We start from the raw sequence: 56,791 nt of genomic DNA on the forward strand, positions 1-56,791 counted from the left end.
TGCCCATGGGTTACTTTAATCAAAATAGCTTGGGCAAGATTACCAGTGTTACGACCAATACGCTGGAAGGGCTGTCTGATGTAGCTACGCGAGTGGTTATGATGACAGTACAGGGCTTTCTGACGACCGGTCTCATCACTATTTTGGTCTTTCTCTATGACTGGCGGGTTGGTCTGGTTCTTTTGGTGGGTCTTGTCCTCTTTCTCCTGCCCAATACCCTCATGCGTTGGCAAGTTGGCAAGGTTTCTGATGACAAGTATCAGGCGGATATGGACCTGGTAGCCGTTGTTTTAGAGTACAGCCAAGGAATTGCTGAAGTAAAGAACTACAATCTGGTTAACCGTTCTGCCAAGAAGCTGTCCAAGGCTATTGAAGGCAAGAGTCAGCTAGATACCAAAATGACACTTGTGACCTCACCTTACATTGCCCTCCAAGGCATAGTGACCAAGCTGACCGGTCTCTTTATGGGACTTTTCTCTATCTACTTTTATCTCAATGGCAGTATGGAGCTGCTGGTAACCATTATGATGATTGTCAGTGGCTTTATGATTTATGAAAATCTAGATGGTGTTGGATCTTTCTCTTCTCTCCTGCGCATTGTTGATTTGTCGGTTGGTATGGTCAATCAAGTCTTAGCTATCCAGCCGATGGACATCAGTGGTCAGGATATTGAGCCTAAGAGCAGCCGGATTGAGCTGAGAGACGTTAGCTTCTCTTATGGAAATAAGAAAATTATTGACCAGGTTTCCCTCACCATTCCCGAAAAAATAACAACTGCTTTGGTCGGACCATCTGGATCAGGCAAGACAACGCTCTGCAACCTCATTGCCCGCTTCTGGGATGTGGACCAGGGAAGTATCAGTCTAGACGGGCATGATGTTAGGGAATACAGCTATGACAGCCTGATTCGTAATTTCAGCTTTGTCTTCCAAAGCGTCTATCTCTTTGAGGATACTATTGCTAATAACATTCGTTTTGGCAAGCCGGAGGCCAGTCAGGAAGAAGTGATAGAGGCTGCCAAGAAAGCGGCCTGTCATGACTTTATTCTCTCGCTGCCTGATGGCTATGACACCAAGATTGGTGAAGGAGGTGCTAGTCTTTCTGGAGGTGAGCGCCAGCGCATTTCCATTGACCGGGCAATTATCAAAGATGCGCCTATCATCATTCTGGATGAAGCAACAGCCAATGTTGATCCAGAAAACGAAGAAGCTCTCATGCAGGCTATTCAGGCTCTGACTCACGATAAGACCATTATCATGATTGCCCACCGACTCAAGACAGTTGAGCATGCAGATCAGATTTTGGTGCTGGATCAAGGCCGCATTGTCGAACAAGGCAAACACCAAGACTTACTAGCTAAACAAGGCATTTACAGTAAATTTATCCAAGAAAGAAAAACAGCCGCCAGCTGGCGGATTGAGATGGCGGAGTGATAAACTGAGACAGCAGGCTAACGGCTTGCTGTTTTTCATTTAAAGGGAAGAATGGTATAATGAAGTAGAGAAAAATCTTGAATGAGGTAGCCATGAACGAAATCAAATGCCCCAACTGCGGGGAGGTTTTTACTGTCAATGAGAGCCAGTACAGTGAGCTTTTGTCGCAGGTTCGGACTGCAGAGTTCGACAAAGAAATCCATGCTCGGATTGAGCAGGAGCTGGCTTTAGCAGAGCAAAAATCCCAGAATGCCCAACAAGCTCTCCTATCGCAGAAAGAGCAGGAAATTAGCAAGCTTCAAAGTCAAATCGCTCAGTTTGAGACCCAGCAGGAATTGGCAAAGAAAGAGGCGGAGCAGGCAGCAAGTCTTCAATTGCAGGAGAAGGATAAGGAAGTTCAGCAATTGGAAAGTCAGCTGACAACTCTGCGTTTGGAGCATGAAAATCAACTGCAAAAGACCTTGTCTGCGCTGGAAAAAGAGCGAGACGAGGTTAAGAATCAGCTAGTTTTGCAAGAAAAAGAAGCAGCGCTGGCTCAGACCTCTCTCAAAGAGCGCTATGAGGTAGAGCTGCGGCAGAAAGATGAGACCATAGAGTTCTACAAGGATTTTAAGGCCAAGCAGTCTACTAAGATGATTGGTGAAAGCCTAGAGCAGCACTGCGAGTACGAGTTTAACAAGAACCGTATGGCTATGTTTCCACGAGCGGAGTTTGGCAAGGACAATGATGCCAGAACAGGCAGCAAGGGTGACTACATTTACCGTGAGGTGGATGAAAATGGCGTGGAAATCCTCTCCATCATGTTTGAGATGAAAAATGAAGGCGATGAGACAGCGACTAAGAAGAAAAACGAGCATTTCTTCAAAGAGCTGGATAAGGACCGGCGGGAGAAAGGCTGTGAGTATGCTATTCTGGTGACACTTCTTGAGGCTGACAGTGAACTCTACAATTCGGGTATTGTCGACGTGTCCTATGCCTATGAGAAGATGTATGTTATCCGACCACAGTTCTTCTTGCCCATGATTACCCTTTTGCGTAATGCTGCGCTTAACTCGCTCCAGTACAAGCAGGAACTGGCCTTGGTGCGGGAGCAGAATATTGATATTACACATTTTGAGGAAGATTTGGATGCTTTTAAAGTAGCTTTTGCTAAGAACTATCAGTCTGCTTCGACCAACTTTGGCAAGGCCATCGAGGAGATTGACAAAGCTATCCGCCGGATGGAAGAAATCAAAAAATTCCTGACAACCTCTGAAAACCAGCTGCGCTTGGCAAATAACAAACTGGACGATGTCTCTGTCAAGAAACTGACGCGCAAAAATCCAACCATGAAAGCTAAGTTTGAGGCTTTGAAGGAGAAGTAAGAAAACAAGACAATGAACGGAATTATCAACTTAAGAAAAGAAGCGGGCATGACCTCGCATGATGCGGTATTTAAGCTGCGCAAGATTTTAAAGACCAAGAAAATTGGTCACGGGGGCACCTTGGATCCAGATGTAGTCGGGGTGCTTCCGATTGCTGTAGGCAAGGCGACACGTTTGGTCGAGTTCATGCAGGAGGAAGGAAAGATCTACGAGGGGGAGATTACTCTGGGCTGCTCAACGACGACAGAGGATGCCAGCGGAGACGTCCTGGTGCGGACTCCGGTGACAGAGCTTTTAGAAGAGGCTCTCATTGATGAAGCGATGGAGTCCATGACTGGTGAGATTCGCCAGATACCGCCCATGTACTCAGCAGTCAAGGTCAATGGCCGCAAGCTTTATGAGTATGCGCGTGCAGGTCAAGAAGTGGAGCGTCCCGAGCGGCAGGTGACCATTTATAGCTTTGAGCGCACCAGTCCGATTTCCTATGAAGCTGAACAAGCCCGCTTTCGTTTTCGAGTCAAGTGCAGCAAGGGAACCTATGTTCGAACCCTGTCTGTTGATTTGGGAGCCAAGCTCGGCTTTGCCAGTCACATGTCCCAGCTGACACGGACTTCCTCAGCTGGTATGAGCTTAGACGATGCCTTGACCTTGGATGAAATAGCGGAGCGAGTAGCAGTGGAGGATTTTGCATTCCTTCAGCCTCTGGAGTTGGGGACAGGTGATTTACCCAAGATTGAATTAACGATAGAGCAGCTAGAGGAAGTCCGCTTTGGTCGCTTTATTTTCATTGAAAATGCGGCAACAATCTTGGCTGGTTTTCATAAAGGTAAGCTTATCGCCATCTTAGAAAAAAGGGAAGAATCTTATAAACCTAAAAAAGTTTTTCTTTGATGGTATATAGCATAATAGCTAGTCTGGGACAATAGTCACTTTGATACAAAAAAAGCAACGGCAAATCCGTTGCTTTTTGCATAGTTGCTATAGTACTACTAAAATAGAATTGCTCAATAAACCATTTAGAGAGGCTATCCCATGCTCATTCACTATAACACAAATCAAACGACTTTATAACTAGAACTTCATTTTACCAGAAGACCATCTTGTCTTTGCCATTGAAAAAGTGGTGGATGTCTTAGAGGATAGTCACTTCCACGCTTTCTATCAGACCTTTGGTCGCCCGTCTTATCACCCTAAAGTGCTTTTAGCCATTTATTCTTGATAAGAGACGATGCCAATGATGGTATCGACAGCGCGTTCCATGGTTTCTAGGCTGACATATTCGAAGCGGCCGTGCATGTTTTCACCGCCGGCAAAGAGGTTGGGAGTCGGGATACCCATAAAGGAAATTTTGGAGCCATCAGTTCCGCCACGGATTGGCTCGATGATCGGCTGGATGTCCAGACTTTCCATGACTGCTTTAGCGATATTGATTGGTGTCATGTCCTTTTCAATAATCTGCTTCATGTTGTAATACTGGTCTTTGAGGGTCAAAATGACGCGCTCGCTACCCAGTTCTTGGTTCATTTTATCAGCAATAGTCTGCATAGCAACTTTGCGATTTTCAAAAGCTTCTGTCTCAAAGTCGCGGACAATGTAGCTGGCTTGGGCTTCTTCGACAGTCCCGGTCAGGTTCATCAGGTGGTAGAAACCTTGGTAGCCTTCAGTCTTCTCTGGTCGGTCGCTTTCTGGCAGTTGGTTGTGGAAGTCAATAGCCAGCTGGAGAGCATTGACCATCTGGTCTTTAGCAGTTCCTGGATGGACATTGCGGCCTTGGAAGGTTAGTTCTGCTCCAGCAGCGCTAAAGGTTTCGTACTGAAGCTCGCCTAGCGGTCCGCCGTCCACTGTATAGGCAAAGTCCACATCAAAGTCTTCAGCGTCAAACTTATCAGCACCAATACCGATTTCCTCGTCTGGACCAAAGCCCACTCGGATTTCTCCATGCTTGATTTCTGGATGGGCAGACAGGTATTCGATAGCCGTCATGATTTCAGCAATACCTGACTTGTCGTCTGCTCCCAAAAGAGTGGTTCCGTCAGTCGTAATCAGGGTTTGGCCCTTGTATTTATGGAGACTGGCGAAGTCTGCAGGATCTAAATTGAAGCCAGACTGACCAAGCGGAATCACACCGCCGTCATAATTCTCAATGACCTGCGGCTGGATGTTTTCCGCATTGAAGTCCGCCGTATCCATGTGGGAAATAAAGCCAATCTTGCGAGTAAAGCTAGGATCATTGGCTGGCAGAGTTCCAATCGCAAAGCCGTTAGGCAGGTAGTAGACATTTTCCAAGCCAACCCGCTTCATTTCAGGAATGAGGATATTGTTAGCAAAGTCTACCTGACTCTGGGTGCTGGGTGTAGTAGTAGATGTTTCGTCTGAGCGTGTATTGACCTTGACATAGGTCAGGAAACGATCTAAAAGATTAGGGTATTTCATAAAAGCTCCTTGTTTTCATAGATTAAGTCTATTTTAGCACAATCTTGAACAAAAGACATCTGTAAGTCAATATTTCTCTAGTTGAAGGTCTTGGAAGATGGTCGTAGTGGAAATAGCTGAAAATATGACTCGTAAGCTTAGAGAATAGTGAATTGTTACAAGCCTATTAATATAAAGTTATTAAGAAAATGCAGTGGTAAATATGCTAGAAGCGCATGTTAAAGGAAATTTTGTGATATAATAAAAAGTAGAAAATCAATATAGTAAATAAGAGGTAGTGCCATGATTTATGAATTTTGTGCTGAGAATGTCACCTTGCTAGACAAGGCTTTAGAGGCTGGAGCAAAGCGGGTTGAGCTGTGTGATAATCTATCAGTTGGTGGAACAACGCCTAGCTACGGTGTCATCGAGGCTGCAGTACGAATGGTCAAGCCTTATGATGCGACTGTGATGACCATGATTCGTCCTCGCGGCGGGAATTTTGTCTATTCAGATGGGGAAATCGAGATAATGCTTTCGGACATTCAGAAGGCACGTGAGGCGGGGAGCCATGGCCTCGTTTTTGGTGTTTTAACGGAAAATAACGAGATTGATTATCCTAAGATGGAACGGCTGCTTGAAGCAGCTCAGGAACTGGATGTGGTCTTCCATATGGCTTTTGATGCTATTCCTGCTGAATATCAGTTTGGAGAGTTAGACTGGCTGGTAGAACATGGAGTGAAGCGGATTTTGACTCATGGCGGGCCAGCGTCAGAGTCCATCCTAGAGAATTTGGCTTGGCTGGATGAATTGATTGAGCATGCGGCAGGGCGGATAGAGATTTTACCTGGTGGTGGGATTAATCTAGACAATCGTGCTGAGATTGCTGACACTTTGGGTGTTGATCAATTGCACGGCACCAAAGTAGTATTTTAGCAGGCAAGTTCATGTTGGATTTATTTGAAAAATATAGGCTGAAGGAAGAAAATTTGCTGGATTATGGCTTTGTCAGGTCTGGTGCAGAATACAGCTATTCGACCAAGATTATGGCTGGCGACTTCCAGATGGATGTGCTGATTTCCGATGGAAAGCTGGATTTTCAGGTGTTTGACTTGGATACAGGTGACGAATACCGGCAAGTCAAGATGGAAAGTATGGCTGGAGAATTTGTCGGTCAAGTCAGGGCGACCTGTCAGGAGGTTCTGCTGGACATTCGGCAGCATTGCTTTGAGGAAGTAAGCTTTCTTTATGAGCAAAGTCAGCGACTGAGTTCTTATGTGGCGACTACTTATCAGGGACAGTTGGAGTATCTCTGGGAGAATTCTTCTCGAAAAAGCACTAATGGGGCTGCTGTTTTTCGCCATCAGGATAGCAAGAAATGGTACGGAGCTTTTTTGACGACTGACTGGTCTAAGTTTGAAAAGGAGCGCAGTGGTCTGATTGAGGTTCTCAATGTCAAGAGTGACCGAGTTGCAGAACTTATTCAGCAAAAGGGTATTTATCCCGCCTTTCATATGAATAAAAAATACTGGCTCAGTCTTCCCTTGGATGGAACTTTGTTGGATCAGCAACTTTTTGATTTGTTGGATACCAGCTTTGCCTTGACTAAGAAAAAGCGAGCATAGTTTGCTTGAGTTTCATTTTTAGATGAAATAGCGTATAATAGAGATAGTGAGAAACGGACAGTCGGATTAAGGGCTGTCCGTCCTTTGTTTGGAATGAGGAAACGAAATGAATCTTATCAGAAAACTGGACTGGTTTTTTAAACTGGAAAAGCGGCGTTATATGATTGGCATCTTGGCCTTGTCTCTGGTCAGTGTGTTTAATCTGATTCCGCCACGGGTCATTGGGCAGGTCATAGATAGAATTGCTAGGCAAAGTCTGACCACTGAAGAACTTACTTATAATCTTCTCCTTTTGATTTTGTCTGCTTTTATCATGTATGGTTTGCGGTATGTCTGGCGGCTCTATATCTTTGGTACGGCCAATAATCTGGGACGCATCTTACGCTTTCGGCTTTTTGAGCATTTTACACGGATGTCGCCAAGTTTTTATCAAAAATACCGAACGGGTGACCTCATGGCCCATGCGACCAATGATATCAATGCAGTAGTCAGCGTGGCTGGCGGTGGTGTTATGTCAGCGGTAGATGCTTCTATTACGGCCTTGGTGACCCTCATCACCATGTTTCTGGTCTTGGACTGGCGGTTGACCCTGATTGCGATTCTCCCTCTTCCTTTTCTGTCCTGGGGAACCAGCTTGATTGGTCGGAAGAATCACGAGAGCTTTAAAGCGGCTCAGGAGGCTTTTTCAGATCTCAACAATAAAGTTCAGGAAAGCGTAGCGGGGATTAAAGTAACCAAGTCCTTTGGCTATCAGGTTGCGGAGACGGAGTCTTTTGCGGCCATCAACCAAGAAGTCTATCAAAAGAATATCTTGGCTGCCAAGTACAATTCCCTTTTTGATCCCATGGTGCTAATTTTTGTCGGCTTATCCTATGTTCTGACCCTGATTTTCGGGGGAATGTTTATTTCCCAAGGGCAATTTACAGTCGGTGAGCTGGTTACCTTTATGACTTATCTGGATATGCTAGTGTGGCCACTGCAGGCGATGGGGTACCTAGTGAATATCAGCCAGCGGGGAGCCGTTTCCTATGAACGGATTGAGAACTTGCTGGCTGAGGAGTCGGATGTCAAGGAAGCCCAGCAGCCACTTGCCAATATTCAAAATGGCCGACTGGACTATGAGATAGATTACTTTGCTTATGAAAATGAAGTCACTTTGAGGGATATTCATTTTACATTAGAAAAAGGGCAGACCTTGGGGATTGTCGGGCCGACTGGATCTGGAAAGACTACCTTGCTGCGCCTCTTGCTTCGGGAGCAGGATATTCAAGAAGGAGCAATTTATCTGAATGGCCACGATATCCGAGAATATGCTCTTAAGAATCTGCGCAGTCTGATTGGTTATGTGCCTCAGGATCAGATACTCTTTGCTCTGTCCATTCGGGACAATATCCGCTTTGCTAATCCAGAACTGTCAGATGAGCAAGTCATCCGAGCAGCCCAGCTTTGTGGTGTTTATGAGGATATTAAGGCTATGCCGGATGGTTTGGATACGCTGATTGGAGAGCGAGGCGTCTCGCTTTCTGGTGGTCAAAAGCAGCGTTTGGCTATGAGCAGAGCCCTCATCACCAATCCAGAAATTTTGATTTTGGATGATTCCTTATCAGCAGTGGATGCCAAGACCGAGCATGTGATTTTAGAAAATCTCAAGCAGGAACGAGCTGGCAAGACGACCATTATCACCGCCCATCGTCTGTCAGCCATTGTCCATGCAGATTTGATTCTAGTTCTGGAGAATGGCCGCATCAAGGAGCGAGGTAGCCACCAAGAACTTCTGGCAGCAGAGGGCTGGTATGCTCAAACCTATCAAAATCAACAACTATATGAACGTTTCAAGGAGGATTCTGCAAAATGACAAAACAATCAACTTTTAGACGCCTCCTAGGCTATATGTGGCGCTACAAATGGATTAGCCTGTTGGCTCTAGTCTTTATTTTTGCGACAACCTTGGTGACAACAGCCTTGCCGCTCTTGGCTCGTTCTTATATTGATCAGTTTGTCAGCCGAGAAGCAGCCACAAGTGGCCTCTATCTGCTGGGGATTTACTATGGCCTCTTTTTTTTGCGAGTACTCCTTACTTTTCTGGGGCAGTATGCTTTTGCACGGGTGGCCTACAGCATTGTTCGCGATCTTCGGCAGGAAACTTTTGCGAATATGCAGCAATTAGGCATGGCTTACTTTGACCAGACAGCAGCAGGGGCTATCGTTTCTCGCTTGACAAACGATACCCAGTCAGTGGCTGATATGTTTAGCAGCATTTTTTCTAACTTTCTCAGCTCCATGCTTATCTTGGTGGTGACGATCGCAACCATGCTGGCTTTGAATTGGCGGCTGACTCTTCTGATTGTCCTCTTTTTGCCTATCATGCTTGGCTCGATTGTGCTGTATCAGCGGCTGTCCAATCGCTTGCTCAAGCAAGTCCGAGCTAAACTAAGCGACCTCAACGTCAAACTTTCTGAGAGCATTGAAGGGATGCGGATCATCCAAGCTTTTAGTCAGGAAAAGCGGCTAATCGAAGAATTTGAAGCAATCAATGGAGAACACCTAGACTTTAGCAATCGCTATCTGAATGTGAACAGTCTCTTTCTGCGCCCAGCCATGTCCCTGTTGAAAATCTTGGCTTATGCTCTTATTCTGACTTATTTCGGCTTGAGCTGGCAAGTAGCTGGAGTGACTGCAGGTGTCATGTATGCTTTCATCCAGTATGTCAACCAGCTTTTCAATCCCTTGATCGATGTCATGCAAAATTACTCAGTTCTTCAGACATCCATGGTGGCTGCGGAGCGCGTTTTTGAACTGATGGATCGTCGAGACTTTGAGCCTGAGCAAGCAGAAGAAGGACCTGAGATTCAGGCGGGCAATATTGACTTTGAGCATGTGAGCTTTTCTTATGACGGAAAGAGAGAGATTCTAAAGGACATTTCCTTTAGCGTCAAGCAAGGTGAGACGATTGCCTTTGTCGGATCAACGGGTTCGGGAAAATCCTCCATTATCAACCTTTTCCTGCGCTTTTATGAATTTGAAAAAGGTAAGATTCTTATTGATGGCAGAGACATCAGAGACTATAGTCAAGCAGAATTACGACGCAATATCGGTCTTGTCTTGCAGGATCCCTTCCTCTACCACGGCACCATTGCCTCCAATATCCGCATGTATCAGGAAAATCTATCGCAAGCGGAGGTCGAAGAAGCAGCTCGGTTTGTTGATGCTCATGACTTTATCAGCCAGCTAGCTCAGGGCTATGATAGTCCAGTTACCGAGCGCGGCTCCACCTTCTCTAGTGGCCAACGACAGCTTTTGGCCTTTGCCAGAACCATCGCAACCAAGCCTAAAATCTTGATTTTGGATGAAGCCACTGCCAATATCGATTCGGAAACTGAGGAGCTGATCCAGCATTCTCTTCGGAAAATGCGGCAGGGGCGAACCACTATTGCCATCGCCCATCGACTGTCCACGATTCAGGATGCCAATTGCATCTACGTTTTAGATAAAGGGCGCATCATTGAGTCTGGTAGCCATGAAGAGCTTCTAGCACAAAATGGGACGTATAAGAAAATGTATCAGCTGCAGGCTGGGATGTTGGATATCTGATAGAGTACGAAAAATTCAAAGAAAAGAGGCTGGGACAAAAGTCCTAGCCTCTCAATTGTTTTTGGATTGTCGAGCAAGACGCAGTGGTTGAGTGGGCTCTATTACGCTGATTTCATCAGCTTTTACAGCCCTACTCAACTGTGCGGAGGTGGGACGACGAAATCGAATTCTAACGAATTACCGATTTCTGTCCCACTCTCTTTTTAGATATTCTTTAAATTTTTCCAGATTTTCCTTTAAATCATCAAACCCTAGCTTAGCATAGCGGTAGGGGCAAGTATGAATGTAGCTGCTTTCAAAAAAGTCCAGCGGCAGCTTGCTATGTTTGAGGGAGCTGACTGAGGGGAGGGATTGGAGGTCAAAAATCACGCCATCTGTTGTCAACTGGTGAGGCAGAGGGAAATGAAGGTCGTCCAAGAGGGATTGTGCCTTATTTTTTTCAGTTTCCAGTCGGTTAAGTAAGCCTAGACGATTCTTTTCAAACATCAGATTATCAATATAGAGGGAGAGAGCCTTTTGCATGATGAGGTTACTGTCGTAGTCAACCGCTATTTTATAGGACAGAAATGTTTCTCGAATCTGAGGTGGCAGAGCCAAGGCCGTGATGCGCAGGGCAGGAAAGAGGCTGGTAGAAAAAGACTTGATATAGAGGACATGTTGACTATCATCTAGATAGTGAAAAGGCAGTTCTCGCTTACTATCAAAGTCGGCCAGATAGTCGTCTTCAACAATATAGACATCATAACGTTCAGCAAGGGCAAGGATTTCTTCCTTTTCCTGACGGCTGTATGAATGGCCTAGTGGATAGTGGAAACGGGGAATTGTGTAAAAAAACTTGATCCGCCTTGTTTTAAAAATCCTCTCTAACTCTTTCAGGTCAATCCCAGTTGGTTTACGCTCAATGGTCTCATAAGGCAATTTCTGATTTAGAAGTAAATTATTGATTCGGTGGTAAGTGGGCTGCTCAACCAGAATGGTCTCTTTGCCATTTGGGAAATCAATCTGAGAGAGAATATAGAGGGCTTGTTGGGTACCAGAAGTCAGAATCAGATTGTCTGCAGAAGTGTAGACGGCAGAGTCCAAAAGCAAGCGCTGGACTGACTGTCGCAGCTCCTCCAGTCCTTCTTGTTGGGAATAGTAGTTGAAAAGATAGTTTTCTCGACCAATCAGTGTTTCATTAACACACAGGCGGAAGTCTTCATAGGCCTGATGGCGGTCGTCTGTCACAGCCAGCTCGATATCTTCCTTTTTGTTTTGGTCATTTTCCAAGACATAGTAGCCGCTCTTAGGTACAGCATAGATGTACTTCTGATAACGAAGCTCAATCAAGGCCTTCTGAGCAGTATCTTTACTGCAATGGTAGCGGTCTGACAGCTTGCGGACGGAAGGAATCTTTTGCCCCGTAGTAAGTCTTCCCTTGTCAATATCCCTGATAATTCTATCCATGATGACTTGGTATTTAGCTTTTGCTGTCATTCTGTCCCCCCACAGATTTCTTTCTCTTATTTTACCTTATTTCTAGGAAGTTGACAAAGTTTCTTGTTCATTCAAAATATAAAAACCAGCCTTGAATTTCCTTCAAAACTGGTTCAATCTAGAACATTTGCGCCGTGCCTATTCTTGCAGAAAGCCCAGTGTCGCTAAGGCTTCCTCGATATAGTCTAAGTCCTGCTGAGAATCTGCCTCGATTAAATGGTAGTGAATTCCATTTGTCAGTTCGGATAAGGCACGAAAATCGCTCTCTGAGACTTGCTCTAAAAATTGCTGCACATCGCGACGGCAGGTCAATTTCAGATAGGTCTGGATTTCCCCATAGACAGGATGCTCAATCATGATATTCTGCACCCGTCCGCCATTATCAACGATGGCCAAAAGTTCGGCTTCGATATCGTCCGCCTTATGCTTGAGTTTAAAAAGACGGTGAAAATGAGCAGGTTGATTGCTTTCTTTATAGAGATAGCCCCTATTGGTACTGATAATGGGAGTGCCATCGGCTCGCAGCAGGGCAATATCCTGAACGATAATCTGGCGAGTGACATGAAATTGTTCCGCCAAAAATTGTCCGTTTAAAGGTTGGCGAGCTTCTTTTAAAAGCTCTAATAGATCATTTCTTCGTTTTTTTGTCATAACTTCATTGTAAATCAAATCTCTAGAAGATTCAAGGTTTAACGAATCTTTTTCAGAGCCTGATAGACAAATTTGGCAATGACAAAGTCCACCATACTATGGACAATTGTACCAAATCCAACTAAACCGAAGAGGATATAGAAGGCATTAGCCGGATAGGCTGTTGTTGTGTAAAAGAGAATGCAGACCACTACCTCACCAAAGGCATGAATCAAGGCCAGCACGAAATTAAAGATCCAGGTCGTTTTCTGATTGTCCAATATACCAGGATGCTTTTGCAGGTAAAGAGCGCCGATAGTCCCGAAAAGCAGGTGAGACAGGGCTCTCAGGGTGATGATGAAAGGAAGGCCGGACATGAAAAATCCGATGGTAGAGCCGAGAACGACAATCACTGTCATGAGTGGTGAGATGAACATGGCTAGAAAGATTGCAACGTGGCTGGCTAGAGTGAAGGAAGCAGGCGGAATGACAATCTTAATCGGCATAACCAGCGGGATAACGATGGCTAGGGCAGTCAAGAAAGCGGTCAGTGTCATAAACTGATTTTTAGATGTTGGTTTCATAATAAACTCCTTTTATCTACTGTATATACACTAGAATAGTACATTGTTTTGTCATAAAAGTCAAGAAAGTTTTTTGAAAACAAGTGATTTTTTTGCACATTTGTCAAATAAGATAAAATATCGTATAATAAGACGGTAAAATATGGCTGTCATTCAGGTTCTGTTCTTTTTCTGAATGTCTGTCCACTTATAAGGAGAAATGAATTAATGAATAATTTGCCAAATTGCCCAAAATGTAACTCAGAATACGTTTATGAAGACGGTGTTCTTTTAGTTTGCCCAGAATGTGCCTACGAATGGGATCCAGCAGAAGTTGCAGCAGGAGAAGCTGGTCCAGTGGCTATTGATGCGAACGGAAACCAGTTGGCCGATGGGGATACAGTTACCTTAATCAAGGACTTGAAAGTCAAAGGTGCTCCTAAGGATCTCAAACAAGGAACGCGCGTGAAAAATATCCGCATCGTCGAAGGCGACCACAATATTGACTGTAAGATTGACGGATTTGGTGCTATGAAGCTCAAGTCAGAATTTGTCAAGAAAATCTGAGAAGCGCTATGAATAAAAAAATAATTCTTTCTTATCGCCTTCTTCTTCTGGTTTTAGCTTTTGTCGGAGTCTATCTGGAAATTGCTAAACTTGGCGTAGGAATGCTGATGTACTACACGGTCTTGTCTAATCTTCTGGTTCTGTTATTCACAGCCTATCTCATTTTTAGGATGTGGACAGACAATAATTGGGAGAGTTCCAAGCTGTTGCGCGTGAAGGGCGGCGTGACCATGTGTATCATGATTACCTGCGTCGTCTATCACTTGCTCCTAGCTCCGATTGCGACAGATTTTTATCGTTTGGAAAATTTCCTTTGCCATTACATTGTGCCTCTCATGTTTTTCTTTGATACTCTTGTATTTGATAAAACTCGGCAGTACCGTTGGTTTGATCCCATTTCTTGGACAAGTGTTCCGCTGATTTACATGATTTTTGCCCTTATTAACGGTTTTTTCTTGAAAATTGATATTCCGAATGCCAAGGATAAACCCTTTCCCTACTTTTTCCTTAATGTCTATAAGCACGGTTGGCCTTATGTTATCAAGATGTGCTTGATTATCTTTGTGGCCTATCTAGTCTTTGGTTATATTTTTTATGGAATCAAATCTATCTCATTTTCAAAGAAGAAAGCTTAGATTCTTATAATAGGAATAGAAAACAGATGTTCTCTGTTTTTTATTTTGTTGAAATGGATTAGCAATTTATCATGAAAAAAGTTCATTTTTTTCTTGAAATGGAATTGAAATTGTGGTATAGTTATAAACAATTAAATAGTCCTTTAATTCTATCCAGAGAGATAGGCAAGGAGCAAAGTAAAAATGATGGGTGGAGTGTGACAAGTGCGTCTTGTTTCAGCCTGTCTATATTTTCTGAGGTCTCCTTGCAAAAGGAGGCTTTTTTAATGTTTTTAGGAGGTTTAGATGAAGACAAAGGAAGTTGTCGATGAGATCACTATGAATCGTGCCATCACGCGAATCACCTATGAAATCATCGAGCGCAACAAGGATTTAAGCCAAATCGTTTTGGCAGGCATTAAGACCAGAGGGGTTTTCATTGCCAAGCGGATCCAACAAAGACTGGCTCAGCTTGAGAAAATAGAAATTCCAGTTTGCGAAGTAGATACAAAGCCCTTCCGAGACGATATCAAAGTCAAGGAAGACACGACAGTGATTCCAGTTGACATTACTGATCGTGAAGTGATTCTCGTTGACGATGTGCTCTATACAGGTCGGACGATCCGCGCAGCCATTGATAATCTTGTCAGCAATGGGCGGCCGTCACGTGTCAGCCTCGCTGTTCTAGTGGACCGTGGGCACCGTGAGTTGCCGATTCGGGCAGACTATGTTGGCAAAAATATTCCAACGAGCCGCCGCGAAGAGATTATTGTTGAAATGACTGAAAAAGATGGTCAGGACCGAGTTCTGATTGTAGAGGAGGAGACAAGATGAGTCAAGAAATTAAATACGATGTCCATGATATGCCAAAACCTGGTTTACTCTTAGGACTTTCATTCCAGCATCTATTCGCCATGTTTGGTGCGACGGTGTTGGTTCCGATTCTGGTGGGAATTGACCCAGCAGTAGCCCTGTTTTCAAGTGGTTTGGGAACGCTGGCCCACTTGACAGTGACCAAGTACAAAATCCCTGCTTATATGGGTTCCAGCTTTGCTTATATCGCTGCCATGCAAATGCTGATGAAGACAGATGGGATTGCTGCGGTTGCACAAGGTGCTATCACGGGTGGTCTAGTCTACTTCATCGTAGCCCTCATCGTGAAATTCGCAGGCAACGCTTGGATTGATAAGATTTTGCCGCCAGTAGTGGTAGGGCCTATCATTATGGTGATTGGTCTGAGTCTAGCGGGTACAGCCGTTGGCGATGTGATGTATAAGACCGTTGGAGACCAGAAGGTCTACGACATCACCTACTTTGCTATCGGGATGGTAACCCTCCTCTGTGTCATTCTATTTAACATCTACGGTAAGAAAATCGTTGGTATTATTCCAGTTCTGCTGGGCTTGATTGTTGGCTATATCTTTGCCCTGATTGTCGGAGCGGTGACAGGTCAGGAGATTATCTCTTTTGCCAACGTGACAAAAGCTTCTTGGTTCCACGTTCCGCCGATGAATCTTCCATTTATAGATTATGATTTTAAATTGTATCCAAGTGCAATTCTAACAATGGCACCGATTGCCTTTGTAACGATGACAGAGCACTTTGGGCATGTAATGGTTCTGAACAGCTTGACAGGCAAAGATTTCTTTAAAGAGCCTGGATTGGATAAGACTTTGGCTGGAGATGGTCTGGCTCAGGTTATTGCGGGTATCTTTGGTGCTCCACCAGTGACTAGCTACGGTGAAAATATCGGGGTGATGGCACTCAATAAAATCTACAGTGTTTATGTAATTGCTGGTGCTGCTGTATTGGCTATTATCATGAGTTTTGTCGGGAAAGTATCCGCCCTGCTCCAATCGATTCCAAGTCCAGTTTTGGGAGGCATTTCCATCGCCCTCTTCGGGGTAATTGCTTCCAGCGGTTTGAAAATTCTGATTGAAGCCCAAACCAATTTTGACAACAAAAAGAATCTGCTGATTGCCAGTGTCGTTCTGGTATCTGGTATCGGTGGTCTGACCCTGCAACTATCAGGTCTGCAAGTTTCAGGAGTTGCCTTGTCAACTGTTCTCGGAATTGCCCTCTACCTCATCCTGCCAGAACCTAAAAATTAGGCTGACGAGATTGCTACATTTGTCCAAAGTTTTTAATAAAAAAGGAGTATAACATCATGTCATCAAATCAAATCGCACTTAAAAATCTTGTATCTATGGAACACCTTACGAACGAAGAAGTAATGGCTTTGATCAAGCGCGGGATCGAATTTAAAAACGGCGCAAAGGTTCATTATGATGAGCAGCATATCGTTGCAAACCTCTTCTTTGAATCTTCAACTCGGACTCACAAGGCTTTTGAAGTAGCAGAATTAAAACTTGGATGCGACCTGCTTGACTTTGATGTCAAGACAAGCTCAGTCAACAAGGGAGAAACCTTGTATGACACGATTTTGACTATGTCAGCTCTCGGTGTAGATGTCTGTGTCATCCGTCACCCTGAGGTGGATTACTATAAAGAATTGATCGAAAGCCCAACAATTACAACTTCTATCGTAAATGGTGGTGATGGTTCTGGTCAGCATCCGAGTCAAAGTTTGCTTGACTTGATGACCATTTACCAAGAATTCGGTCATTTTGATGGTTTGAAAGTAGCTATCGCTGGTGACCTTGATCACTCTCGTGTAGCCAAGTCTAATATGCAAATCTTGAAACGTCTTGGTGCCGAGCTCTTCTTTGCTGGTCCAGATGAGTGGAGAAGTGAGGAGTTTGCTGACTATGGTAAGTTCGTAACGATTGACGAAGTGATTGACCAGGTGGACGTGATGATGTTCCTTCGTGTGCAGCATGAGCGCCATGACTACAACTCTATTTTCTCTAAGGAAAATTATCATAAACTTCATGGTTTGACGCAAGAGCGCTATGATCGTATGAAGGATACCGCTATCCTGATGCACCCAGCGCCTGTCAATCGCGATGTAGAAATTGCAGACCATTTGGTTGAAGCTCCAAAATCTCGGATTGTAGAACAAATGACAAATGGAGTCTTTGTCAGAATGGCTATCATTGAGGCTGTTCTCAAAGGACGAAATTAATCTCAAATGTAGCTTGGGAGTAGGATTGGACTCAATAAGAGTCTTCCTATTCCTTTTTTAAACTTAATCTTAAAGACTTATAAAAAAACAAATGTTAAAATCAAAAGAACTACTCGAAATTATGTTTTTTGAGTAGTTCTTTTGATTTATGCATTGCTGGATTTTACAAAGATTCTTGGGATGACTTTTTTGAGTTGTGGTATGAAGACCAGACTGACCCCAATAACGATGAGTCGGTCTGCATAGTCGGTTAGCGCTTGGACGATGATGGTGCTGGTGACCAAATCTAAGCCTAAACCGTGTAAACCTTGAACGATAATACTAGAGCCGCTTGGGGTAATTCCTTTGAAGACTATCACAGTGATCAGAGAGGCTAAAGCAGTAGCTGGTAGAGAGACTAGAACCGTTTTCCAGAGGAGGTTTAGTCTTGGTTTTGAATCAGCAGTGAAAAAGGCTGAGACAAGCAGAGCCAAAAGAATGGCTACTGGAGAGAAATAGATAGCAGAGATGTCCGTTGTAAAGGCGCTAATAAGAGCACTGGCAACCGCTGTTCCTACTCCCCAAATAGGTCCTAAAATGAGGCTGGCCAATATCGTTCCAAAAGTATCCAAATAAACAGGAAGTTTTAGAAAAAGTGCGATGTTGGCCCCGATATAGTTTAGAGCGATGCAGATAGCTGTAAATGTGATGGTAAATGGTGTTGTTTTTTTCATAATTTTATCCTAAATTTAAAGTTTCTAGATCTTGGCAGATAATTTCCTTTGAAGTGTTGAGTATCACGGAGAGAAAATCCTGAAAGAAGAGGTGGCTGTTTACTTGGGTCAGCACCTTAGCATTGGCTTGCTTACCATAAAAATGATAGGCATCAACCAGCGTTTGTCCCATGGCAATGCCTTCCGTTGCAAGATCGACGAAGGAGTTAAAGCCTTGGCAAAGGTCTTCATGCAGGAAATGGGCAACAGCCAATGGATCGTTGATGACACAACCGATGATATGTTCATACTCCCAATGAAAATCCCAGTAAAAACGAGTGATTTTTCCGACAAAGTCAGCGACTTCAGGATTGATAAAACGCATATATTCCAAGAGATTGGGTGTCAAGACAATCTTTCGAGTGACATCTAGACCGACCATTTCAATCTTTTTTCCAAGTTTTTCGTAGGTTTCTTGCGCTGCATGTGGATCGCACCAGTAGTTGTACTCAGCTACGGGCGAGCAGTTGCCATGCGATTTGTAGCTGCCGCCCATGCTGACAAATCGGTCTAGATGTTGCCCAAGTGTAGGATTTTTCCTAAGAGCCAAAGCAATATTAGTCAAAGGCCCCTGTGCAATGATGGAAGTATCACTATTTTTCTGGAAATAGTCAGCCAGAAAGTCATAAGCTGCTTGTGGTTGGGCTTGGGTGGAACTGCTTCTTGTTATCCCGCTTTCCCCCAATCCATCCATGCCGTGGGTGTCCTGAGCGGAGACGAAGTCACGAACCAAGGGCTTGTCGGCTCCTGCATATACTGGAATATCTAGCCGATTCAGCCTTTCTAGGATTTTAAAGGCATTTTCAAGACCAAGTTCCACTGGGACATTTCCAGCGACTATGGTCAAAGCTACGACCTCTAAGTCAGGGTGTTGCAAGGCATAGAGCAGGGCTATGCTGTCGTCTATGCCAGGATCGCAGTCAATAATAACTTTTCTTTTCATAGGTCCTCCTTTTGAGAAATAAAATAAGGCTGAAACTTCCGTCTCAACCTCTCAGTTAGTTCTGCCAAAGTGGCAGGACACCAGAAAAAACTATGCGCAATTACATTACTTTAGAATATAAGGGTACTTAGTTTTTTATACTGGGAAGTTTGCGAACCAGTCCAAAACAAGTGTTTTGAATTATGCATTTACTATCATAAAGAAAAATTTCCTAAAAGTCAATGGAAAGGGGGACAAGATTAGTCAGTCTTTTGACTTTGTGATATAATAAGTAAGATAGAAGAAATGAGGAGATACAATGGCAAAAATAGTACAAACAGATAAAGCACCAGCAGCAATCGGCCCATATGTTCAAGGAAAAATCGTTGGTAACCTTTTATTTGCAAGTGGTCAGATTCCTTTGTCACCAGAGACAGGAGAAATTGTAGGTGCAACGATTGAAGAGCAGACTCAGCAAGTTTTAAAAAATGTAGGAGCTATTTTGGAAGCGGCTGGAACAGATTTTGACCATGTGGTCAAGGCGACCTGCTTCCTAAGTGATATCAATGATTTTGTGCCATTTAATGAGGTCTACAAAACGGCTTTTAAGAGCGAGTTTCCAGCTCGTTCGGCAGTAGAAGTGGCTCGCTTGCCTCGTGATGTAAAAATCGAAATTGAAGTCATTGCTGAGATTGTAGAATAAATGATTGGGACCGGGAGAAGTTTCCCGTCCTTTTTTAGAAATAAAATGTTAGACGAAGGGAGAAAGAATGGCTGAACACAAGATTCAATTAGTGATTGTGACAGGAATGAGCGGTGCCGGAAAGACCGTTGCTATCCAGTCTTTTGAGGATTTGGGTTATTTTACCATTGATAATATGCCGCCGACCTTAGTACCAAAGTTTTTGCAGCTGGTCGAAGGAACCACTGACAATGATAAACTAGCTCTGGTTGTTGATATGCGGAGTCGCTCCTTCTTTTTGGAGATTCAGGATATTCTGGATGAGCTGGAAAGAAGTACGGAAATTGATTTTAAAATTCTATTTTTGGATGCGGCTGACAAGGAATTGGTGGCTCGCTATAAGGAAACGCGACGTAGTCACCCTTTGGCAGCCGACGGGCGAATTTTAGATGGTATTAAATTGGAGCGCGAACTCTTAGCCCCTCTGAAGAACCTCAGTCAAAATGTTGTAGATACGACGGAACTGACACCACGGGAGCTCAGAAAGACCATCTCTGAACAATTTTCAAACCAGGCTGACCTGCACAGTTTCCGCATTGAGGTTATGAGTTTTGGTTTCAAATACGGTTTACCTCTGGATGCGGACTTGGTTTTTGATGTGCGTTTCCTGCCTAATCCCTACTATAAACCTGAGCTGCGTAACCAGACAGGCTTGGACAAGGATGTCTTTGACTATGTCATGAACCATGCGGAGTCAGAAGAGTTTTACCAGCATTTGCTGGGCCTGATTGAGCCGATTTTGCCAGGATATCAAAAGGAAGGAAAATCTGTACTGACTATCGCAGTTGGCTGTACAGGTGGACAACACCGCAGTGTGGCTTTTGCACAGCGTTTGGCGGATGATTTAGCGAAAAACTGGCCAGTTAATGCCAGTCATCGCGACAAAAATCGCCGGAAGGAAACGGTGAACCGCTCATGAGAAAACCGAGAATTACAGTTATCGGCGGCGGTACAGGAATTTCAGTCATTTTAAACAGCCTGCGGAAAAAGGATGTGGAGATCACAGCCATTGTCACAGTAGCAGATGATGGCGGCAGTTCTGGTGAGCTGCGGAAAAACATCCAGCAGCTGACACCGCCGGGTGACTTGCGAAATGTTTTGGTCGCCATGTCTGATATGCCAAAGTTTTATGAGAAGGTCTTCCAGTATCGCTTTGCCAAAGGAGATGGTGTTCTAGCAGGTCATCCCTTGGGGAATCTGATTATTGCAGGCATTTCCGAAATGCAGGGTTCGACCTATAATGCTATGCAGCTTCTGACTAAGTTTTTCCATACAACAGGTAAAATCTACCCTTCAAGCGACACTCCGCTGACTCTGCATGCTGTGTTTACAGATGGAACAGAAGTTGTTGGTGAAAGTAATCTGGCCAGTAAGGCTGGTATGATTGAGCGGGTCTATGTGACTAATACCTATGATGATGTAAAGCCTGTTGCTAGTAGAAAGGTAGTCCAGAGTATTTTGGATAGCGATATGGTGGTGCTGGGACCGGGTTCTCTCTTTACCTCCATCTTGCCAAACCTCGTAATCGAAGAAATCGGACAAGCTATTTTAGATACTAAGGCAGAAGTAGCCTATGTTTGCAATATTATGACTCAACGTGGCGAAACCGAGCACTTTTCAGATAGCGACCACGTTCAAGTACTGCATCGTCATTTGGGTAAAAAGTTCATTGATACTGTCTTGGTCAATATCGAGCCAGTTCCGCGCGAGTATATGAATAGCAATAAATTTGATGAATATCTGGTTCAGGTTGAGCATAATTTTCGAGGGCTGCAAGAGCAAGTTCCGCGTGTCATTTCATCGAATTTCCTTCGTTTGGAAAATGGCGGAGCTTTTCATGATGGAGAGTTACTTGTTGATGAATTGATGCAGATTATACAGGTGCGCAAATGAGCTTTACAGTAAAAGTAAAAGAAGAGCTTTTGAGCTTATCTGTAAAAGACAAAAATGAGTTAGCTGCCATGATCAAGATGGCTGGTAGTTTGGGAATTTCTTCGACTGGCCTTACCTTATCCATTTCAACAGAAAATGCCAAGATTGCTCGCCATCTCTATGAATTGCTGTTGGATCTTTATCAGGTCAAGTCAGAAATTCGCCATCATCAGAAGACTAATCTGCGCAAGAATCGCGTTTATACAGTATTTCTGGATCAGAAAGTGGAAGAAATCTTATCTGACCTGCACTTGGCTGACTCCTTTTTTGGTATTGAGGCAGGTATTGACCAGGCCATTTTGTCAGATGACGAAGCCAGCCGAGCCTATCTGAGGGGGGCCTTTCTCTCAAATGGCAGCATGCGGGAGCCAGACTCAGGCAAATACCAGCTGGAAATTCTGTCCGTTTATCTGGATCATGCTGAGGATTTAGCTGCCTTGATGCGACGTTTTCTGCTGGATGCCAAGACCATTGAGCGCAAGAAGGGAGCTGTCACCTATCTGCAGCGGGCTGAGGATATTATGGATTTTCTCATTGTCATTGGGGCTATGGAAGCCATGGCTGAGTTTGAGTCTCTTAAGCTCATGCGGGAAGCGCGCAATGACCTCAATCGTGCCAATAATGCGGAGACAGCGAACATTGCTCGCACGGTCACAGCCAGTATGAAAACCATCAATAATATTGCCAAAATCAGCGATAATATCGGCATTGAGAGTTTACCTGTAGACCTGCAGGAGGTTGCTCAACTTCGTATTCAGCATCCGGACTATTCGATCCAGCAGCTAGCTGATAGTCTGAGCCGGCCTCTGACTAAGAGCGGTGTCAATCATCGCTTGAGAAAAATCAATAAAATCGCAGATGAATTATAAAAGCTGCTGAGCTTGAGCTCGGCAGCTGTTTTTTATAGGCTTGTAGAATGTTTGGGTTGGACCTTCTGGTCGGGATAGATATGATTAATGGCATTGTTGACAGCGGTAGGAGCTTCGCCCAGACCCGTTGCAATTAAATCAATCTTTCCTTCATAGGAACAGCAATCACCAGCAGCATAAATACCTGGTATAGAAGTTTCCTGTTTGCTGTTGACCAAAATCTTGTGACGATTGAGCTCCAAGCCCCAATCTTTGAGATTGCCGACAGAGGACTTAAAACCGTAGTTGACAAAGAGATGGTCTAATGGAATCAGCTGACTTTCCTCTCCCTTGACTTGGCTGATTTCCAAGTGGGTAATCTTGCCGTTTTCGCCGACCAATCGACTAGGTACAAATGGTGTTTTAATCTCAACACTAGAAGCCTTGAGTTCTTCCACGCTATGCTCTAAAGCACGGAAATTATCCCGACGATGAACTAGGCTGGTTTCTGCGATTTTTTCAAAAGCTAGCGCCCAGTCAACAGCCGAGTCACCGCCACCCAGAACAACAACCTTTTTGCCAGCGTATTGGCTGATGTTTGAAACGTGATAGTGGAGGTTGCTGTAGGCTTCAGCATCGTCTAGCTCCAAGGCCCTCGGTTTGAAGGCGCCGCCTCCCATGGCGATGATAATGGTTTTGGTCTGATGTTGAGCCTTAGAAGTCGTGATGGTGAAGCCATCATCAGATTTAACGATATCCAGCACTGTTTCATTTAGGCAAATGTCGGTCTGGAAAGTCTCCAGCTGCTCAATCAGACGCTGAGTCAACTCTTCGCCAGTCAAATTAGTAAAGCCTGGCACATCCAGAATCTTCTTCTCTGGATAGAGAATGGCCGGCTGACCACCCAGCTGAGGTAGGGAATCAATGATTTTCACCTTGGCTTGGCGTAAGTGGGCGTAAAAAGCAGCGAATAAGCCAACTGGACCGCCTCCGACAATCGTAATATCATACAGTTCAGACATAATTTTCCTCAATCTTTTTAAAATAAACTAGGATTATTGTATCACAAAAATAGGTTGAAATGTAGTTAAATTTTTGTAGGGATTGTAAAAGCCCCATTAGGGGCTTAACATTAGATAGCAAATAAATCATTGAGGTTTTCAGCCAGAGTTGGATGAGTGAAGATTTGCTTGCTCAAGTAGGTGTAAGGAATCTTATTATCCATGGCTACAGTCAGGATATTGATAATTTCCTGAGCCCCTGCTGAGAAGATTGTTGCTCCGACGATTTCCTTGGTTTCAGTGTTGACAACGGCCTTGAAGGCACCGCGTAAGTCAGCATTGACATGTCCACGAGGCATTGCTGCGACTGGAATCTCCTTAACTGCAATCGGCAGGCCTTGCTCTTGGGCTTCCTTTTCAGTCAATCCGATTTGAGCCAAAGGCGGTGTGATGAACATGCTGGTAGGGACGTTTTTACGGTCTTCCAGTGTGTAGCTGCCATCGCCAGCTAGATAGCTATAAAGGATACGGAAGTCATCCAGTGAGATATAAGTAAACTGCAGACCGCCATTGACATCGCCCGCTGCAAATACACCAGGTACAGTTGTTTCCAAGTGTTTATCAACCTTGATAGCTCCGCGCTCTGTCAGCTCAATGTCGGTATTTTCCAACTGAAGTGGCTCAACATTCGGCTTGCGGCCAGTAGCATAGAGCAAGGCATCAAAGCGGAATTCTCCATCCTCTGTCACAACCACAACTTCATCACCATCATTTTTAATCTGCTTGGTTTGTACATTTTGCAGGAGCTGGATTCCGTCTTCTTCCATGTACTGCTTAGCTAGAGCAGCGATAGAAGGCTCAACTCGAGGGAGAAAGACAGGAGCAGCATCCAGCACAGTTACCTGACTGCCCAATTTATTGTATAGTCCGGCAAATTCTAGGCCGATGTTACCGCCGCCCAGAACTCCCAAGCGTTTAGGAAGTTCTTTCAGATTTTGGATGCCAGTTGAGTCATAGACATGCTCGGTCTCAGTCAGTCCTGGAATTGGCAGGACATTGGAAACTGCACCGGTATTGATGACAATAGTCTCAGCAGTCAGTTCCTCTTTTTCATCGCCAGCTGTGATTTCGATGATTTTATTGGAAAGGAAATGAGCTTCCGCATCGATGATGTCGACACCAGCGCCACTGATTGCTGCGTAGTTCTTCCCGTTGAGACGGCTGGTTACAGCATTTTTTTCAGCCATGACTTGGTCGAAAGCCAGGCCTTTTTCAGCTGCGACAAGCAGGGTCTTGGTTGGGATGCAGGCAATATTGATACAGGTTCCCCCGTACATAGCCTTGCTTCGCTCAATCAAAGCAACTTTTTTTCCTTGGGCCGCCATTTTGGCTGCCAATGTTTTACCGGCCTTACCAAAGCCGATGACAATTAAATCATAGGTTAACATAATTTACCTCCATTTTTCAAAAAGATTGTATCACATCTAGTCAGAAAATGCTGAGTTTTGCTACGCCTATTTTAAAAATGTAATTTAAGACGTCTTTATACACTTTGTCCATTTTATTAGAACCAAATTTTAGCGCTTTTTCTTGTTCTATGTTATACTTTTTTCGTCATAAATTTCTATAAGGAGAAGAAATGTCTATTTTTACACTGATTTTGGCAAGTGTGGTTGCCTTGGAATTTTTCTATATTATGTACTTAGAGACTATCGCAACGACTTCTGCAGCGACAGCACGGGTCTTTGGTATGTCACAAGAGGAGTTGGAGCAGAAGTCGGTCAATACCCTTTTCAAAAACCAAGGTGTTTACAACGGGCTTATAGCTGTTTTGGTCTTGATTGCGGCCTTTGTGCAGCCTAATCCAGTTTGGCTGGGAATTTTTATGGTTTATATCATCTTGGTAGCGGCTTACGGTGCAGTTACCAGTGACCCAAAAATCCTGTTCAAGCAGGGTGGTTTGGCAATGTTGACTTTGCTGAGTTTATTTTTCTAGAAAGAGCGGGAAATAGTGATTCCCAGCTCTTTTTTACATAATGATTGACTTTTTTATTAGACATGTGTAGAATAAAATTAGAAGAAGACTTTAGAAAGGATGGAAATACAATGAATCATTCAATTAAACGTTTACCAGATGGTGAATTTGCCATCTTAAAGATTATTTGGCACCTGCCAAATCCAACGACTTCTGCTCAAATTATGGAAAAGCTAGGTGAAGATAACCATTGGAAGCCTCAGACCTTGTTGACAGTTCTGGCTCGCTTGACGGAAAAGGGTTTCTTAGAAAGTGTTCGAAAGGGACGCGAAAGGCAATATACGGCCTTAATTTCGGAAGAGGAATATTTAGAAGTAGAGACGTCAGACTTTTTGAAGCGCTACAGCGGACATTCCATGGGAGGCTTTGTCAAGACTCTCTTTTCATCTAATTCTTTTTCAGAAAATGAACTGGATGAGTTGCGTAATTTACTGAATCAGAAAGAGTAAGATGAGGTAGTATCCATGAAACAGTTCCTTTTGTCTTTCCTCTTAACCAGTCTTTCCACTTCGATTTTGGTTCTGTTTTTGAGCCTTCTTTTTGCAGCCCTCAAGACCAAGATTTCAGTCAAGGTCAAGTATTTTGTCTGGTTTTTAATCTTGCTGAGCTTTCTATTCCCATTCCGTCCTCAGTTTGGCTCTGGTTTGATTCGGCTGAGTACTGGGGCGACTGTTCAGACAGCTGTTAGAGCTGGCCAGACAGGTGGAGGGCAAGCTGTTTCTCAAGTAGCTGAGAAAGCAACCCAGGCCAATCTCTGGGAGGCTTTTCTGGGTCTACCTTGGTTTGAAATATTCTTTGCCATTTGGCTGCTTGGTTGTGCATTTAACCTAGGTAAATATGCCTATTCTTATATCCGTTTCAAAAAGATGTTGCAACGTTGGGGGACAGAGGTTGAGGACGAAGAGACTGTGTTCCAGTTGCATTTGATCAAAGAAAAGATGGGCGTTAAAAGTAAGATTCGTCTGCTCCACTACCCTATGACACAGAGCCCAATGTTGCTAGGATTCAGGGATATTTTGATTGTGCTACCGGAGCTGGACTACACGGAGGAGGAGCTGCAGCTGATTTTTCAGCATGAGTTGACCCATTATCAGCACCGGGATGTCTTGATTAATCTTCTTGCAATTTTCGCCAAGAGCCTGCATTGGTTTAATCCAGTAGTGCGTTTTGCTTGTCGGGAAACTCAGGAAGCAGGAGAAATGTATTGTGACTACGATGTTTTGAGCTGTAGAGATACAGAGTATCGGACTTTCTACGGTGAAACGATTTTGACCATGATAGACCGCAGTAAGAAGACCCCGATTTCTCTGACAACTTGTTTTTACTCTGATAATTTTAATCTTAAGCGGCGGATTGTCGGCATTATGGATAACCGCCTGCCTAAGAGGTTTCTGTCTGCTTCTTTCGTAGTAGCAGTTCCTCTACTTTTACTCTTGTCTAGCTCGGTCTTTGCCTTAGAAAATCCTGTCGCACAAGATAGTAAACTTGTCTTAGAGTCCAAGAAAGCGGAAGGACTTAGTCAGCGTCAGGCCTTAGAAACAGTTTTGAAGGAACTTTCTCTGGCTGAAAAGGATGTCAAAGATGTGCAGATTTCACGTGAGAAAGGCAATTATAAGATTCTCTTTTCACATGGACAGACGGCTCATGAGCTCACTGTAAATGCCAAGACTGGAAAAGTCGTCCAATCCAAGCAGCATACCATTGTTGAAAAGACAGTAACAGTTGAAAAAGAAGTTCCGGCATCATCGTCTTCTGCAGCGACTCCAGCTGATAGTGAAAGTGGGAATGTGAATGCGGGTCAGACGGGAAGTGTTAGCTCGCCGACTCTTGCGACCAATAATGTGACAAATTCAAATACAAACACTAGTACAGCACCTGTCCAACCTCCTGCTCAAACTAGCTCTTCAAAGAGTAAGGATAAAGATCGTGATGATGACAAAGACGATGACGACGATGATGATGACGATTAGATAAAAGATTCTACCAATTGAGGTTTCTTGATAGAAGCAGCGATTGGTAGAATTTTTTTATCTTTATTTTTGGTAGAATCTAGTCTTCAACTCATAAATTGAGGTCAATTTTAAAGTTTTTTAAATTTTAGTAATTTTCCTCTTGACTTTTTAAAACTACAAGCGTAGAATGTAAGTATAAACTACAAATGTAGAATAAAGTTTTGAAAATACTGTCCGGAAAGTATGAGAGTAGTAGAGCAAGGGCTCTCTTTCTTTTAAAACTTTAAACGACACTTGTAGAATAAAAGGGGAATTAAAATGAAACAAAAACAAATCCAAACGAACTTCCTACGTGTTGAAACAAAGTACATTTTAGACCGTGCGACCTTGGCTCGCGTAGAAGCTGAGATGCATGCTTACCTCATTCCGGATGATTATGCAACTTCGACTATTTCAAATGTCTATTTTGATAATGATGATTTTCAAATGATCCAAGACTCGATTGCTAGAAGAGGCGGCCGTGAAAAGCTACGGATGCGGACTTATGCAGCGGAGCCAACAAGGGATAGTCAGGTATTTTTGGAAATCAAGAAAAAGTCGGAGGACGTTGGCTTCAAGTATCGACTGGTTTCAAATCTAACTTCAGTTGTTAATTATATTGAGAAAGGACTTACAGACCAAACTATTTCTGATGAGCGGGTCAAGACAGAAGTGGAGCTGTTGCAGGAGCGTTATGCAGGCTTAAAACCGAAAATGGTAATTAGCTATGATCGTTATTCGATGAAAGGATCAGAAGATAAAAAAGTTCGTGTGACGGTTGACTCCAATATCCGCTTCCGTGATTATGATGTAGACTTGACTTCAGGTCGCCACGGCTATCCTCTCTTGGAAGACGATATGGTGATTATGGAAATCAAGGTTTCAGGGGAATATCCTCAGTGGATGTCTGAAATTTTGAATAAATACGGCCTTGAAGCTCAGTCCTTCTCAAAATACGGCAAAGCCTATCTAAAATCTAAAGAATTGGTTCCTCAAGCCGTCAAGGTTTAAGGAGAGAAACAATGATTACACAGTTATTTAACAGCATCTATTCTTCGGCCGAAATCAAGGTTAACCCTCTAGCTCTAATAGCCTCCCTCGTGACGGGCTTGATTTTGGGGATTATTTTGGCCAAGGTTTATAAGCACCAAACTATTTACACCAAGGAGTTTGTCATCACACTGTCTCTCTTGCCGGCCATTATCTCCATTATCATTTTCTTGGTAAATGGAAATCTGGGAACCAGTGTCGCTGTAGCAGGAACATTCAGTTTGATTCGTTTCAGATCAGCAGCAGGAGGGTCCAAAGAACTTTTAGCCATCTTCATGGCGACAGCGATTGGGATCACGACAGGAATGGGTTTCTTAGCTCTAGGAGTTTTTTTCACGCTCCTCATTTCCTTCTTTTGGTTGCACTTTGAAAAGATGGGCTTTAGTTCGGTTAGTCAAACCAGACGTTATGTCCAAATTCAGATTCCTTCTGAGTTAGACTATGAAGTCCTTTTTGAAGCAATCTTTGAAACAGCCTGCAAAAGTTTTGAGTTGACCTCGGTCCAGTCAGTTGACAATAAGTTTATCAAGTTGGACTACGTGGTTGATTTGAAACCAGATGTAAGCGACCAGCACCTCATTCAACGCTTCTTACGCTATGAGAAGATTAAGAATATTTCCTTCTCGAAAGAAGCCAAAAAACGAAAAACCTTGTAAGGTAAAAGACAGTCGTTTTGAATGACTTGCATCCCAAAAGTTATCTTTTGGGATGCAAGTGTTTTGTTGATCAATATAGCTGTAATCTCTCTAAAATGCTATAATGTAGTTATCCAGAAGTGGAGGATTGAAGAGTGCTTCATATAATAATCATCATTTCTATCATACTTTTATTACTCATGTTTCATTCTTTGATTCAGCAATCAAAGAATCCTTCGGGCTTTCTAGGAAAACGAATGATGAAATTGTGGAATCGAGCCTATATCCCCATGTTTGTATGGGCAATTCGTCATCTGGATAGGACATTTTACCCTGTAATCTTAGATGTAGGAGTTGGGAACGGCCGTTCAACCATCCTACTGAAAGAAACCTTTCCGCAAAGTACTATAACTGGAATCGATATTTCAGACATTGCAATAGCTCAAGCCAAACAGATAGGGATGGTCAATCTAAATTTTGAACGAAGAGACGTTAGGGAGACAGGATTTTCTGATGAAAGTTTTGATTTGATTACAGCTTTTCAAACGCATTTTCATTGGCAAGACCTAGATGCTTCTTTTATAGAGCTTCGAAGGATACTCAAATCAGATGGGATGCTCTTACTGGCTTGTGAATATAACAAGTTGTCTTACTTTTTACCAGAGGTCCAAAGCGAAGAAGCATTTAGACGATTTTTGTTATCAGTAGGCTTTGAGCTCGTAACTAGTCAAAGAAAGGGATCGTGGATCCTTTATAAAATTGTCAAACATTAATGGAGGCACAATCATGAAACAATTATTTTTATGTTCATACTTTGCTGGTGTCAAAAAGCTTTTTAGAGATTATGCAAAGGAAAAGAATCTAGAAAATAAGGTTTTATTTATTCCTACCGCTGGGAACAAAGAGGACTATACTGCCTATATTGATGAGGCTCAGCAAACATTCAGAGATTTAGGATTTGAGATAGAGGTTCTAGATATTGCTTCTTGTGATCGAGAAACTGCACAGGCAAAGATTTTCCAAAGCAAAATTCTTTATATCTCTGGCGGGAATACATTTTATTTATTACAAGAATTAAAGAAAAAACAACTCCTATCTCTTATCAAAGAACAAATAAGAGATGGGTTGGTCTATGTGGGAGAATCAGCAGGGGCTATCATTACAGCTAAGGATATTGACTACAATAAACTCATGGACGATAAGACCGTAGCGACAGAGTTATCTGATACAGCAGGATTGGATGAAGTGGATTTTTACATCCTTCCACATTATGGTGAGGAGCCTTTTACTGATAGTAGCAAAAAGACCTTTGAAACCTATAAAAATCAGTTCAGTTTAATGCTAATAAACAATTCCCAAGCCGTAATTGTAAATGGTGAAGAAAGAGAAGTCGTTTCTGAACAGACTTAAAATAAATTTCTTTTTGCTATTATGATGTTCATTCTAACAATTTGTTGCTTTTAAAAAAGAAAGTGAAGATAATATAAGTTTATGGCAGTTTTTTTCTTGACATTTATCCATTTTGCGTGTAGAATAGAATAGATCTTGGACTTGAAGGGAGTGAAAAAAATGTCAAAAACAGTAGTACGTAAGAATGAATCTCTTGACGATGCTCTTCGTCGTTTCAAACGTGCGGTTACTAAAGCTGGTACTCTTCAAGAAACACGCAAACGTGAATTCTATGAAAAACCTTCTGTAAAACGCAAACGCAAATCAGAAGCAGCTCGTAAACGTAAAAAATTCTAATAACTAGAATGAGAAAACAGTCGATTTGGCTGTTTTTTTCTTTTGGTTGAAAAGCGTATAATAAAACAGCACTGAGTTTTCTCAGTGCTGTTTTGATATTAGTTTTGTTTTTCAAGCAAGCTCTTGATTTCTTGTAGAACTTCAAGTTCTGTTGGTCCAGCTGGTGTTTCTTCAGCAGCTTCTTCGTTCTTTTTAGCAAGGCTTTGTGCTTTTTCAGCAGACTTAACGATGAAGAAGAGAACAGTACCGACTACCAAGAAGTTGATCACAGCGCTCAAGAAGTTACCATAAGCTACTCCGTTCCATTTCAATTGAGAAATTTGCTCTAATTGTGCAGCTTTCAAAATTGGGTTGAGGAAGAGGGGAGTGATAACGTCAGTAATCAATGAGTTAACGATTGCTCCGAAAGCATTCGCAATGATAACCCCGACTGCTAAGTCAATCACGTTACCGCGTAGCAAAAATTCTTTAAGATCCTTTAACATTTTCTTTTCCTTTCAAAAAATAATTTAATATTTGAGATTATATTATAGCTTAAAGAAGCAATTATTTCAAGTCATTTGCCTATCAAATGTTTTACATTTGCGTCAAATTATTATAAAATATAGAGTGATATTCTGTGATGAATTGGAGGTATTGTCTATTGGATAAAGAAATGATTTCTGAAATAAAAAATAGTGTCAATATCGTCGATGTCATAGGAGAAACGGTAGCCTTAACCAAGGCTGGCAGAAACTTTCTGGGACTTTGTCCCTTTCATGGCGAAAAGACGCCCTCTTTCAACGTTGTAGAGGACAAGCAGTTTTATCACTGTTTTGGCTGTGGCAAGTCGGGGGATGTTTTCAAGTTTATTGAGGACTACCGAGGCGTATCCTTCATGGATGCTGTTCAGATTGTCGCAGACAGAGCGGGCATTTCCTTAGGGATGGAGAGAGCTGGCGCAGATCGACCGAGACAGGCTCATCCGCATCAGGCGCTCTACGATATTCATACAGAGGCAGCGAAGTTTTACCATGCGGTTCTGATGACGACCAAAATAGGAGAAGAAGCACGCGCTTATCTCTACAATCGTGGGCTGACAGATGAGGTCATTAAGCATTTTCAAATCGGCTTGGCTCCTAATGAAGGCAACTATCTTCATAAGAGTATGGCTGGTAAGTTTGATGAGTTCACTATCATGAACTCGGGTCTTTTTAATCTGGCAGAGAATAATCTGGTCTATGATGCTTTTCAGAACCGGATTATGTTTCCCTTGACCAATGACAAGGGGCAGGTTGTCGCCTTTTCTGGTCGAATCTGGCAAGATTCGGAGGCTGTTTCACAGACTGCCAAGTATAAGAATAGTCGCAGCACCCCTATTTTTAATAAAAGCTATGAGCTTTATCATCTGGATAAGGCCAAGCCGGTTATCAAGAAGAGCCATGAAGTTTATCTGATGGAAGGCTTTATGGACGTGATCGCGGCTTATCGGGCTGGAGTTGAAAATGCAGTCGCATCTATGGGAACAGCTCTGACGCCTGAGCATGTCCAGCACCTGCGTAAGTATTGCAAGAAAATCATTCTGACTTATGATGGAGACAGGGCTGGTCAGGCTGCGATAGCCAAGGCTTTAGAAGAGCTGCGGGATATGTCGGTAGAGATTGTGTCCTTTCCTGACAATATGGATCCAGACGAATTTATTGCTAAAAATTCTGCCGAGGAATTGCGACAATTTCTGACTAAAACGCGAATTAGTGATGTAGAGTTCCTTTTACGCTATCTCAAGCCGGATAATATTGAAAATTTGCAGGCTCAGATTGAATTCGTGGAGCGAATGGCGCCAATCATTGCTCAAACGCAGTCTATTACAGCTCAGAATTCCTATATTTATATGTTGGCTGAGTTGCTGCCAGATTTTGATTACCAGCAGGTAGAGAATACGGTTAACAACAGTCGTTTGGCTGAGCGAAGTAGCCGAAGCGGACAGCAGTCGGAATCTCTAAGAAGACCTGTACTGGTAGATCTTCCACTGTCTAAACAGCTTTCACGGTTGATAAAAGCAGAAATCCATATCCTTTATCGTATGGTACACAATCCGCTGGTTTTAAATAGCTATCGGCTTCGTACAGATTTTGCCTTTGATACGGCGGAACTGCAGGAGTTATACGAGCTTTTACTGGCCAATGGTGAAGTGACTTCGCAGGATTTATCCAGCTTACCGGAAAGAGTCCAGCAACTTTGGTATCGGATGTTGGAGGAAGATTTGCCAGAGGAGATGGAAGACGGAGAGTTAGCAGAAGTTGAGTTGACTAGGGAACGTGAATTGCTTCGTAAGAATAATCAGCTGATTAGCAAAAAGATTCGAGAAGCTTTGCATACTGGAGATGAGAATGCCGCTATATTAGAAGTGGAGCGCTTAATCGCACAAAAAAGAAGAATGGAGTAGGTATGGCTACAAAACAAAAAGAAGTAACAACATTAGACGTTCAAATTGCAGAATTCATCCGCAATCACAAGCAGACAGGTGTAGCGACAGACGATGAAATCAATGACCAGCTGGTCATTCCTTTCACTTTGGACGCTGATGGGATTGAGGATTTGCTGCAACGCATTCAGGATGCGGGCATTTCTATCACGGATAAGGAAGGAAATCCCAGCGCGCGTGTCTTGAATACTGAAGAGGAAGAAGTAGAACTGACCGATGAAGAGCTCTTGGGTAGCAATTCAGCCAAGGTCAATGACCCAGTCCGCATGTATCTGAAAGAAATCGGGGTTGTGCCGCTTCTTAGCAATGAAGAAGAACAAGAGCTGGCGATTTTGGTAGAGCAGGGAGACTTGGAAGCCAAGCAGCGTCTGGCTGAGGCCAATCTTCGTCTGGTTGTTTCCATTGCCAAGCGCTATGTCGGCCGTGGTATGCAGTTCCTTGACTTGATTCAAGAAGGAAACATGGGACTGATGAAGGCTGTTGATAAGTTTGACTACACCAAAGGATTTAAGTTTTCAACTTATGCGACTTGGTGGATTCGTCAGGCTATTACCCGTGCGATTGCTGACCAAGCTCGGACTATTCGGATTCCGGTCCATATGGTGGAAACCATTAACAAGCTAGTCCGTGAGCAACGTAATCTATTGCAGGAATTAGGTCAAGATCCTACGCCTGAGCAAATCGCTGAGCGGATGGATATGACACCTGACAAGGTTCGTGAGATTCTCAAGATTGCTCAAGAGCCGGTTTCTCTAGAGACGCCAATCGGTGAGGAAGATGACAGCCATCTGGGAGACTTTATCGAAGACGAAGTGATTGAAAATCCAGTTGATTACACAACTCGTGTCGTTCTTCGTGAGCAGTTGGATGAGGTCTTGGATACTTTGACAGATCGTGAGGAAAACGTCTTGCGTCTGCGCTTTGGTCTGGACGATGGAAAAATGCGGACGCTGGAAGATGTCGGCAAGGTTTTCAATGTCACCCGTGAGCGGATTCGCCAGATTGAAGCCAAGGCACTGCGTAAACTTCGCCACCCAAGCCGCAGTAAACCACTCAGAGACTTTATCGAAGATTAAGAACTGAAAAGCAAGAAGGGGCAGAAATCTTTCAGTAGGAAGTGTCAAGTCGGCGATCCTTGCTGAAAACAAAGGTCCCCTCGAGCTAACTTGAAATTTCTGCTATATCTATAAGGAGGATATGCATGTCAGAAAAAAAATACAGCCCTGAAGAAGTTGAAAAGATTAAAACGCGTATTTTGGAGAGCTTGGAGCAGGTCATTGACCCAGAGCTGGGGATTGATATTGTCAATCTAGGTTTAATCTATGAAATCCGTTTTGACGAGACCAATGGGGAAACGGAAATCGATATGACCTTGACCACTATGGGATGCCCTCTGGCGGATCTTCTGACTGACCAGATTTATGACGCCATGTCAGATGTTCCAGAGGTTACTAAGACAGAAGTCAAATTGGTTTGGTATCCCGCTTGGACAGTGGAAAAGATGAGTCGTTATGCTCGAATTGCATTAGGGATTAAATAGCGACATCACACTGGAAGAAAGACTATACAGAAAAGCGCTTGAATGGAACATCAAGTGCTTTTTGAATGTAATTTTGTACAAACTACCAGCTAGTTAGTGAAATTTCCCCGCTGTTGAGCCAGATATTTTGGCCGTTCTCCAACTGGACTAGAAGTTGGCCACTGTCCGAGATATCGCTAGCAATTCCCTTATAGGTTTGATTATTTTGCTGGAAGCTCACTTGGCGACCGAGGACTAGAGAGTGCTTTTTGTAAAGATAGAGCAGGTCTTGGGGATCGCTTTCGTAGAAACATCTCCAGATTTCAGCAATCAGCTCATTTCTGCTGATAGGAGCTCGCTCTGTAAAGAGTGATCCAGCCTTAGATTGCAATTCTTCTGGAAAATCATTAACGCAAAAATTAAACCCGACCCCGATAATAATATCTGTGACTAAGTCTGTCTCGACTGAAGTAATGGCCTCGGTTAAAATGCCTGCGATTTTTTTATCCTTGTAGTAAATATCGTTGACCCACTTGATATCTATGTCTATCAGGGTTAGATTTTTTACAGCCTGATAGATGGCTCCAGCTGTCAGGAGGGTATAGGCAGGGATTTGATCAAAAGATAGGTTGGGCTTGAGATGGAGGGACATGTAAAAGCCGCCTTGTTTTGGAGAGAAAAAGTTTCGGCCGAAGCGACCGCGACCAGCGGATTGAGCGGCAGCTAGATAAAGGGTATTTGCTTCGCCGCTCGCTTCCAGACCTGCTTTGGCATCTATTTGAGTAGATTGACAGTTGGGGTTGAAGGAAACTTTGATGGGTGCCTCTTTTTCAATGATTTCTGGGATTAGTAAATCCCCCGCTTTGAGCTTATAGCCCCGATTTTTAACGGAATCAATCTGGATTCCTTCTCTTTCCAAGCGCTGAATGGCCTTCCAAATGGAAGTTCTGGAAATACCCAATGTCTGGGCCAGACTTTCTCCATTGGCATAATCGTCAGCTTGGCTGAGAATGGTAAATAATTGTTCGTAGGTTTTCATTCGTTCTTTCTCTGTTAAATACTGCTTTCTCGAATGGTCAGCTTGGTAGAAAGTTTGACCATATAGGGAATGGAGTCCTCTTCGGATGTTAAAATTTGATTCAGAATGTGCAGAGCCTGCTTGCCCATTTCTTCTGTAAAAACGGTGACCGTACTGAGACTGGGATAGATGTACTTAGCAATAGACGTATCATTAAATGAAATAATGCTGACATCTTGGGGAACTTGGATTCCGTGTTCTTGCAGAGCCCGCAAGGCACCGATAGCCAAAGCATCGCTAGAGATGAAGAAGGCGGGCGGGAGCTGGTTCTCGTGCTCGCTAAGGAGCTCTGTCATCATCTGATAGCCTGATTCCGAAGAAAAGCTGCCTACCTTAACCAAGTCAGGTTGATAAATTTCTTTTTCAGACAGATACTGCTGAAAGCTTGCCAAACGAGGGTCGCTGATTAGACTAGTCTGGTCAGAGGTTCTTTCTTGCCCGGCAATCATGCCAATCTGATCAAAACCAGCATTTATGAAGTGCTCAAGTACCTTCCTTACAGCATTCTCAAAATCAACCGTCACACAGCTGTGGCCTGCATTAAGTGTATCACTGTCGACAAAAACTAAGTGGCTGCTGTATTGCTCCAGCTGCTGGATTTGAGCTGGGCTGAATTTACCGATGGCAATCAAGCCATCAATGTCTTTCAATTGCTCAAGAGAATCATTTTGAAACACTCTGAGAATCTCATAGCCCAATTCTTGGGCTTTTTTTTCAATGCCCAAACGAATGGAGTAGTAGTAAAGGTCATCGAGCTCTTCCTGCTCAGTGTACCATTCAATGAGCCCAATACGGTAGGCCTGAGCCTTACTTGGCTTCCTTTTTCTTGATTTTTTATAGTTCAGCTGCTCAGCGATATCAAAAATCTTTTTACGAGTGCTATCACTGACTGACATGGCTGGGTCGTAGTTGAGTACGCGAGAGACCGTAGCGGGAGAGACCCCAGCAGCCTGGGCAATATCCTTAATCGTAGCCATTTTTTTCTCCTATTGTCTTATATGGGCTATTATACCTCAAAAACAAGTAAATAACAAAGAGGAATTTAGTAAATATTAGGTGATCGCTTTATTAAGTAAAAATTTACTAAAATTATTGAAGTTTTACTCGGAAACGGTTATAATAAAATCAAGAAAACGATTACAATATCGATCATCGTTATAAAGGAGTTTAGTTTATGTCAAATGTCATTTCAGTAGAGCAAATCCGCGCAGATTTTGCCAAGGTTTTTGGAGTAGAAGCGGACCACACTTTCTTTTCACCCGGTCGGATCAATCTGATCGGCGAGCATACGGACTATAACGGCGGCCATGTCTTTCCTGCAGCTATTTCTCTTGGAACTTATGGAGCGGCTCGTAAGCGGGACGACCAGCTCTTGCGATTCTTCTCAGGGAATTTTAAAGAAAAAGGGATTATTGAAGTGCCGCTGGAAAACCTGCACTTTGAGCCTGAGCATAACTGGACCAACTATCCAAAAGGAGTTCTGCATTTTCTGCAGGAGGCAGGCCATAAGATTGACCGAGGCATGGATGTCTATGTTTATGGAAATATTCCCAACGGCTCGGGCTTGTCTTCTTCTGCATCGCTAGAGCTTTTAACTGGTATCATGGCCGAGAAACTTTTTGATTTGCAGTTGGAACGTCTGGACCTAGTGAAAATCGGTAAATTAACTGAGAATGAATTTATCGGGGTTAATTCTGGTATTATGGACCAGTTTGCCATCGGTATGGGAGCTGACCAGCGGGCTATTTACTTAGATACCAATACCTTGGAATATGACTTGGTGCCACTTGATTTGAAGGATAATGTTGTAGTGATTATGAATACCAACAAGCGGCGTGAGTTGGCGGATTCTAAGTACAATGAGCGTCGGGCGGAGTGTGAAAAAGCTGTTGAAGAACTGAACCGCAAGCTATCTATCGCAACCTTGGGTGAGTTGGACGAGTGGTCCTTTGATGAGTATAGCTATCTGATAGAGGACGAAAATCGCCTCAAACGGGCTCGCCATGCCGTTTTGGAAAATCAACGCACTTTGCAAGCGCGGGCAGCTTTGCAGGCAGGCGATCTTGACAAGTTTGGCCGCCTCATGAATGCTTCCCACGTTTCATTGGAGCATGACTATGAAGTGACTGGCCTAGAGCTGGACACCTTGGTTCACACGGCCTGGGAGCAAGAAGGCGTTCTGGGAGCCCGTATGACCGGAGCTGGCTTCGGTGGCTGTGCCATTTCCTTGGTGCAAAAAGATGCCGTTGAGGCCTTTAAGGAAGCTGTTGGCAAGCACTACGAGGAAGTCGTTGGATACGCTCCAAGCTTCTATATCGCTGAAGTTGCAGGTGGCACTCGAGTTTTAGACTAGGAGAGAAGTAAATGGAAGCTGTAATATTTGATTTAGATGGCTTATTAGCTGATACTGAGATCATTTCTCTAAAAGTTTATCAAGAATTGCTTAAAGATTTTGGAATTCCTTTCACAGAAGAAACATATTCTAGAGAATACAGTGGACATAGGGAAGAGGAGAATGTTCAACGATTTTTGGATACCTATGATTTACCTTGGAACTTTGACCAAACCTTGGAAAAAGTTTATGAACTGGAAGCTCGAATATTAGCCAAAGGTGTAAATTTAAAAAAAGGTGCTAAAAATTTGCTTGCTTTTTTGCAAAGAGAAGGCATTCCGATCGCCTTAGCAACTTCAAGTGTTGAATCTCGAGCGAGAATGATCTTGGATAGCAATGGTATACTGTCCCTATTTGACCATCTAGTTTTTGCAAAAGATGTAAAGAGAAGCAAACCTTACCCTGATATATTTTTAAAGGCCTGTAGAGATTTGAACGTTTTACCAGAGAATTGCTTAGTACTAGAGGATAGTGAAGCAGGGATTGAGGCAGCGTATAGGGCTGGGATACCAATCATTTGTATTCCAGACTTAAAAATACCAGCGCAGTCTTTCTTAAATAAAACAGAACAAGTTTTTCAGGATTTAGACGCTGTCAGAGACTATTTAGAATGTAAGAAGGAGAATCAATGAGTCAGGGAGTTCTAGATGCATTTATCACAGAAGTCATTTCTGAAAGTTCATTTGAGGAAATGGATCGAATCTACCTGATCAATCGTGTTTTGGCACGAGTGGGAGATGGCGTTTTAGAAGTTGAGACTGAGTTGGATGACTTGATTGGCCTCAAGGACCAGCTGGTTGAGGAGGCAGTTAGATTAGAGACGATTGAGGATAGTCAGACTGCGCGTGAAATCCTTGGTGCTGAGCTTATGAACTTCATCACACCTGCCCCTAGCCAGCTCAATCAGGACTTCTGGACGACCTATGCTTCCAATCCCGAGCAAGCTGTGGCTGATTTTTACCAGCTTAGTCAAAAGAATGACTACATCAAGGTCAAGGCTATTGCTAAAAACATTGCTTTCAAAGCACCGACCGCTTATGGAGATTTGGAAATCACCATCAATCTCTCTAAGCCAGAAAAGGATCCCAAGGAAATTGCGGCAGCTAAAAAGGCTAAGAACAGCCATTATCCAGCCTGCCAGCTCTGCATGGAAAATGAAGGCTACCAAGGCCGCTTGGATCACCCTGCCCGCGCTAACCATCGGATTATTCGATTCGATTTGGCCGGACAGGAATGGGGCTTCCAGTATTCGCCCTATGCCTACTTTAATGAGCATTGCATCTTTCTGCACAGCCAGCACCTTCCTATGGCTATCAGCCGGCTGACCTTTGAGCGCCTGCTGGACATCGTCGAGACTTTTCCAGGCTATTTTGCAGGATCCAACGCCGACCTGCCTATTGTCGGTGGCTCCATCCTGACCCACGACCACTATCAGGGCGGACGTCATACTTTCCCTATGGAAATAGCAGAGCTGGATTGCAGCTTTACTTTTAGCGGATTTGAAGAGGTGGAAGCAGGTATTGTCAAGTGGCCTATGTCTGTCATTCGTCTGAAGTCTGATAAGAAGGAACAGTTGATTGAGTTGGCTGACAAGATCTTGCAAGCTTGGCGGACTTATTCTGATCTAAGTGTGCAGGTGTTGGCAGAGTCTGAGGGTGAGCCTCACCATACCATCACACCGATTGCCCGCAAAAAAGATGGATGTTTTGAGCTAGACTTGGTCTTGCGGGACAATCAAACTTCCGCAGAACATCCAGACGGCATTTACCATCCTCATAAGGATGTGCAACATATTAAGAAAGAAAATATCGGTCTGATTGAGGTTATGGGGCTGGCTATTCTGCCGCCTCGGCTCAAGGAAGAACTCAAGCAGGTGAAACTTTTCTTGCTGGGAGAAGACTGTCAGGTTGCTGCCTATCATCAGGAGTGGGCCAAGCAACTCAAAGACCAAAATCCAAATGTTTCCGCTGAAACGGTGGAAGGAGTAGTTCAGGCTTCAGTTGGACAAATTTTCAGCCGTGTGCTGGAAGACGCGGGAGTTTACAAGCGAACAGAGGAGGGGCAGGAAGCATTCATGCGCTTTGTCCAATCTGTTGGTTTGAAAGAATAATTGCAGCAAGAGTTTTCATTCGTCCTTATTTTTGATAAAATAGTTAAAGTATAAATCAAGACAAGAAAGAGAGAAACATGGCAATTTTAGTATTAGGTGGAGCTGGTTATATCGGCTCGCACATGGTAGACCGTTTGGTAGAAGCAGGTAAGGAAGAGGTAGTCGTCGTTGATAATTTGGTGACTGGCCATCGCGCAGCCGTCCATCCTCAAGCAGTCTTTTATGAGGGCGATTTAGCTGATAAGGATTTTATGCGTAGTGTATTTGCCAATCATCCATCTATTGATGCAGTCATTCACTTTGCTGCCTTTTCACTGGTCGCAGAGTCTATGGTTGATCCGCTCAAATATTTTGACAATAACACAGCCGGTATGGTTTCTCTTTTGGAGGTCATGCAGGAATGCGGCGTTAAAAACATTGTCTTTTCTTCGACTGCGGCAACTTATGGCATTCCTGAGGAAGTTCCGATTCTGGAAACAACTCCGCAAACGCCGATTAATCCTTATGGTGAGAGCAAACTCATGATGGAGACTATTATGCGCTGGGCAGACCAGGCCTATGGCATCAAGTTTGTAGCTCTGCGTTATTTCAATGTAGCTGGTGCCAAGCCCGACGGCTCAATTGGTGAGGATCATGGACCAGAGACCCATCTCTTGCCCATTGTGCTCCAGGTGGCTCAGGGCAAACGTGAAAAGATTGCCGTCTTTGGCGACGATTACGACACTCCGGATGGAACCAATGTTCGTGATTATGTTCATCCTTTTGACTTGGCTGAAGCCCATATTTTGGCTGTTGAGCATCTGCGTGCTGGTCAACCTTCGGATGCCTTTAACCTTGGCTCTTCGACTGGTTTTTCCAACTTGCAGATTGTAGAAGCCGCCCGCAAGGTGACCGGCCATCCTATTCCTTTGGAAATAGCAGAGCGACGTCCAGGGGATCCAGATACGCTGATTGCTTCCTCTGAGAAGGCAAGAAATATTCTGGGCTGGCAGCCGAAATTTGACAATATCGAAACCATTATCGAAACTGCTTGGAAATGGCATTCCAGTCATCCAAATGGCTATGATGATCTCCAGTAATCAGTGTAGTTTCAAATATTGGCAGAGACACCTTGTTAGGAATAGCAAGGTGTCTCTTTGGAGTGTTAGAAGTTCTTTTTCTTAGATTTAATTTGTTGTAAAAAAAGCGGATACATAGTAAAATAGAAAAATGATGAAAATAAGACGAATAAATAATGAATTAGAGATAAATCAGGAAGAAGATACGGTCTTGGTCTTGGGCTATTTTGACGGCCTGCATAAGGGACATCAGACACTTTTTAAGGAAGCTAGGAAAATAGCGGATGAGCAAGGACTGAAGATTGCGGTACTGACCTTTCCTGAGTCACCAAAATTAGCTTTTGTCCGTTATCAGCCAGAGTTGATGTTGCATTTAAATCATCCAGAGGAACGAGCTGCTCACTTAGAAAATTTGGGTGTGGACTACCTTTACTTGATTGACTTTACTAGTCATTTTTCTAAAAATACAGCCCGAGAATTTTTTGATAAGTACGTTTCTGCGCTTAAAGCAAAGGCAGTTGTGGCAGGTTTTGATTACCATTTTGGATCTGACAAGAGAAAGGCAGAGGAGCTTGCAGACTATTTCGATGGTCGGATTGTCATCGTCTCATCGGTCAATCAAGATGAGGAAAAAATCTCTTCTACTCGGATTAGAGAGACCATTCAAAATGGTGATGTTGCCAAGGCGCATCAGCTATTAGGCTATCCTCTCTCTACTCGTGGCATTGTGGTTCATGGCAATGCTAGAGGGCGTACCATTGGCTATCCAACGGCCAATCTAGCACCATTGGATCGCGTGATTTTGCCAGCAGATGGTGTCTATGTGGTAGATGTTGAGCACAATGGCAAGATTTTTCGTGGCATGGCTAGCGTTGGCAAAAATGTGACCTTTGAAGGAGATGAGCTTCGTTTTGAAGCCAATCTATTTGACTTTGCGGAGGAAATCTATGGCGATACGATTCGGATTATCTGGCTGGATAAGATTCGTGACATGGTCAAATTTGATGGTATTGAAGAACTGGTTGCTCAATTAAAGAGTGATGAAGAAGTGGCAAGAAATTGGGAATGTTCGGAATAAATGTCAGTTTTTAATATTTTTCTTAGTATTTCGAGCCGATTCTCAAAAATATCTAGTCAAGAGAGATAAAATTTAGTATAATAGAGTTAGTTACTATATAAAAATAAGAAGAGAACAGCATGATTACATTATTTTTATCGCCTAGCTGCACTTCCTGTCGCAAGGCGCGTGCTTGGTTGATTGGTCATGAAGTTCCATTTACGGAGCATAATATCATGACGAGCCCTCTGTCTGCTCCAGAATTGCAACACATTCTTTCATTGACAGAAAACGGCACTGATGACATCATCTCAACCCGCTCAAAAATTTTTCAAAAACTAGATTTAGATGTAGAGGATTTATCGATTTCAACGCTCATTAAGCTGATTGAGGAAAATCCTAGTCTTTTGCGTCGCCCAATTATCCTCGATGGTAAACGAATGCAAATCGGTTTCAATGAAGATGAAATCCGTGCTTTCTTGCCTAGAGGCTATCGGAAAGAAGAACTAAGAGCCGCAACTATGCGTGCTGATATTTAAATTATGGAAAAAAATTATAGTTACCCACTAGACTTATCGTGGAGCACTGAAGAGCTTGCTTCAGTGCTTTCTTTTTTTAATGATGTAGAGCAAGCCTATGAACAGAAGATTCAAGCGGAGAAACTGCTCCAGTCCTATGCAGTTTTCAAGAAAGTTGTTCCCAGCAAGGGAGAAGAGAAGCGACTCGGCCGTGAGTTTGAGACGGTCAGTGGCTATTCTCTTTATCGTGCTGTTCAGGAGGCGAAAAGGAAAGGGAAAGGAATGATTTCTCTTGGAAAATAAATTTCATTTTGCGAAAGAAATAGTGTATCAGGCAGGTGCTTTTTTGAGAGACCATCTCTATGGTGATTTGGATGTCGTGCAAAAAAGTAGTCCGACTGACTTGGTGACTCAAATGGACAGTTTCATCCAGGATGACTTGGTTGGGAAAATTTTAGCTCAGTATCCTGACGACGCGATTTTGGCTGAGGAAAATGACCTGCGACACGACATCGCGGATGGTAATGTCTGGGTGATTGATCCTATTGATGGCACCAATAATTTCATTACCCAGCGGGCTGATTTTGCTATTATGTTAGCTTATTTTGAAAATGGGCAGGGCAAGTTCGGCTTGATTTACGATGTGACAAGGGACCAGCTTTTTCATGGAGGTGGGGCTTTTGATGTTTACTGCAATGACAGAAAGTTGTCTGCTTTTATCGATAAGCCCTTGCAGCAATATCTTATGGCTTCAAATGCTAGTATGCTGGAGCATAATCACTGGGGACTAGCTGACTTATCTCGTGCCTGCTTAGGCGTGCGTGTCTATGGCAGTGCTGGGATTAGTTTTGGCAAGGCTCTGTCTGGTGGTTTGGCAGCCTATTTCTCTTATAATTGGCCTTGGGACTATGCGGCGGCCTATGTGATGGCTGACAAATTGGGTTTTGTCATTCAGACTTTAGATGGCGGCCAGCCGAATTTTCAGACTCAGGAGCCGATTATGATTGCACCAAAGTGTAAATTGGGCGAATTACAAAAGTATTTACGAAAGGGAAAAGGCTAGTATGGACTTTCCAGTAGGTTTTAAGGAAAAGTATGAGGAGCTCTTGGGTCAGGAAGCAGAGGTTTTTTTTGCGACTTTTGATCAAGATCCGATTTCAGCTTTTCGCAGCAATCCCTTAAAAGAGAATCAGAAAAATTTTGCAGATGCGATTCCAAATACAGACTGGGGTTATTACGGAAAAGTGTCTGGGAAGTCGGTGGAACATGTCACGGGGCTGGTTTATTCTCAGGAGCCGGCAGCACAAATGGTTGCCCAGGTTGCAGCACCGGAAAAGGGCATGAAAGTTTTGGACTTAGCGGCTGCACCAGGTGGAAAATCTACTCATTTACTCTCTTATCTGGGAAATACAGGCTTGCTGGTTTCTAACGAAATCAATGCCAAACGCAGTAAAATTTTGGTGGAAAACATTGAGCGTTTTGGAGCGCGAAATGTCCTTGTCACCAACGAATCTGCGGATCGATTAGCTAAGGTTTATCAGGGCTATTTTGACCTCATTGTTCTGGATGCTCCTTGCTCTGGCGAAGGAATGTTTCGCAAGCAGCCAGATGCTACCCAGTATTGGAGTCCGGAATATCCTGCCCAGTGTGCGCGTCTCCAGCGAGAAATTCTAGAGGACGCTGTCAAGATGTTGGCAACAGGTGGTCAGTTAGTTTATTCAACTTGCACTTGGGCGCCCGAAGAAAATGAAGAAATTGTCGCTTGGCTTTTGGAGAATTTTCCTTTGGACTTGCTTGAAATACCAAAAGTCAATGGCATGGTTGCGGGGATTAATTTCCCAGAAACAGCTCGGATGTATCCCAACCATTTCAAAGGAGAAGGGCAATTTGTAGCGAAATTTCGCTTTACAGGAAGTCAGTCTGCTAAAAAAATCAAGGCAGTCAAAAATAAATTGACAGTTGAGCAGAGAAAACTCTGGCAAGATTTCCAGAAAAAGCATTTAAACATTGAGCTAGAAGGACATTTAGACACTTTTGGGGACAATCTTTATCTGTTACCAGCTGGACTACCAGACATGTCCAAGCTGAAAATTGCTCGTAACGGCCTATATCTAGGGCAATTTAAGAAAAATCGCTTTGAACCGAGCTTTGCCTTAGGTTTGGCCTTGAGACCTAGTGAAGTCGTCTCAGTCCTTGAGATTGATGATGAGGCCTTTAGCAAATACGTAGCAGGCGAGACGGTTCAACTCTCTCAAAACTATCCAAATGGCTGGTATCAAGTGCTTGCCCAAAGCAACGGTCTGGGGTTTGCAAAAATTACTGGAAATACCTTGAAAAATTATTTCCCAAAGGGGCTTCGCTTTCGTTCAAAAGACTAGGCAAAGCCCTCTTTCTATGTTATAGTGGATATAGTGGGGTTTTTAGATTCTTACGATAGATAACCCACTATCATTCTCAAGATTTCGAGGAGAAAAATGGTAAAGAAAAAATATAAGCTGATTTTGTCAGCTGTTCTAGTGCTATTTGCAGTTAGCCTCTCTGCCTGTTCCAGCTGGATTGACCGAGGGGAGTCCATGACTGCCGTTGGTTCGACAGCTCTTCAGCCGCTCGTTGAAGCAGCAGCGGATGAGTTTGGTTCAGCCAACATTGGAAAAACGGTCAATGTTCAAGGTGGTGGATCAGGTACGGGCTTGTCTCAGGTTCAGTCTGGTGCGGTTGAAATTGGCAACTCAGATGTCTTTGCTGAGGAAAAAGAAGGGATTAATGCTTCAGCCCTTGTTGACCACAAAGTAGCAGTTGCTGGAATTGCCGTGATTGTCAATAAAGAAGTGTCTGTCGATAATTTAACGGCAGAGCAGCTGCAGAAGATTTTTACCGGTGAAGTGACCAACTGGAAGCAGCTGGGTGGTAAAAATCTAGAGATTTCCATCATCAACCGTGCGGCAAGCTCTGGCTCTCGAGCTACGTTTGACAGTGTCATTATGGCCGGTAAATCAGCCGTTCAAAGTCAGGAGCAGGATTCAAATGGGATGGTTAAGTCCATTGTTTCTCAAACACCGGGAGCCATTTCTTATCTGGCCTTTGCTTACGTGGATGATTCTGTCAAGACTTTGAAGCTCAATGGCTACGAACCAACGGCCAAAAATGTTGCGACCAATGCTTGGCCACTCTGGTCTTATGAGCATATGTATACACTGGGCAAGCCGACTGGTCTTGCAGCAGAGTTTTTGGACTACATGTTGTCAGATGAAGTTCAGGATGGAATCGTCTCAGGAATGGGCTATATTTCCATCAAGGAAATGCAGGTCAGCAAGGACGCTGATGGAAATGTTACGAGTTTAAAAGGAGATAGCAAATGAGAAATGAAGAATTAGCAAAGAAATTACTATCCCCTTCGAAAAACTCTCGTCTGGAAAAATTTGGGAAATATATCACCTTTGCCTGCCTGTCTTTAATCGTCCTGATTGTAGCCATGATTCTAATCTTTGTAGCACAAAAAGGCTTATCAACCTTCTTTGTCAACGGAGTCAATGTGTTTAAATTTTTATTTGGCTCCACTTGGAATCCGTCAGGTAAGGAATTCGGTGCCCTTCCGATGATTTTGGGTTCCTTTATTGTAACGATTTTATCAGCCCTCATCGCAACGCCATTTGCTATTGGGGCAGCAGTCTTTATGACTGAAGTGTCGCCTAAAGGAGCTAGGATTCTCCAGCCTGCAATCGAACTCTTGGTTGGGATTCCGTCTGTTGTGTACGGATTTATCGGCTTGCAGGTCGTTGTTCCCTTTGTTCGGACTGTTTTTGGCGGTACCGGATTTGGGATTCTGTCTGGTATTTTCGTACTTTTTGTCATGATTTTGCCGACAGTAACCTTTATGACGACGGACAGTCTGCGTGCTGTGCCACGTCACTACCGTGAGGCAAGTCTGGCTATGGGTGCAACGCGCTGGCAGACCATTTGGCGGGTAACGCTAAAGGCTGCTCGCTCTGGTATCTTTACAGCTGTGGTCTTTGGAATGGCACGTGCCTTCGGTGAAGCCTTGGCCATTCAAATGGTTGTCGGTAACTCTGCGGTGATTCCAACCTCTTTGACAACACCGGCAGCTACACTGACTTCCGTTTTGACCATGGGAATCGGAAATACCGTTATGGGAACAGTGGACAATAACGTTCTTTGGTCTCTGGCTCTGGTGCTCTTGATGATGAGCTTAGCCTTTAACAGTGTCATTAAACTGATTACAAAAGAAAGAGGTAAGAAAAACTATGCACGCTAAGAAATTAGATAAATTGGCGACTGGTATCCTCTACACGATAGCTGGTATCATTGTTGCCATCCTTGCCTCTCTGATTCTTTATATTCTGGTAAGAGGCTTGCCGCATATTTCTTGGTCTTTCCTGACTGGAAAGTCTTCTTCCTATCAGGCTGGCGGTGGTATTGGGATTCAGCTCTACAATTCCTTCTTCCTGTTGGTGATTACTTTGATTATCTCTGTTCCTCTCTCTATGGGTGCTGGGGTCTATCTGTCAGAGTATGCTAAGAAAGGCCCAGTAACCAACTTTGTCCGTACCTGTATTGAAATCCTGTCCTCGCTGCCATCCGTGGTAGTCGGACTCTTTGGTTATTTGATTTTCGTTGTCCAGTTTGAGTATGGCTTTTCTATCATCTCAGGTGCCTTGGCGCTGACTGTCTTCAATCTGCCTCAGATGACTCGTAATGTCGAGGATAGCTTACGCCACGTTCACCATACACAACGTGAAGCAGGACTGGCTCTGGGAATTTCCCGCTGGGAAACAGTGCTTCATGTGGTCATTCCTGAGGCTCTACCAGGGATTGTGACAGGGATCGTCCTTGCTTCTGGTCGGATTTTCGGTGAAGCAGCTGCCTTGATCTATACTGCGGGACAATCTGCGCCAGCCCTGGATTGGTCTAACTGGAACATTTTCAGCATTACTAGCCCGATTTCGATTTTCCGGCAGGCGGAGACTCTTGCTGTCCATATCTGGAAGGTCAATAGTGAAGGAACCATTCCTGATGGCACTGTGGTGTCAGCAGGATCAGCAGCGGTGCTTCTGATTTTTATCTTGATTTTCAACTTTGGAGCCCGCAAACTCGGTTCTTACTTGCACAAGAAATTAACCTCTGCATAAAGGAGAAGCAATGACAGAATATAATTGGAATGAAAAACATATCATTACTTTTCCTGAAGAAAAGGTAGCCCTTTCGACCAAGGATTTGCATGTTTACTACGGTAAAAAGGAATCCATCAAGGGTATTGATATGCAGTTTGAAAAGAATAAAATCACAGCTCTGATTGGACCGTCTGGCTCAGGGAAATCGACCTATCTCCGTAGTCTCAACCGTATGAATGATACGATTGATATTGCCAAAGTAACAGGGCAAATTCTTTACCAAGGAATAGACGTCAATCGGTCTGATATCAACGTTTACGAGATGCGTAAGCACATCGGCATGGTTTTTCAACGGCCCAATCCATTTGCCAAGTCTATTTATCGCAACATTACCTTTGCCCATGAACGTGCTGGTGTAAAAGATAAAAAGATTTTGGATGAGCTTGTTGAAACTTCGCTCAAGCAAGCCGCGCTTTGGGACCAAGTAAAGGATGATCTTCATAAATCAGCCTTGACCTTGTCAGGCGGCCAGCAGCAACGGCTCTGTATTGCCCGAGCTATTTCGGTCAAGCCAGATATCTTGCTTATGGACGAGCCGGCTTCTGCGCTGGATCCGATTGCGACCATGCAGCTAGAAGAAACCATGTTTGAGCTCAAAAAGGACTATACGATCATCATCGTAACTCACAATATGCAGCAGGCTGCCCGGGCCAGTGACTACACCGGCTTCTTTTATCTGGGAGATTTGATTGAGTACGACAAGACTGCCAATATCTTCCAAAATGCCAAACTGCAGTCGACCAATGACTATGTTTCTGGTCATTTTGGTTAGAGGTGAAGAAACTAAAGGAATGAACTTATGACAGAACCTATTTTGCAAGTCAAGGACTTGTCGGTTTATTATAATAAAAAGAAAGCACTCAATAGTGTCTCCTTGGACTTTATGCCTAATGAAATCACTGCCTTGATTGGACCGTCCGGTTCAGGGAAATCTACCTTGCTTAAGGCTATCAACCGCATGGGAGATTTGAATCCTGAAGTCACTACGACAGGCACAGTCATCTATAACGGCCACAATATCTACAGCCCTCGGACAGATACGGTGGAGTTGCGCAAAGAGATTGGCATGGTTTTCCAGCAGCCTAATCCCTTCCCAATGACCATTTATGAAAATGTTGTCTATGGACTGCGCATCAACGGTGTCAAGGATAAACAGGTTTTAGATGAAGCGGTAGAGCGATCCTTGATTGGGGCTTCTATCTGGGATGAAGTGAAAGACCGTTTACATGATTCCGCTATTGGTCTCTCTGGTGGTCAACAGCAGCGGATTTGTGTAGCACGCGTTTTGGCTACCAGTCCGAAAATTATCCTCTTGGATGAGCCAACGTCAGCGCTAGATCCAATCTCTGCGGGTAAAATTGAGGAAACTCTCTATGGACTTAAGGACACCTATACCATGCTCTTGGTGACGCGCTCCATGCAGCAGGCTTCTCGGCTTTCGGATAAAACAGGCTTCTTCTTAGGTGGTGATTTGATGGAGTTTAATGATACTAAGGAGATGTTCCTCAACCCACAAAATAAGGAAACAGAAGATTATATTACAGGAAAATTTGGATAAGGAGTTGAATGATGTTACGATCACAATTTGAAGAAGATTTGGAGAAATTGCACAATCAGTTCTATGCAATGGGACAAGAAGTGCTCTCACAAATCAACCGCACGGTGCGTGCTTTTGTCACGCATGACCGTGACTTGGCAAAGGAAGTCATCGAAGATGATGCAGAAGTAAATGAATATGAAGTGAAATTGGAAAAGAAATCATTTGAAATGATTGCCCTCCAACAACCTGTTTCTCAAGACCTTCGCACTGTCTTGACTGTTCTCAAGGCTGTTTCAGACTTAGAGCGTATGGGAGACCATGCGGTATCCATTGCAAAAGCAGCTATTCGTATGAAGGGCGAGCAGCGTATTCCAGCTGTCGAGGAAGAAATTAAAAAGATGGGTCGCGATGTGAAAAATTTCGTTGAAGCTGCCCTTGATCTCTACCTGAATGGTTCTGTAGATCAAGCCTATGAAGTAGCAGCCATGGATGAAAAAATCAACCATTATTTTGATAGCATTCGTGATCTGGCTACGGAAGAAATCAAGAAAAATCCTGAAGCCATCGTTACAGGCCGTGATTATTTCCAGGTTATTTCTTTCTTGGAACGTATCGGCGATTATGCCAAAAACATCTGCGAATGGGTCGTTTACTTTGAAACGGGTAAAATTATTGAATTATAATATATGTTAAAGAGACAGGCTAAGCTTGTCTTTTTTGTTTTGAGGAGAAGAAAAGCTAATGACAGGATGGCTTTAAAATGATTACTTTATGTTTGAAGTCAAAAATCAATTTTGGGTCAGTTGGAATGAGTATAAAGTCACTAAATATGGTAGAATAGTAAGAGATGAATTTTGAATGGAGGTTGGTTTAATACCAGCCCCTTCAATTAGATGAGGAGAAAAACATGCAAGCAGTTGCACATTTTATTGATACTTTTGTTCCAGAGCACTATGATCTCTTTTTGGATTTAAATCGTGCGGATAAGACTTTCTCAGGGAAAGTTACCATTACCGGTGAAGCTAAAGCTGAGAAAATTTCCTTGCACCAAAAGGATTTGACGATTGAGGCCGTAGAAGTAGATGGACAAGCTCGTCCCTTCACTCTTGATAATGACAATGAAGCTCTTTATGTTGAGTTGGAAGCAGCAGGCCCTGTGGAAGTAACCTTGACCTATACAGGTAAGATTACAGATAATATGACAGGGATTTACCCATCTTACTATACAGTAGATGGAGTGAAAAAAGAGATCATTTCTACGCAGTTTGAGAGCCATTTTGCTCGTGAAGCCTTTCCTAGCGTGGATGAGCCAGAAGCTAAGGCAACTTTTGATCTGGCCTTGAAATTTGACCAAGCAGAAGGTGAACTTGCCTTGTCTAACATGCCTGAAATCGACGTTGAAAACCGGAAAGCGACTAGCATTTGGAAGTTTGAAAGAACACCTCGCATGTCTTCCTATCTTTTGGCCTTTGCTGCTGGTGATATGCAAGGTATTACTGCTAAAACTAAAAACGGTACTTTGGTTGGTGTTTATGCAACTAAGGCTCACCCAGCTAGCAACTTAGAATTTGCTTTGGACATTGCGGTTCGCTCTATTGAATTTTACGAAGAATATTACGGTGTCAACTATCCGATTCCTCAGTCACTGCATGTTGCCTTGCCAGACTTTTCATCTGGTGCTATGGAAAACTGGGGTCTGGTGACCTATCGCGAAATTTACCTCTTGGTAGATGAAAATTCTACTGTATCCAGCCGTCAAGATGTGGCACTTGTTATCGCTCATGAGTTGGCTCACCAATGGTTTGGTAACTTGGTCACTATGAAGTGGTGGGATGACCTTTGGCTCAATGAAAGCTTTGCCAACATGATGGAATATGTCTGTGTCAATGCGATTGAACCAAGCTGGAATATCTTTGAGAATTTCCAAACCACAGGTGTTCCTTTGGCACTTAAGCGGGATGCGACAGACGGAGTTCAGTCTGTCCATGTGGAAGTGAAGCACCCCGACGAAATCAATACTTTATTTGATCCGGCTATCGTTTACGCCAAGGGAAGCCGCCTTATGCACATGCTTCGTCGTTGGTTGGGTGATGAGGCCTTTGCTAAAGGATTGAACGCTTACTTTGCTAAACACCAGTATGGAAATACTATCGGTCGTGACCTTTGGAATGCCTTAGGAGCTGCTTCTGGTCGTGATGTAGCAGCCTTTATGGATTCTTGGCTGGAACAACCAGGCTACCCTGTTTTGACAGCTACAGTAGAAAACGATACGCTCAAACTCTCTCAAAAACAATTCTTTATCGGAGAGTACGAAGATAAGAAACGCACTTGGGTCTTGCCTTTAAATAGCAACTGGAAAGGTTTACCAGATACGCTGGAGACAGAGACGCTGGAAATTCCAAATTATTCTGCCTTGGCTGCTCAAAACCAAGGCGCTTTGCGCTTCAATACGGAAAATACGGCCCACTATATCACGGACTATCAAGGTGTCTTGCTTGAGCAGATTTTAGATACCATTACAGACTTGGATAGCACCAGCAAGCTTCAAGTAGTGCAAGAGCGTCGTCTCTTGGCTGAAGCAGGCAGCATTTCATTTGCCGATTTGGTTCCAGTTATTGAAAAACTAACAGAAGAAACCTCTTATTTGGTTGTTTCAGGAGTTAAAGCCGTTTTGAATGGTCTTAAGCTGTTTGTGGACGAAGGAAGCGAGTGCGAGAAAGCTTATCATGAATTGGTGGTTAAGCTCAGCAAATTCAACTTTGATCGTCTAGGCTTTGAAGCAAAAGAAGGCGAAAATGATGAAGATGAGCTGGTTCGTCAGATTGTCGTAGGTGGTCTGATTGAAGCTGATGATCAAGCAGCAAGTCAAGAAGCAAGGCGTATTTTTGCTGCTCATCAAAAGAACTTGGAGAAATTGCCTGCGGCCATTCGCTTGCATATTCTCATCAATCAAATCAAGCATGATGAGAGCAAAGAATTGGCTGACCAATACTTGAATGATTATGTTTCAACAGTTGATGGTAGCTTTAAACGCCAATTGGCATCTGCTTTGGCTTATACTAAGGATGCGGAAACGCTTGCTCGTATCTTGGAATCTTTGAAGAACAAAGATATTGTAAAACCACAAGATTTAGCTATGAGTTGGTATTTCCCTCTCTTAAATCATCAGTTCACTCAAGCTACTGCTTGGACTTGGGCGCGTGAGAATTGGGATTGGATTAAGGCGGCTCTGGGTGGCGACATGAGCTTTGATAAATTTGTTATTTATCCAGCTAATGCCTTCAAAACAGTAGAAAGGCTAGCAGAATACAAGGCCTTCTTTGAGCCACAGTTGGACGATATGGCTATCAGCCGTAACATCAGCATGGGAATTAAGGAAATCGCAGCGCGTGTTGACTTGATTGCCCGTGAAAAAGCAGCGGTTGAGAATGCAATCAAGGCATCAGTTTAGCCTAATGAAAAGATCAGATTATAATATCTGGTCTTTTTTGTCGTTTAGAATCCCATAGTTTCAGTCTTCTTTAAGAAAAAATTCAGTCCCGTTTAAGCAAGCCACCCTATAATAATCCTAGCGTGTGAAGGGATGTGGGCTTGTGTATTCAAGCATTATATTACTTCATCATGTTAAAATCCATGAAAATATAAAATGTAGAAAGAGGAAAACTTTAAAATGGATATGGAAAAAATGATTGTAGTTAAAAAGAGTACCAAATGGTGGATGACAGCAGTAGCTAGTGCATCCTTAGCTGTCGGAGCAATTGGTGGCTATGGAATTGGTGCCTTGACACAGAAAAGCTCGCAACAGAACTCAGTGCAAGCCACTATGCCTCAGCAAAACAATCAAGATGGTAAGATGCCAGGGCAAGGCGGACAAGCCCCTCAAGGTCAGGGACAGGGAAATGAAAAAGGCATGCCACCGCAGATGGGTGGACAAAACGGTCAAGGCGGTCCCGGAGGTGGAGGTCAGCCACCACAAGGAAATGGCCATCCAGGAGGACCACAAGAAGGAAATCAATCAAAAAAGAAGCCATCAAACGCTGACGGCACAACAAAAGATGATAAGAACAGTGAAATAGTCGAAAATAACTCGAAAACAACAAATTCTTAAAGCATTTTCGATAAGTCATGATATAATAGAAAAAGATAGGTTAAGATAGCATGAGAAGTGTCTACCATGTCTCTATTTAAACTAAAGAACATAAGCTTTTTCTAAAAAGGGAGGAACAGGATGATTAAGATTCTATTAGTGGAGGATGACCTCGGTCTGTCAAACTCAGTATTTGATTTTTTAGATGATTTTGCAGATGTTATGCAGGTCTTTGATGGCGAAGAAGGCTTATACGAGGCAGAAAGTGGCGTGTATGACCTGATTTTGCTAGACTTGATGCTTCCTGAAAAGGATGGCTTCCAAGTGCTCAAAGAATTGCGTGAAAAAGGGGTAACCACTCCTGTCCTCATCATGACTGCCAAGGAAAGTATCGATGATAAAGGCCATGGTTTTGAACTCGGTGCTGATGATTACCTGACTAAGCCTTTTTATCTAGAAGAGCTTAAAATGCGGATTCAGGCCTTGCTCAAACGCTCTGGTAAGTTTAATGAAAATACCCTATCCTATGGTGATGTGACAGTCAATCTTTCGACCAATTCGACCTTGGTAGATGGAAAAGAAGTTGAGCTATTGGGGAAAGAGTTTGATCTGTTGGTCTACTTCCTTCAGAATCAAAATGTCATTTTGCCCAAGACTCAGATCTTCGATCGTTTGTGGGGCTTTGACAGCGATACGACCATTTCTGTGGTGGAAGTCTATGTATCTAAGATTCGGAAAAAATTGAAAGGAACGGCTTTTGCGAATAATCTTCAAACCCTTCGCAGTGTCGGTTACATTTTAAAGAATGCTGAATAAACTCAAAAAAGCCTTATATGCGGATGATTTTTCTTATTTCATTCGCTATTTTGGTGTATTCACCCTGATTTTCTCGGCCATGACGCTCATTATTATCCAAGTCATGCGCTCTAGCCTTTACACGACCGTTGATGATAATCTCAAAAGTCTCAGTCAAAATCCCGCCTGGGTAGCCAATCTAGCCTATCGGACGACGGGGCGGCAATACCAAGAGCCAGAGAACAAGGATTCAGAGCACAGAGATTCAGAGTCTGTCCAAGCTCATGATATCAAGATTGAGGAACCGGGTAGGGTAAATGTTAGCGCCAATACCTCAGCTATTCTTTTGAATGATGATTATCAGAATGTATCGGCAAAAAATAGCTTTTTAAACTTTGATGCGATTAAATTTAACAAACGATTTCTTAATCAAATCAAGCAAATTCAGCTGACCAATAGCTACGGACAGGTCGAGAGTTATCGGGCCTATATGTTTGACATTGATCCAGATGATGAAATTGAAAATGTCAAATACGCGGTTGTCATGACCAGTATCAGCCAGCTGGAGCAGACTAGCGAAAAGCATGAAAAGCTGATTGCGATTGTCATGATTAGCTTCTGGGGTATTTCCTTGATTGCCAGTATCTATCTAGCGCGGATGAGTGTCAAGCCTCTCTTGGACAGCATGCAAAAGCAGAAGTCCTTTGTCGAAAATGCTAGCCACGAATTGCGGACGCCTCTAGCTGTGCTGCAAAATCGCTTGGAATCTCTCTTCCGTAAGCCTGAAGCTACGATTATGGAGTCTAGTGGGAGTATCGCGTCTAGTTTAGAGGAAGTACGAAATATGCGTCTATTGACGACCAACTTACTCAATCTAGCAAGGCGAGATGACGGCATCAAGCCAGAATACGGTGAAGTCACGCCAGACTTCTTCACGACAGCTTTTTCTAACTATGCTATTATTGCGGAGGAAAGCGACAAGATCTTTGATTTTAAAAATCTGGTTTCAAAATCAATCACGACAGACAAGGTCTTGCTTAAGCAGGTTATGACCATCCTTTTTGATAATGCCATCAAATACACAGAGGAAGATGGAGAGATCTACTTTGTAGCCTCCGCCAATGATCGGAGCTTGACCTTGCGTATTTCTGACAATGGTCCAGGAATTGCGGGCGATGATAAGAAAAAGGTTTTCGATCGTTTTTATCGGGTGGATAAGGCACGGACTCGGCAAAAGGGTGGTTTTGGATTAGGTCTATCCTTGGCAAAACAAATTGTAGACGCCTTAAAAGGAACCATCACAGTCAAAGACAACAAACCGCGTGGAACCATTTTTGAAATCAAAGTTCCTCTTAGGTCAGATATTAGAAAACGAATCAGCAAAAGCTGAAAAATTTTTCATATTATTTCAAATTTGACTGCTTTTGCGGTATAATAAAAGAAAGAAATGAGAGAGGTACAACTATGACATCAAAAATGTTGCATACTTGTTTACGAGTGGAAAATTTAGAGGCTTCGATTGCCTTTTATGAAGATGCGTTTGGTTTTAAGGAATTGCGTCGCAAGGACTTTCCAGAGCATGCTTTTACCATTGTTTATCTTGGTTTGGATGGCGATGATTATGAGCTCGAACTGACCTATAATTATGACCACGGACCTTATGTAATCGGTGATGGCTTTGCTCATATTGCTCTTAGCACGCCTGATTTGGAAGGCTTGCACGCTGAGCACAAGGATAAAGGCTATGAAGTGACAGATCCAAAGGGTCTGCCTGGGAACCCACCAAATTATTACTTCGTTAAAGACCCTGATGGCTACAAGGTCGAAGTGATTCGAGAAAATAGTCTTTAAAAATAATTAAACTTGTATTTTAGCACTTGTAAGATACAAGTTTTTTAACATTAGAATCATTTTATGACAATAGCTTAGGGGATAATAAATGAAAAGACAACATAAAAGGAAGCGTAGAC

The 56,791-nt window shown here is 43.4% G+C and carries 59 protein-coding genes, 1 pseudogene and 1 riboswitch (1 of these 61 cut by a window edge); of the genes and pseudogenes, 49 read left to right on the top strand and 11 right to left on the bottom strand.

The annotated features are described in order from the left end of the window. The 4 genes and pseudogenes from RWS39_RS01150 to RWS39_RS09570 all read left to right on the top strand — a co-directional run. Positions 1-1,433: ABC transporter ATP-binding protein (locus tag RWS39_RS01150; protein WP_314479574.1), on the top strand; the 1,433-nt coding region annotated here is incomplete at its 5' end. Between the two features lie 92 nt (positions 1,434-1,525). Continuing rightward, positions 1,526-2,797 (top strand): DUF2130 domain-containing protein, encoded by a 1,272-nt coding sequence (locus tag RWS39_RS01155; protein WP_314479576.1) that lies wholly within the window; start codon positions 1,526-1,528, stop codon positions 2,795-2,797. Positions 2,798-2,809: 12 nt separating this feature from the next. Next, positions 2,810-3,688: a tRNA pseudouridine(55) synthase TruB gene (truB, locus tag RWS39_RS01160; protein ID WP_314479578.1), complete on the top strand. Its 879-nt coding sequence runs from the start codon at positions 2,810-2,812 to the stop codon at positions 3,686-3,688. A gap of 141 nt (positions 3,689-3,829) precedes the next feature. Continuing rightward, positions 3,830-4,004 (top strand): annotated as a pseudogene (locus RWS39_RS09570) (IS1182 family transposase); the annotation flags it as partial. A gap of 2 nt (positions 4,005-4,006) precedes the next feature. Here the strand turns inward: RWS39_RS09570 and pepT are convergent. After that, positions 4,007-5,230: a peptidase T gene (pepT, locus tag RWS39_RS01165; protein ID WP_314479580.1), complete on the bottom strand. Its 1,224-nt coding sequence runs from the start codon at positions 5,228-5,230 to the stop codon at positions 4,007-4,009. A gap of 282 nt (positions 5,231-5,512) precedes the next feature. Here pepT and RWS39_RS01170 point away from each other — a divergent pair, with 282 nt between their 5' ends. The 4 genes from RWS39_RS01170 to RWS39_RS01185 all read left to right on the top strand — a co-directional run bounded on the left by RWS39_RS01170 (position 5,513) and on the right by RWS39_RS01185 (position 10,425). Then, positions 5,513-6,145 carry a copper homeostasis protein CutC gene (locus RWS39_RS01170; RefSeq protein WP_314479582.1) on the top strand — a complete coding sequence of 211 codons (633 nt, stop codon included), beginning with the start codon at positions 5,513-5,515 and terminating at the stop codon, positions 6,143-6,145. An 11-nt stretch (positions 6,146-6,156) separates the two neighbouring features. After that, entirely contained in the window at positions 6,157-6,834 is a 678-nt protein-coding gene (locus RWS39_RS01175; RefSeq protein ID WP_314479586.1) for an MmcQ/YjbR family DNA-binding protein, read from the top strand. Between the two features lie 106 nt (positions 6,835-6,940). Then, positions 6,941-8,689, top strand: a complete 1,749-nt coding sequence (locus tag RWS39_RS01180) for an ABC transporter ATP-binding protein (protein WP_314479589.1) — start codon at positions 6,941-6,943, stop codon at positions 8,687-8,689. Continuing rightward, entirely contained in the window at positions 8,686-10,425 is a 1,740-nt protein-coding gene (locus tag RWS39_RS01185; protein ID WP_314479592.1) for an ABC transporter ATP-binding protein, read from the top strand. The genes RWS39_RS01180 and RWS39_RS01185 overlap by 4 nt, the downstream gene beginning before the upstream one ends. A 177-nt stretch (positions 10,426-10,602) precedes the next feature. On the opposite strand, the gene RWS39_RS01190 is transcribed toward RWS39_RS01185, so the two are convergent. The 3 genes from RWS39_RS01190 to RWS39_RS01200 all read right to left on the bottom strand — a co-directional run bounded on the left by RWS39_RS01190 (position 10,603) and on the right by RWS39_RS01200 (position 13,115). Further along, entirely contained in the window at positions 10,603-11,901 is a 1,299-nt protein-coding gene (locus RWS39_RS01190) for an aminotransferase-like domain-containing protein (protein WP_314479595.1), read from the bottom strand. A 138-nt stretch (positions 11,902-12,039) separates the two neighbouring features. Further along, a complete protein-coding gene (locus RWS39_RS01195) occupies positions 12,040-12,552 on the bottom strand; it encodes a transcription repressor NadR (RefSeq protein WP_125381784.1) in 513 nt (170 codons plus the stop codon). Between the two features lie 38 nt (positions 12,553-12,590). Beyond that, complete coding sequence (locus RWS39_RS01200; RefSeq protein WP_125381785.1) at positions 12,591-13,115, bottom strand: ECF transporter S component; 525 nt, start codon at positions 13,113-13,115, stop codon at positions 12,591-12,593. Positions 13,116-13,322: 207 nt separating this feature from the next. On the opposite strand from RWS39_RS01200, the gene RWS39_RS01205 reads away from it, so the two are divergent. From RWS39_RS01205 to RWS39_RS01225, 5 genes are all read left to right on the top strand, one after another. Then, the gene (locus RWS39_RS01205; protein ID WP_005590197.1) at positions 13,323-13,661 is read left to right on the top strand and encodes a zinc ribbon domain-containing protein YjdM; all 339 of its coding nucleotides are present in this window, start codon (positions 13,323-13,325) and stop codon (positions 13,659-13,661) included. Positions 13,662-13,669: 8 nt separating this feature from the next. After that, a complete protein-coding gene (locus RWS39_RS01210) occupies positions 13,670-14,296 on the top strand; it encodes a Pr6Pr family membrane protein (RefSeq protein ID WP_149517387.1) in 627 nt (208 codons plus the stop codon). A gap of 285 nt (positions 14,297-14,581) precedes the next feature. Beyond that, positions 14,582-15,109 (top strand): bifunctional pyr operon transcriptional regulator/uracil phosphoribosyltransferase PyrR, encoded by a 528-nt coding sequence (gene pyrR, locus RWS39_RS01215; protein WP_314479606.1) that lies wholly within the window; start codon positions 14,582-14,584, stop codon positions 15,107-15,109. After that, positions 15,106-16,386 (top strand): uracil-xanthine permease family protein, encoded by a 1,281-nt coding sequence (locus RWS39_RS01220; RefSeq protein ID WP_125372880.1) that lies wholly within the window; start codon positions 15,106-15,108, stop codon positions 16,384-16,386. The genes pyrR and RWS39_RS01220 overlap by 4 nt, the downstream gene beginning before the upstream one ends. 56 nt (positions 16,387-16,442) lie before the next feature. Next, on the top strand, positions 16,443-17,360 hold the full coding sequence (locus RWS39_RS01225) for an aspartate carbamoyltransferase catalytic subunit (RefSeq protein ID WP_061422925.1): 918 nt from the start codon (positions 16,443-16,445) through the stop codon (positions 17,358-17,360). A 146-nt stretch (positions 17,361-17,506) separates the two neighbouring features. Here RWS39_RS01225 and RWS39_RS01230 read toward each other — a convergent pair whose 3' ends face one another. Next, the gene (locus RWS39_RS01230; RefSeq protein WP_125446613.1) at positions 17,507-18,073 is read right to left on the bottom strand and encodes a LytS/YhcK type 5TM receptor domain-containing protein; all 567 of its coding nucleotides are present in this window, start codon (positions 18,071-18,073) and stop codon (positions 17,507-17,509) included. Between the two features lie 4 nt (positions 18,074-18,077). Next, positions 18,078-19,055 carry a nucleoside hydrolase gene (locus RWS39_RS01235; RefSeq protein WP_314479613.1) on the bottom strand — a complete coding sequence of 326 codons (978 nt, stop codon included), beginning with the start codon at positions 19,053-19,055 and terminating at the stop codon, positions 18,078-18,080. Positions 19,056-19,176: 121 nt separating this feature from the next. After that, positions 19,177-19,221, bottom strand: a riboswitch (PreQ1 riboswitch). A gap of 132 nt (positions 19,222-19,353) precedes the next feature. Between RWS39_RS01235 and RWS39_RS01240 the strand changes: the two genes are divergently transcribed. The 4 genes from RWS39_RS01240 to whiA all read left to right on the top strand — a co-directional run bounded on the left by RWS39_RS01240 (position 19,354) and on the right by whiA (position 22,577). Beyond that, positions 19,354-19,737: a RidA family protein gene (locus RWS39_RS01240; RefSeq protein WP_048766658.1), complete on the top strand. Its 384-nt coding sequence runs from the start codon at positions 19,354-19,356 to the stop codon at positions 19,735-19,737. A gap of 67 nt (positions 19,738-19,804) precedes the next feature. Beyond that, positions 19,805-20,695, top strand: a complete 891-nt coding sequence (rapZ, locus tag RWS39_RS01245) for an RNase adapter RapZ (protein ID WP_125381792.1) — start codon at positions 19,805-19,807, stop codon at positions 20,693-20,695. Next, a complete protein-coding gene (locus RWS39_RS01250) occupies positions 20,692-21,669 on the top strand; it encodes a YvcK family protein (protein ID WP_005590209.1) in 978 nt (325 codons plus the stop codon). Before rapZ ends, RWS39_RS01250 begins: the two co-directional genes overlap by 4 nt. Beyond that, positions 21,666-22,577, top strand: a complete 912-nt coding sequence (whiA, locus tag RWS39_RS01255; RefSeq protein WP_005590210.1) for a DNA-binding protein WhiA — start codon at positions 21,666-21,668, stop codon at positions 22,575-22,577. Before RWS39_RS01250 ends, whiA begins: the two co-directional genes overlap by 4 nt. Positions 22,578-22,609: 32 nt before the next feature. On the opposite strand, the gene RWS39_RS01260 is transcribed toward whiA, so the two are convergent. After that, positions 22,610-23,578 (bottom strand): NAD(P)/FAD-dependent oxidoreductase, encoded by a 969-nt coding sequence (locus RWS39_RS01260; protein ID WP_125381793.1) that lies wholly within the window; start codon positions 23,576-23,578, stop codon positions 22,610-22,612. A 110-nt stretch (positions 23,579-23,688) separates the two neighbouring features. Then, a complete protein-coding gene (locus tag RWS39_RS01265) occupies positions 23,689-25,005 on the bottom strand; it encodes an FAD-containing oxidoreductase (protein ID WP_005590214.1) in 1,317 nt (438 codons plus the stop codon). 191 nt (positions 25,006-25,196) lie between these two features. Here RWS39_RS01265 and RWS39_RS01270 point away from each other — a divergent pair, with 191 nt between their 5' ends. The 8 genes from RWS39_RS01270 to rpsU all read left to right on the top strand — a co-directional run bounded on the left by RWS39_RS01270 (position 25,197) and on the right by rpsU (position 31,014). Next, on the top strand, positions 25,197-25,553 hold the full coding sequence (locus tag RWS39_RS01270) for a DUF1304 domain-containing protein (RefSeq protein WP_005590216.1): 357 nt from the start codon (positions 25,197-25,199) through the stop codon (positions 25,551-25,553). A 110-nt stretch (positions 25,554-25,663) separates the two neighbouring features. Then, the gene (locus tag RWS39_RS01275) at positions 25,664-26,041 is read left to right on the top strand and encodes a BlaI/MecI/CopY family transcriptional regulator (protein ID WP_005592027.1); all 378 of its coding nucleotides are present in this window, start codon (positions 25,664-25,666) and stop codon (positions 26,039-26,041) included. Between the two features lie 15 nt (positions 26,042-26,056). Further along, positions 26,057-27,562 (top strand): M56 family metallopeptidase, encoded by a 1,506-nt coding sequence (locus RWS39_RS01280; RefSeq protein WP_247950878.1) that lies wholly within the window; start codon positions 26,057-26,059, stop codon positions 27,560-27,562. 300 nt (positions 27,563-27,862) lie between these two features. Next, entirely contained in the window at positions 27,863-28,594 is a 732-nt protein-coding gene (locus tag RWS39_RS01285) for a polyphosphate polymerase domain-containing protein (RefSeq protein ID WP_125381801.1), read from the top strand. An 11-nt stretch (positions 28,595-28,605) separates the two neighbouring features. After that, positions 28,606-29,289, top strand: a complete 684-nt coding sequence (locus RWS39_RS01290) for a DUF4956 domain-containing protein (protein WP_125381803.1) — start codon at positions 28,606-28,608, stop codon at positions 29,287-29,289. A 179-nt stretch (positions 29,290-29,468) separates the two neighbouring features. Then, positions 29,469-30,041 carry a class I SAM-dependent methyltransferase gene (locus RWS39_RS01295; RefSeq protein ID WP_282188046.1) on the top strand — a complete coding sequence of 191 codons (573 nt, stop codon included), beginning with the start codon at positions 29,469-29,471 and terminating at the stop codon, positions 30,039-30,041. Positions 30,042-30,054: 13 nt separating this feature from the next. Beyond that, positions 30,055-30,678 carry a Type 1 glutamine amidotransferase-like domain-containing protein gene (locus RWS39_RS01300; protein WP_125381808.1) on the top strand — a complete coding sequence of 208 codons (624 nt, stop codon included), beginning with the start codon at positions 30,055-30,057 and terminating at the stop codon, positions 30,676-30,678. A 159-nt stretch (positions 30,679-30,837) separates the two neighbouring features. Beyond that, on the top strand, positions 30,838-31,014 hold the full coding sequence (rpsU, locus tag RWS39_RS01305; RefSeq protein ID WP_000048054.1) for a 30S ribosomal protein S21: 177 nt from the start codon (positions 30,838-30,840) through the stop codon (positions 31,012-31,014). Between the two features lie 98 nt (positions 31,015-31,112). Here rpsU and mscL read toward each other — a convergent pair whose 3' ends face one another. Then, a complete protein-coding gene (mscL, locus tag RWS39_RS01310) occupies positions 31,113-31,499 on the bottom strand; it encodes a large conductance mechanosensitive channel protein MscL (RefSeq protein WP_125381811.1) in 387 nt (128 codons plus the stop codon). A gap of 137 nt (positions 31,500-31,636) precedes the next feature. Here mscL and dnaG point away from each other — a divergent pair, with 137 nt between their 5' ends. From dnaG to RWS39_RS01325, 3 genes are all read left to right on the top strand, one after another. Next, entirely contained in the window at positions 31,637-33,439 is a 1,803-nt protein-coding gene (dnaG, locus tag RWS39_RS01315; RefSeq protein ID WP_282188030.1) for a DNA primase, read from the top strand. 2 nt (positions 33,440-33,441) lie between these two features. Then, the gene (gene rpoD / locus RWS39_RS01320; RefSeq protein ID WP_005590235.1) at positions 33,442-34,554 is read left to right on the top strand and encodes an RNA polymerase sigma factor RpoD; all 1,113 of its coding nucleotides are present in this window, start codon (positions 33,442-33,444) and stop codon (positions 34,552-34,554) included. 125 nt (positions 34,555-34,679) lie between these two features. Continuing rightward, positions 34,680-35,018, top strand: coding sequence for a metal-sulfur cluster assembly factor (locus RWS39_RS01325; RefSeq protein WP_125381817.1), 339 nt, complete (start codon positions 34,680-34,682; stop codon positions 35,016-35,018). Between the two features lie 82 nt (positions 35,019-35,100). On the opposite strand, the gene birA is transcribed toward RWS39_RS01325, so the two are convergent. Then, positions 35,101-36,036: a bifunctional biotin--[acetyl-CoA-carboxylase] ligase/biotin operon repressor BirA gene (gene birA, locus RWS39_RS01330; protein WP_125381819.1), complete on the bottom strand. Its 936-nt coding sequence runs from the start codon at positions 36,034-36,036 to the stop codon at positions 35,101-35,103. A 14-nt stretch (positions 36,037-36,050) separates the two neighbouring features. Then, positions 36,051-37,052: a LacI family DNA-binding transcriptional regulator gene (locus tag RWS39_RS01335; RefSeq protein ID WP_125381824.1), complete on the bottom strand. Its 1,002-nt coding sequence runs from the start codon at positions 37,050-37,052 to the stop codon at positions 36,051-36,053. A gap of 197 nt (positions 37,053-37,249) precedes the next feature. On the opposite strand from RWS39_RS01335, the gene RWS39_RS01340 reads away from it, so the two are divergent. From RWS39_RS01340 to RWS39_RS01440, 21 genes are all read left to right on the top strand, one after another. Then, positions 37,250-38,428, top strand: coding sequence for a galactokinase (locus tag RWS39_RS01340; protein WP_125381829.1), 1,179 nt, complete (start codon positions 37,250-37,252; stop codon positions 38,426-38,428). 11 nt (positions 38,429-38,439) lie between these two features. Continuing rightward, a complete protein-coding gene (locus RWS39_RS01345; RefSeq protein WP_314479634.1) occupies positions 38,440-39,099 on the top strand; it encodes an HAD family hydrolase in 660 nt (219 codons plus the stop codon). Continuing rightward, on the top strand, positions 39,096-40,577 hold the full coding sequence (gene galT, locus RWS39_RS01350; protein WP_314479637.1) for a UDP-glucose--hexose-1-phosphate uridylyltransferase: 1,482 nt from the start codon (positions 39,096-39,098) through the stop codon (positions 40,575-40,577). Before RWS39_RS01345 ends, galT begins: the two co-directional genes overlap by 4 nt. A 77-nt stretch (positions 40,578-40,654) precedes the next feature. Beyond that, complete coding sequence (gene galE, locus RWS39_RS01355; protein ID WP_314479639.1) at positions 40,655-41,656, top strand: UDP-glucose 4-epimerase GalE; 1,002 nt, start codon at positions 40,655-40,657, stop codon at positions 41,654-41,656. A gap of 133 nt (positions 41,657-41,789) precedes the next feature. Next, positions 41,790-42,713: a bifunctional riboflavin kinase/FAD synthetase gene (locus RWS39_RS01360; protein ID WP_314479728.1), complete on the top strand. Its 924-nt coding sequence runs from the start codon at positions 41,790-41,792 to the stop codon at positions 42,711-42,713. Between the two features lie 119 nt (positions 42,714-42,832). Beyond that, complete coding sequence (locus RWS39_RS01365; protein ID WP_005590248.1) at positions 42,833-43,231, top strand: Spx/MgsR family RNA polymerase-binding regulatory protein; 399 nt, start codon at positions 42,833-42,835, stop codon at positions 43,229-43,231. Positions 43,232-43,234: 3 nt separating this feature from the next. Beyond that, complete coding sequence (locus RWS39_RS01370; protein WP_005590249.1) at positions 43,235-43,513, top strand: UPF0223 family protein; 279 nt, start codon at positions 43,235-43,237, stop codon at positions 43,511-43,513. Further along, a complete protein-coding gene (locus RWS39_RS01375; protein WP_314479642.1) occupies positions 43,503-44,273 on the top strand; it encodes an inositol monophosphatase family protein in 771 nt (256 codons plus the stop codon). The genes RWS39_RS01370 and RWS39_RS01375 overlap by 11 nt, the downstream gene beginning before the upstream one ends. 1 nt (position 44,274) lies before the next feature. Continuing rightward, positions 44,275-45,588 (top strand): RsmF rRNA methyltransferase first C-terminal domain-containing protein, encoded by a 1,314-nt coding sequence (locus tag RWS39_RS01380; RefSeq protein ID WP_314479645.1) that lies wholly within the window; start codon positions 44,275-44,277, stop codon positions 45,586-45,588. Positions 45,589-45,684: 96 nt separating this feature from the next. After that, the gene (locus RWS39_RS01385; protein ID WP_314479647.1) at positions 45,685-46,569 is read left to right on the top strand and encodes a phosphate ABC transporter substrate-binding protein PstS family protein; all 885 of its coding nucleotides are present in this window, start codon (positions 45,685-45,687) and stop codon (positions 46,567-46,569) included. Further along, entirely contained in the window at positions 46,566-47,483 is a 918-nt protein-coding gene (gene pstC / locus RWS39_RS01390; RefSeq protein WP_314479650.1) for a phosphate ABC transporter permease subunit PstC, read from the top strand. Before RWS39_RS01385 ends, pstC begins: the two co-directional genes overlap by 4 nt. Further along, on the top strand, positions 47,473-48,357 hold the full coding sequence (pstA, locus tag RWS39_RS01395) for a phosphate ABC transporter permease PstA (protein ID WP_045497245.1): 885 nt from the start codon (positions 47,473-47,475) through the stop codon (positions 48,355-48,357). The genes pstC and pstA overlap by 11 nt, the downstream gene beginning before the upstream one ends. Before the next feature lie 10 nt (positions 48,358-48,367). Next, complete coding sequence (pstB, locus tag RWS39_RS01400; protein WP_045497247.1) at positions 48,368-49,171, top strand: phosphate ABC transporter ATP-binding protein PstB; 804 nt, start codon at positions 48,368-48,370, stop codon at positions 49,169-49,171. Positions 49,172-49,198: 27 nt separating this feature from the next. Then, on the top strand, positions 49,199-49,957 hold the full coding sequence (gene pstB, locus RWS39_RS01405) for a phosphate ABC transporter ATP-binding protein PstB (RefSeq protein ID WP_045497249.1): 759 nt from the start codon (positions 49,199-49,201) through the stop codon (positions 49,955-49,957). A gap of 11 nt (positions 49,958-49,968) precedes the next feature. Then, positions 49,969-50,622: a phosphate signaling complex protein PhoU gene (phoU, locus tag RWS39_RS01410; RefSeq protein ID WP_061422891.1), complete on the top strand. Its 654-nt coding sequence runs from the start codon at positions 49,969-49,971 to the stop codon at positions 50,620-50,622. Positions 50,623-50,846: 224 nt separating this feature from the next. Next, entirely contained in the window at positions 50,847-53,390 is a 2,544-nt protein-coding gene (locus tag RWS39_RS01415; RefSeq protein WP_314479659.1) for a M1 family metallopeptidase, read from the top strand. Between the two features lie 219 nt (positions 53,391-53,609). Continuing rightward, positions 53,610-54,047, top strand: coding sequence for a hypothetical protein (locus tag RWS39_RS01420; protein ID WP_314479661.1), 438 nt, complete (start codon positions 53,610-53,612; stop codon positions 54,045-54,047). A 120-nt stretch (positions 54,048-54,167) separates the two neighbouring features. Then, positions 54,168-54,842, top strand: a complete 675-nt coding sequence (locus RWS39_RS01425; RefSeq protein ID WP_061909067.1) for a response regulator transcription factor — start codon at positions 54,168-54,170, stop codon at positions 54,840-54,842. Then, positions 54,832-56,211, top strand: coding sequence for a sensor histidine kinase (locus tag RWS39_RS01430; protein ID WP_314479666.1), 1,380 nt, complete (start codon positions 54,832-54,834; stop codon positions 56,209-56,211). Before RWS39_RS01425 ends, RWS39_RS01430 begins: the two co-directional genes overlap by 11 nt. Positions 56,212-56,285: 74 nt before the next feature. Next, complete coding sequence (gloA, locus tag RWS39_RS01435; protein ID WP_314479668.1) at positions 56,286-56,672, top strand: lactoylglutathione lyase; 387 nt, start codon at positions 56,286-56,288, stop codon at positions 56,670-56,672. Between the two features lie 88 nt (positions 56,673-56,760). After that, positions 56,761-56,791, top strand: partial view of a polysaccharide deacetylase family protein gene (locus RWS39_RS01440; protein ID WP_314479671.1) — the 5' portion only. The gene runs 1,367 nt beyond the window's last position; 31 of the gene's 1,398 nt are visible here — the first part of the coding sequence; it begins with the start codon at positions 56,761-56,763; its stop codon lies beyond the right edge, outside the window.

Origin of the sequence: Streptococcus cristatus (assembly GCF_963529205.1) — a bacterium.
GTDB classification, from domain to species: domain Bacteria; phylum Bacillota; class Bacilli; order Lactobacillales; family Streptococcaceae; genus Streptococcus; species Streptococcus cristatus_O.

Bases quoted from the DNA above. Each gene is read 5' to 3' on its own strand.
- RWS39_RS01155 (WP_314479576.1), top strand. From the start codon at position 1,526: ATGAACGAAATCAAATGCCCCAACTGCGGGGAGGTTTTTACTGTCAAT.
- truB (WP_314479578.1), top strand. From the start codon at position 2,810: ATGAACGGAATTATCAACTTAAGAAAAGAAGCGGGCATGACCTCGCAT.
- pepT (WP_314479580.1), bottom strand. From the start codon at position 5,230: ATGAAATACCCTAATCTTTTAGATCGTTTCCTGACCTATGTCAAGGTC.
- RWS39_RS01170 (WP_314479582.1), top strand. From the start codon at position 5,513: ATGATTTATGAATTTTGTGCTGAGAATGTCACCTTGCTAGACAAGGCT.
- RWS39_RS01175 (WP_314479586.1), top strand. From the start codon at position 6,157: ATGTTGGATTTATTTGAAAAATATAGGCTGAAGGAAGAAAATTTGCTG.
- RWS39_RS01180 (WP_314479589.1), top strand. From the start codon at position 6,941: ATGAATCTTATCAGAAAACTGGACTGGTTTTTTAAACTGGAAAAGCGG.
- RWS39_RS01185 (WP_314479592.1), top strand. From the start codon at position 8,686: ATGACAAAACAATCAACTTTTAGACGCCTCCTAGGCTATATGTGGCGC.
- RWS39_RS01190 (WP_314479595.1), bottom strand. From the start codon at position 11,901: ATGACAGCAAAAGCTAAATACCAAGTCATCATGGATAGAATTATCAGG.
- RWS39_RS01195 (WP_125381784.1), bottom strand. From the start codon at position 12,552: ATGACAAAAAAACGAAGAAATGATCTATTAGAGCTTTTAAAAGAAGCT.
- RWS39_RS01200 (WP_125381785.1), bottom strand. From the start codon at position 13,115: ATGAAACCAACATCTAAAAATCAGTTTATGACACTGACCGCTTTCTTG.
- RWS39_RS01205 (WP_005590197.1), top strand. From the start codon at position 13,323: ATGAATAATTTGCCAAATTGCCCAAAATGTAACTCAGAATACGTTTAT.
- RWS39_RS01210 (WP_149517387.1), top strand. From the start codon at position 13,670: ATGAATAAAAAAATAATTCTTTCTTATCGCCTTCTTCTTCTGGTTTTA.
- pyrR (WP_314479606.1), top strand. From the start codon at position 14,582: ATGAAGACAAAGGAAGTTGTCGATGAGATCACTATGAATCGTGCCATC.
- RWS39_RS01220 (WP_125372880.1), top strand. From the start codon at position 15,106: ATGAGTCAAGAAATTAAATACGATGTCCATGATATGCCAAAACCTGGT.
- RWS39_RS01225 (WP_061422925.1), top strand. From the start codon at position 16,443: ATGTCATCAAATCAAATCGCACTTAAAAATCTTGTATCTATGGAACAC.
- RWS39_RS01230 (WP_125446613.1), bottom strand. From the start codon at position 18,073: ATGAAAAAAACAACACCATTTACCATCACATTTACAGCTATCTGCATC.
- RWS39_RS01235 (WP_314479613.1), bottom strand. From the start codon at position 19,055: ATGAAAAGAAAAGTTATTATTGACTGCGATCCTGGCATAGACGACAGC.
- RWS39_RS01240 (WP_048766658.1), top strand. From the start codon at position 19,354: ATGGCAAAAATAGTACAAACAGATAAAGCACCAGCAGCAATCGGCCCA.
- rapZ (WP_125381792.1), top strand. From the start codon at position 19,805: ATGGCTGAACACAAGATTCAATTAGTGATTGTGACAGGAATGAGCGGT.
- RWS39_RS01250 (WP_005590209.1), top strand. From the start codon at position 20,692: ATGAGAAAACCGAGAATTACAGTTATCGGCGGCGGTACAGGAATTTCA.
- whiA (WP_005590210.1), top strand. From the start codon at position 21,666: ATGAGCTTTACAGTAAAAGTAAAAGAAGAGCTTTTGAGCTTATCTGTA.
- RWS39_RS01260 (WP_125381793.1), bottom strand. From the start codon at position 23,578: ATGTCTGAACTGTATGATATTACGATTGTCGGAGGCGGTCCAGTTGGC.
- RWS39_RS01265 (WP_005590214.1), bottom strand. From the start codon at position 25,005: ATGTTAACCTATGATTTAATTGTCATCGGCTTTGGTAAGGCCGGTAAA.
- RWS39_RS01270 (WP_005590216.1), top strand. From the start codon at position 25,197: ATGTCTATTTTTACACTGATTTTGGCAAGTGTGGTTGCCTTGGAATTT.
- RWS39_RS01275 (WP_005592027.1), top strand. From the start codon at position 25,664: ATGAATCATTCAATTAAACGTTTACCAGATGGTGAATTTGCCATCTTA.
- RWS39_RS01280 (WP_247950878.1), top strand. From the start codon at position 26,057: ATGAAACAGTTCCTTTTGTCTTTCCTCTTAACCAGTCTTTCCACTTCG.
- RWS39_RS01285 (WP_125381801.1), top strand. From the start codon at position 27,863: ATGAAACAAAAACAAATCCAAACGAACTTCCTACGTGTTGAAACAAAG.
- RWS39_RS01290 (WP_125381803.1), top strand. From the start codon at position 28,606: ATGATTACACAGTTATTTAACAGCATCTATTCTTCGGCCGAAATCAAG.
- RWS39_RS01295 (WP_282188046.1), top strand. From the start codon at position 29,469: ATGTTTCATTCTTTGATTCAGCAATCAAAGAATCCTTCGGGCTTTCTA.
- RWS39_RS01300 (WP_125381808.1), top strand. From the start codon at position 30,055: ATGAAACAATTATTTTTATGTTCATACTTTGCTGGTGTCAAAAAGCTT.
- rpsU (WP_000048054.1), top strand. From the start codon at position 30,838: ATGTCAAAAACAGTAGTACGTAAGAATGAATCTCTTGACGATGCTCTT.
- mscL (WP_125381811.1), bottom strand. From the start codon at position 31,499: ATGTTAAAGGATCTTAAAGAATTTTTGCTACGCGGTAACGTGATTGAC.
- dnaG (WP_282188030.1), top strand. From the start codon at position 31,637: ATGAATTGGAGGTATTGTCTATTGGATAAAGAAATGATTTCTGAAATA.
- rpoD (WP_005590235.1), top strand. From the start codon at position 33,442: ATGGCTACAAAACAAAAAGAAGTAACAACATTAGACGTTCAAATTGCA.
- RWS39_RS01325 (WP_125381817.1), top strand. From the start codon at position 34,680: ATGTCAGAAAAAAAATACAGCCCTGAAGAAGTTGAAAAGATTAAAACG.
- birA (WP_125381819.1), bottom strand. From the start codon at position 36,036: ATGAAAACCTACGAACAATTATTTACCATTCTCAGCCAAGCTGACGAT.
- RWS39_RS01335 (WP_125381824.1), bottom strand. From the start codon at position 37,052: ATGGCTACGATTAAGGATATTGCCCAGGCTGCTGGGGTCTCTCCCGCT.
- RWS39_RS01340 (WP_125381829.1), top strand. From the start codon at position 37,250: ATGTCAAATGTCATTTCAGTAGAGCAAATCCGCGCAGATTTTGCCAAG.
- RWS39_RS01345 (WP_314479634.1), top strand. From the start codon at position 38,440: ATGGAAGCTGTAATATTTGATTTAGATGGCTTATTAGCTGATACTGAG.
- galT (WP_314479637.1), top strand. From the start codon at position 39,096: ATGAGTCAGGGAGTTCTAGATGCATTTATCACAGAAGTCATTTCTGAA.
- galE (WP_314479639.1), top strand. From the start codon at position 40,655: ATGGCAATTTTAGTATTAGGTGGAGCTGGTTATATCGGCTCGCACATG.
- RWS39_RS01360 (WP_314479728.1), top strand. From the start codon at position 41,790: ATGAAAATAAGACGAATAAATAATGAATTAGAGATAAATCAGGAAGAA.
- RWS39_RS01365 (WP_005590248.1), top strand. From the start codon at position 42,833: ATGATTACATTATTTTTATCGCCTAGCTGCACTTCCTGTCGCAAGGCG.
- RWS39_RS01370 (WP_005590249.1), top strand. From the start codon at position 43,235: ATGGAAAAAAATTATAGTTACCCACTAGACTTATCGTGGAGCACTGAA.
- RWS39_RS01380 (WP_314479645.1), top strand. From the start codon at position 44,275: ATGGACTTTCCAGTAGGTTTTAAGGAAAAGTATGAGGAGCTCTTGGGT.
- RWS39_RS01385 (WP_314479647.1), top strand. From the start codon at position 45,685: ATGGTAAAGAAAAAATATAAGCTGATTTTGTCAGCTGTTCTAGTGCTA.
- pstC (WP_314479650.1), top strand. From the start codon at position 46,566: ATGAGAAATGAAGAATTAGCAAAGAAATTACTATCCCCTTCGAAAAAC.
- pstA (WP_045497245.1), top strand. From the start codon at position 47,473: ATGCACGCTAAGAAATTAGATAAATTGGCGACTGGTATCCTCTACACG.
- pstB (WP_045497247.1), top strand. From the start codon at position 48,368: ATGACAGAATATAATTGGAATGAAAAACATATCATTACTTTTCCTGAA.
- pstB (WP_045497249.1), top strand. From the start codon at position 49,199: ATGACAGAACCTATTTTGCAAGTCAAGGACTTGTCGGTTTATTATAAT.
- phoU (WP_061422891.1), top strand. From the start codon at position 49,969: ATGTTACGATCACAATTTGAAGAAGATTTGGAGAAATTGCACAATCAG.
- RWS39_RS01415 (WP_314479659.1), top strand. From the start codon at position 50,847: ATGCAAGCAGTTGCACATTTTATTGATACTTTTGTTCCAGAGCACTAT.
- RWS39_RS01420 (WP_314479661.1), top strand. From the start codon at position 53,610: ATGGATATGGAAAAAATGATTGTAGTTAAAAAGAGTACCAAATGGTGG.
- RWS39_RS01425 (WP_061909067.1), top strand. From the start codon at position 54,168: ATGATTAAGATTCTATTAGTGGAGGATGACCTCGGTCTGTCAAACTCA.
- RWS39_RS01430 (WP_314479666.1), top strand. From the start codon at position 54,832: ATGCTGAATAAACTCAAAAAAGCCTTATATGCGGATGATTTTTCTTAT.
- gloA (WP_314479668.1), top strand. From the start codon at position 56,286: ATGACATCAAAAATGTTGCATACTTGTTTACGAGTGGAAAATTTAGAG.